Genomic DNA, 57,671 nt, shown 5'->3' on the forward strand with positions numbered 1-57,671 from the left:
GGCGATATTGTCGCGATTGCAGGCCTAACCGATATCAACGTTGGTGAAACCATCTGTGAACAAGGTAAAGAAGTTGCCTTACCAATACTACACATTGATGAACCAACTGTCCAAATGACATTTGGTACAAATACAAGCCCATTTGCAGGCAAAGAAGGCAAGTTCGTAACTGCATCCAAAATTGAAGAACGATTATATAAAGAAATTCAAAAAGACGTCTCATTACGTGTAGAACGATTAAGCACAAAAGAAGAATGGATCGTTTCTGGACGTGGTGAACTTCATTTAGGTATCCTAATTGAAAACATGCGTCGTGAAGGTTATGAGTTCCAAGTATCTCGACCTCAAGTCATCATTCAAGAAATTGATGGCGTAAAGAGTGAACCATATGAATTTGTTCAAGTTGACTGTCCAAATGACGTCGTTGGTACTGTAATAGAAATGTTAGGTGCCCGTAAAGGTGCTATGGCTACAATGGCTAGTCATCAAAATCAAAGCCGCTTAACTTACACCATGCCAAGCCGTGGACTCATAGGTTTTATGACAGATTTCATGACAGCAACCAAAGGCTATGGGATTTTAAACCACTCTTATCTAGAATACCGCCCAATCGAACATATCGATGTCGGTAATCGCTCTACAGGCGCTTTAGTCTCTTTAAATGAAGGTATGACCACTGCCTACGCCATCGGTCGTTTAGAAGACCGTGGAACGATGTTCATTGAACCGCGTGTTTCCGTATACGAAGGGATGATTGTCGGGGTCGCAAACAAGGAATTTGACCTTGCTGTAAACGTAACCCAAGAAAAGCAATTAACGAACATGCGTAGTGCCTCAAAAGATACCACCGTTGTTCTTAAAAGACCTCGTGAATTATCACTTGAAGCGTGCCTAGAGTTCATCAATGACGATGAATTGGTTGAAATTACGCCAAAAACAATTCGTTTAAGAAAACGTATCTTAAAGACAAACGAACGCAAAAAATACGATAATTACAAATAATACTAAAATATCAAAGGAATTGCCTTTGATATTTTTTTTGAATTAAGAACTTTGTATCTTTAAAGATACACCCAAAAAATGTTATACTAACCATAATGAATAGGGGGCATATAAAAATGATTGCAATCGGAAGTGACCATGCTGGGTATGAGTTAAAACAACAGCTGACTCAGTATTTTAAAGAACAAGGAATCCCTTTTGAGGATTTTGGTACCGATGGATTGGCTTCTGTAGACTATCCAGATTATGGTATTAAAGTTGGTGAAGCTGTTGCCACTGGTAAGTATGAATTCGGTATTGTAATTTGTGGTACTGGGATTGGTATATCCATTTCAGCGAACAAAGTAAAAGGTGTTCGAGCCGCTTTAATATACGATGAAAATACCGCTAAGCTCGCTAAACAGCATAATAACGCCAATGTGATTGCACTTGGTGGCAGAACCCATCCATTTGAAATGGCCGTTAAACTCGTAGAAGCATTCAGGAATGAGGTGTTCGAAACTAGACACCAAAGGCGTTTAGATAAACTCGCACACTATGAAAAGGAGCATTCAAAATGAGTAAAGTTGTTGTATTTTCCCACCCACTAATTGATCATAAGATGGCCAAAATTAGAGATAAAGCCACCGATACAAAACAGTTTAGAGAAACCGTATCCGAAATTGGGATGTTGGTAACTTATGAAATTACACGCGACTTTGAAACTATACCTAAAATTGTCGAAACACCCATAACAACCACGACTGCCCATGTGCTAAAAAAACCGGTTGTCATCGTGCCTATTTTAAGAGCAGGACTTGGCATGGTTGAAGGTATCCACAACATCATTCCAAGTGCACGTATTGGACATGTCGGTGTATACCGTGACGAAGAAACCTTAGAACCACACGAATATTTCGCAAAGTTCCCTGCTGATATTGCCGACTCAGCCGTACTGATTGTTGACCCGATGTTAGCCACAGGGGGTAGCGCATCCGCAGCCATTACCATGGTTAAACGAAGAGGGGCTACTGATATCCGTTTTGTTGGACTTGTCGGTTGTCCAGAAGGGGTTAAACGCCTTCAAAATGAACACCCTGATGTCGATATATATCTCGCAGCTATGGATGAACGCCTCAATGAAAAAGGGTATATTGTGCCTGGTCTAGGTGACTGTGGCGATCGTTTGTTCGGAACAAAATAATGTTAGACAACGCGGTATATTTTGTTACCTTCATTGTATCCGCATTTTGGATCATTGAAGTGTTAAAAAAAAGCCAATTCGAGAAGGCATTTAAGCCGAACTCGATTTGGCATATTCGTTCGTTTTATATCATCGTTTCGCTCATTGGAGCCCATTTATTGGCTTCGATGGTTGAACGCATCTTTAATCTATTTTAGGTATTTTAACATCCACCATACCTAAGTCTTGGTATTTCCCTTGATGAAACTGATTCATCAATTCTTGAATGGATGTATTATGTAATATCGCATCGATTTCGATTTCTGAACCGAATCGTTTGTCAAGGATACGGATATTATCTTTTGTTTGAAAGACAAATGTATCAAACAACCCGTAAGGCATTGTTATTTTCACGAATGGTTTGGACTCAAGGCGATAAAGGGTTGCTTGTTTAATGACTTCAGCAGTCGCACCACTATAAGCTCTAATTAACCCACCAGCCCCTAGTTTGATTCCACCAAAGTAACGTGTTATAATGCACAACACATTGGTAAGCTGATGGTGTTTAAGAACCTCTAAAATAGGAATCCCAGCGGTCTTCGCCGGTTCCTTGTCGTCTGAGGCTTTCATTTCCTGGCCTTCTTGTATAATATAAGCATAACAGTTATGATTGGCCTCACGATGACGTTTTCTTACCTCATCTAGGATCTGATTTATCTCAGATATGGAAGAAACAGGATAGAGTTGTCCAATGAATCTCGATTTATCGATGATGATTTCATTGGTTACAGAACTTTCGATATAAAACATTGACGCACCTCATATTGGCAGGTAATCCCATGAAAAAAAGATTTAGACATGTTTTATTATACACGCTTTTAAGACCATTTTTCAGACTTTTTGTTTGGATTAAATTTAGATTCATAGGTAAAAAATACAAAGGCCCTGCCAAAGGACCTTATTTAGTTTTAGGCAACCACACCATTAATGAAGACCTCATCATGGTCGCACTGAGTTTTCGTGAACCTATATACTTTGTCGCATCGGATATGTTGTTCTCGATACCAATTATCTCTAAAATCATTTATTACATCGTTCAGCCCATATCCAAAGCTAAGTATAAACCGGATCCAGAAACTGTTAAGAATATGATAAGAGTAGCTAGATCAGGGGGTTCGATTGGTATTTTCCCTGAAGGCAATCGGACCTTTTCTGGAAAGATTATGTACATGCCTTATTCGATTGCTAAGTTGATAAAACTACTGAAATTACCTGTGCTATTTTACCGTTTAGAGGGTGGGTATTTGTCTCATCCACGTTGGGCAAAAAAACATCGTAGAGGCAAGATGCGTGGATATGTTAGTACGACTTGGACTTATGAAGAATATAAAGACTTATCGAATGATGAAATCTATCAGCGGGCAAATAAAGAACTCGCTGTGAATGATTTTGATATGCAAGCCATTTCTAGAAGACGATTCAGAGGAAAAAATTACGCTGAATATATCGAACGTGCATTCTTTATCTCACCTGAAACAAATCAAATCGGCACTATTTATTCTGATAAGGACGACATTTTCGATCATTCCTCTAAACTACATTACAGAATGAATAAATATGGTTTAATTGATAATCTTGGTAACACCAAGCATTATCCAAACACCATAGAATGGTATGAACATCAAGTTAAAGTTGTAGACCGCTTGGTCGATGAACGTGTAAGTACACCTTTATTTGAAGAGGATGCGCATGCATTTGAACTCTTAAAGCGTAAGCAAATTCCACTTTCTCCAACCCAATTGGTTTTGTATACAGACCGGTTTACATTCACAATCAAGGATGAAGTTCAAACCTGGTATTATCAAGATATTTTACCGGCGGTTCAGTATTCAAATACGCTCATTGTATATCACAAGAACTTAGAAAAGACATATTTTTTCAGAGGGAATGAACGATTTAACGCATTGAAATACGTGATGTTCGCAAAAAGTCATCAAAGGAGGGTTCTAAACTATGATTCAGAACTATGAGTCTTTCGCTACTTGGGGAGCGATTATTTACTTCCTCATTCTTTCGGTTTTACTTTTATTTGGTAATGTCATTAGACGTAAAATTCCCCTATTTAAAAAATCGTTATTACCGACGTCTGTCATCGCAGGGTTGTTGGGACTAGTACTGAAAGAAGTTATTTTCAGACCTTTATCAGCCAAAGGCACGATGCCAACAGAATTCGTAACTAATTTTAATAACTTCCTAAATCTTGTTACCTACCACACACTCGCACTTGGATTCATCGCGATGGGATTAAAAGTAAATGAAAAACTAGAAATCAAAACCAACCGTGCTCATAGTTACTATAACGGTTTAGTCATCGTCTCAACCTATCTTTTACAAGGGATTATCGGGATTGGTATGACATTATTCTTAGCTTATACGTTCATGCCGGCATTTAAAACTGGGCCAGGCTTAGCTACGGGCATTCTATTACCATTCGGTTTCGGACAAGGGCCTGGACAAGCTAACAACTTCGGAATTATTTATGAAACCTTTGATCCAAATGGATTTGCAGGTGCACAATCCTATGGTCTCGCGATGGCTTCGATGGGATTCATCTGGGCCGCTATTGGCGGTGTCTTCTACTTGAATAAAGTTCAAAAACGTAAAGTCACCGGTGAAGATTTTGAAGGGAATCTAACATCCATTCAAGAAATCAGTTCACCTGATGAAATTCCAGTATCGGAATCCATTGATAAATTAACAGTTCAAATCGCACTTATTGTCGCTGTTTATGGGGTAACTTTACTCACGATGTTTGGTTTATCGAAGTTAGTTTCGCTAAATCAAACCACCTACAATATGTTGAATTCTCTTATTTGGGGCTTCAACTTCATCTTCGGTATGGTCATTGCTTTGCTTGCTAAGAAACTGTTTGTATACTTAAGAAAAACAGGGTTAATGACACGTCAATATCCAAATAACTTCATGTTAAATCGTATTGCTGGGGTTGTATTCGACTTGATGGTCGTTGCAAGTATTACCGCCATCAATATTGAAGACTTGTCTCAAAACAATATTTGGATTGCATTCTTACTCATATCGACTGTTGGTGGTGGGGTGACGATGTTCTACCTACATCAACTTACAAAAAGAGTATACAAAGAATATCCACTCGAAGGTTTCTCAGGTATGTATGGGATGCTTACGGGAACTGCTTCTACAGGGATTGCATTACTCAGAGAAGTAGACCCATATTACAAAACACCTGCAGCCACCGATTTGGTTACCGGAACGACAACAGCTATTCTATTTGGCTTACCAATATTATTGATTGCTTCCTATGCGCCACAGGGGATTTTACAATCGATTATCTCATTGGTTATCCTAACGATTTTATTCATCGCATTTGCAGGTTTCTTATTCAAGAAACACGCTTTAAAGAAGAAGGTATAGTCTTACCTTCTTTTTTCTTTAAAATAAAGTGAAATGCGCATATTTTTTTGACTTCATACTGAAAAAATGCTATAATCTCAATCAAGATTGGAGATTTAACACACTATGGAACTACCGCTGATACTCTTGTTATTGGTTGTATTATTGATCCTGAGCTCGATGCTTTCCCTTTTTGAGGTGGCAATCGAATCGGTAAACAAAACTAAATTAAAAGCTCTGGTGGATGATGGCAACACCAAAGCGAAACGCGTATTAAAATTGACTGAAGAAGATGAATCGATCCTTACCCTACACATTGGGTATCGAGTATTCTCAATTTTCGGGTCAATTATTTTAGGTTTTTATTGGATTGATAATCTCATCCACGGCCTCAAAAATGCCCTCGATTTAGAAGGTATCTTCGCGACTAAATTTGCTTTCTTAGTTACACCGACTTACCATGCACTAGCATTCCTATTATTAGCCTTCATATGGATTATTGTTGTCCTCATTTTTGGATATATCGTTCCACACAAAGTAGGCATTAAGTATAATGAATCCATCAGTTTAAGATACATTGGTTTTATCGAATTTAACATTCGTTTTTATAAACCACTCGCATCGATTATATTCTTCTTGTCATCCGCTATTTTAAAACTATTTAAGATAAACCGAACGGATAACCTTGAGAAAGTCTCAGAAGAAGAGATTATTGACTTAATTGAATCTGGTACAGAACATGGTACAATCAATGAAGACGAACAAGAAATGATTTCCTCAGTTCTTGAGTTTAATGATATCGCAGCAGTCGAAATTATGACACCAAGAACAGAAGTCTATATGATCGATATCAATACATTCAGTGTAGATACGATTGATGAAATGATTCAAGAAAACTACTCAAGAATTCCGGTTTATGATGAGTCTCCGGATGACATCATCGGTGTAGTATACATCAAGGATGTATTTAGAGAAGCGCGTCGTGTCGGATTTGAAAATGTTAATTTGAGAAAAATCCTACATAAACCCTACTTCGTACCAGCCCGTAAAAAGATTGATGCTTTATTTAAAGAACTTCAAGCTGCGAAATCCTATATTGGTATTCTTGTTGACGAATATGGCGGTTTTCAAGGCATCGTTACGATTGAAGACTTAATTGAAGAAGTTATGGGCGATATTTACGATGAGTATGATGATGATATCTCTGACATTAAGGAGATTGAACCGAATAAGTACTTAGTCAATGGTTTGTTGTCAGTAGAAGAAGTCAACGAAGCTTTGAATACACAAATTCCAGAAGATGACTCCTATGAAACCATCGCCGGATTTATCCTATCTCACATTGGTTATATTCCTGAACTCAAGGACGATATTACTGTTGTGATTGATAATGTCACATTAAAAGTTGAAAAGATGGATGACAAGCGAATTGATCAAGTCTTAATCATCGTTTCACATAATTTGGAAAATAATTCACAAATCAATGAAGAACAGTCTGAATAGGACTGTTTTTTCTCCTTTTAGATGGTTATTATGATATAATAAAACAGGTGATAATTATGGACGCTATTAAGCAATCCTTTTATGTAATGCGCGCTTTAAAGAATAAAAATTTCGAAGCCTATTTTGTCGGCGGCTGTGTGCGTGATTACTTATTAAAAAGAGATACAATTGATGTAGATATCGCAACCAATGCGAATCCTTATAAAGTGATGGACATCACAAAAGCGAAGCCAACAGGGCTTCCTTATGGGACTGTCAGCATCCAAAAAGAAAAGTTTAAAATTGAAATTACAACCTATCGTCGAGATGGAAAATACACTGATAATAGACATCCAGATGAAGTTATTCCTGTTCAAACGATTGAAGATGATGTCAAAAGACGTGATTTTACCATCAATGGATTAGCCATGAATGATTCTTATCAAATTTTCGACTATGTTGGTGGTAAAGAAGACCTAAGATCAAAAATCATTCGTGCCATCGGAAACCCCGATGAACGCTTCCAAGAAGATAGTTTACGCATTTTAAGAGCTGCGTATTTTCAAGCTAAACTCGGGTTCCAAATTGAAAAGGAAACCCGTTTAAGCATGGCCAATAATAAGGCTTTACTTCAAAATCTTCCGAATGAACGTGTATTTACTGAACTCATTAAACTGTTGAAAGAACCCAATCAATTGATGGCTCTAAAAACACTGGATGCTACAGGTATATCTAAAGAACTTCCCGGTTTGGAAAAAGGGATTCGGTTCATCGTTGACAACATGAAAGAACCAATCTTCATCGATGCGTTCTTCGCTTTAAGTTTCACCCTTCATGGGTCTGTCCCTCAAGCGTGGAAATTTTCAAATATTGCCAGATTAAAATACGAAAAAGTTGTTGAACTTGTGAATCGTAATCAACCATTAACAAATGTCGATTTGTTTAATCAAGGACTTGAAATCTGCTTATTAACCAATAAGGTTGCATTTTTATTAGGTCGTTCAAGCAATCAAAAACGCGCTTTAGAAGAACGTTTTGAAAAACTCCCGATTAAGAGTGCTTTAGATTTAAAACTACGCGGTAGTGATCTCATTACCATATTAAATAAAAAACAAGGTGCTTGGGTCTCTAAAGCGATTGACGACATGGTCAATGCAGTATTAGAGGGTAAAGTATCCAATACGTATGAAGCTTTACAAACTTACATTATCGAGAAAGAGGCCAAGCATGAAAAGTGATTTCTTTTCCTATTTAGATGGATTCAATTTAATCACCATCATCGTACCTAAAGCCATCGATAATGACCATAAGAAGTTTACAATCGAAAGTGGCGTTCAAAAAATTGCTCTAACAATCACGAAAGTTCAATCACTAGGAGCGGAAACCAAATATACTTGTGCCATCAATGACACGGTATTTCTAAATCAAAACTATATGGTTTTTGATGAATCAAAAAATCAATCCTTCTTAAGAACAGGTCAAATCGTTCGTACTGAACTGTTTGATATGATGTATGACTATGACAACGATGACTTAGGGGTTACCTATTCAGAGTCTCAATCGGTTTTCAAACTATGGACACCGGTTGCGAAAGAAGTGGAGCTAGAACTCATCGATCTAAATGGGATTAAACAGTTCATTGATTTGCGTTATCAAGAACTTGGTGTTTGGTCAGTTACCATTTTTGGTAATTTAGATGGCTATAAATACCGTTTTAAAGTCAGAGTCAATGAAACATTTAAAACCACTACAGATCCATTCGCAATCGCATCCTCCGCGAATGGTCAATATAACTATGTAGTCAATCCAAACCGCTTTTATACCTTTAAAAATGCGAAACCAGAGTTTTCAGGTCGAAAAGTCGACGCTGTAATATATGAAGCTTCAATTCGTGATTTTACGATTGGTAAATCATCAAAGGCAACTCAAAAAGGCCTATATAAAGGCTTTATTGAGGATTTACCAAATGAAGGTCTAAACCACATGGTTGATTTAGGTATTACCCATGTTCAGTTGATGCCTATCTATGACTTTGAAGGCACCGATGAAATCAATAAAGATGTCTTGTACAACTGGGGGTATAACCCATCACAATACAACGTACCTGAAGGCTGGTTCTCAGCGAATCCAGATGACCCTTATGAACGTATTAATGAACTCCGTGAAGTCATCGATACCCTACATGGACGCGGCTTACGTGTGAATATGGATGTTGTTTATAACCACGTATATAACATGGCGACATTCCCATTTGAAAAAATTGTACCTGGATACTTTTTCCGTTTCGATGATAAAGGCATTCGTACCGAAGTCTCTGGTTGTGGGAACGACATCGCTTCGGAACGCCCGATGATGCAAAAATTCATTTTAAATTCCATCAAATGGTGGATGAATACCTATCAAATCGATGGATTTAGATTTGACCTCATGGGTTTACTCGATATCGAAACCATGAATAAAGTTGACAGTCTTGTTCGTTCAATCGACCCTCAAGCCTTCGTTTACGGTGAAGGTTGGAATATGCCTAATACGTTACCACCGGAAAAACGTGCACATATGGGTAACCAACAATTTATGCCATTTGTTGCGCATTTTAACGATGCGTTTAGAGAAGCCATTAAAGGTGGTACTTTCTCACCAACACTTGGATTCGCGATGGGTGGAAAAGTATCGAATGCCGATTTATTTTACTTATTTACAGGTAGCGCAGTTGATCAGTACCGTTTCTTCAATCCAAATCAATCGATCAACTACATTGAATGCCACGATAACCATACTTTCTATGACCGTGCGAAAGTCTTAAATCCGAACTTCACAGAAGCTGAGATTAAGGATTTTGCACGTCTTGGATTAAGCTTTGTTCTTTTATCTCAAGGGGTTCCATTCATCCATGCAGGTCAGGAGTTCTTAAGAACCAAACGTGGTGTAGAAAACTCTTATAAGTCACCGGATTCGATAAATGAAATCGATTGGACGCTTCGAGAAAAACACCAAGACTTAATTCAAACAGTCAAAGATTTAATCGACATTCGTAAAACATATAAAGTATTTAGACTTAGACAAGTTGCTGACATTAAGCAATCCATTCGAATCGCTGAACAAAGTGTTCAGTCCTCCACGGTATCTTTCACATTAAATGGCTTAAATCAGACCATTAAGGTATTCTTTAAGAATAACTATGTAGATGAATTACTTCCGACTGGTGAAGGCTACAATGCCATTTTTGACGGCTTTAAAAAGGTGAATGCAAAAGTCACATCATTTGTTGCGAATAAACCAGGTGCATACCTATTTGTGAAGGAGAACGCCTAATGGAATTTAATGCGAAAGTAGATAATATGAATGTCGGTACTGACTTTCAAAATATCAATGTTACCCTCGTAAATGGGGAAAAGAAGAACCTTAAACTTTCTGATGAGCAAGCGCGTAAAATTGAACTTGGAAAAACTTATCATTTTGAAGTAGAATCCTATTTAAAAGATGAAAAAGAACAATTTAGAGTCGTTAATCTTTTGGGCATATTTGAATACATTCAAGATCCAGTCGCTCTAAAAGAAGAACTTAAAAATTTCTATGAATACGCGCCTGCCGACATGAAAGCGCTCAAAGAAGCTATTCACGGTTACTTAAACTTGATTGAAAATAAAGTCTTAAGTGATGTGACTAAGTATGTTTTTAAACAATATGAACACAGTTTCTTCATGTATCCTGCAGCGGTACGTTTCCACCACGCTTACATTGGTGGTCTAGCTTACCACACTAAAGTGATGCTTGATATGGCGAGACAGTTTTCAGAAATCTACCCTTATTTGAATAAGGATTTACTCTATAGCGGTATTCTCCTCCACGATATTTGTAAAGTCGATGAACTTAATGGCTTTGAAGGTGGCGAGTATACACTAGAAGGCCAGTTGATTGGACACTTGGTGATGGCTTCATTAAAAGTATCGGAAGCTGCTAAGACATTAGGTTATGAGAAGGAAGAAGCGATTTTAGTCTTAAATCACATCTTACTATCCCACCATGGGTTACCAAACTTCGGCGCGGCACGTAAACCTGCGACCCCAGAAGCGATGCTGATTTGGTATATCGATACCATCGATTCGAAGTTCACCGTTTTAGGTGAGGAACTCGAAAAAACACAACCTGGTGATTTCACACAAGGCATCGCCGTACTCGATAAAACACGTTTTTATAAATCTAAACTCTAATATTGAAAACAGTTAATGCTTGCGCACTAACTGTTTTTTTCTTGCTCATTAAACAAATCGATCAAATGATTATTCCAAGTTTTCATGGTATCAATATCTACTTTAATCTTTTGTCTATCGTAAGTAATGAAGCCGTTAACCTCTTCTTCAACATCACTAAGTTGTGTATAGACGAGTGCAGAGAGACCTTTTCTTACTTGTTTGGTTAAGACATTTGAGTATAAGTTATCAAGCGCGGTTTCTAATTCGGATTCACTCTTGTATACGCGATAACCAAATATCGATGTTTCGTTGAAGCGGTGTCCTTCAATTGCGAGGCTATATCCACCAAACTCAGTTAATGCGAGAATGCGTTTTCTTGCAGCACGTCTTTTAAATCGAATGGGTTGGAAATAGATGTGTCTACTGTGGTAATCACCATTTCGGTGATCGGACCAACCTGAAGCGTGGTCAATCAATCGGGTTGGGTCCAGTTGTTTAACCTTATCGTGAATTCGAATGGTATCAAATTGACCCCAAGCTTCATTGAACGGTACCCAGGTACAAATCGATGGGACATTCTTTAAAGTTCTAATCATAGTATCTAAGTCTTTTTCGTATAAGTCTCTTCCGATTGGATTTTTTCTGCCAAATAACCCTTTAAATCGATCACTTAAGTGTATCCCCAAAATAGCGAGAACGTGGTGAAAAACCACGTTTTTATTTTCGGTTCCACTCATCATGTCTTGCCAAACCAACATCCCGAGACGGTCACAGTGATAATACCAGCGAAGAGGTTCCATTTTGATGTGTTTGCGTAACATATTAAAACCCATTTGTTTCATTAATAAGATGTCATCAATCATTGCTTGGTCACTCGGTGGCGTTAATAAGCCATCACTGTAATAGCCTTGATCTAACACCCCTGTTTGGAAATAGGGTTTTCCATTCAAATAGAACTGTTGGGTTCCATTTTTCGTTTTTTTACGTTCAAAACTACGGATACCAGCGTAACTCTCTACAAAATCATCACCATACTGGATATGCAGTCTGTAAAGATTAGGTGTTTCTGGACTCCATGGATAAAAAGGGTTCATTTTAAGTGTGATATCATGTGTTTCAAAGAATTGACTAAACAGGAATTGTTCCTCATAGTAAACATCAACTTTAACACGTTCTAGCTGTCTCGAATGAATTTTGATCGATAAGGATTGATCGTAATAATTCGGTGTGAGGGTTAAGTCTTCAATGTACGTTTTAGGTACGGATTCTAACCAAACGGTTTGCCAAATCCCACTTTGTGCGGTATAGAAAATACCACCAGGGGTTAAACGTTGTTTACCAGTTAAATGGTAACTCGTATCACTTAAGTCTTGGATACGAAGTGAGATTTCAAAACTTGAATCGACTACATACTCAGTGATATCGATACTAAAAGGAACATAGCCACCTACATGCGTCAAGACTAGATTTTGGTTAATATAAATATCTGCTGTTTGATCGACGGCTCCAAAGTGTAGTATGAGACGATCTTTAAGAAACCCTTTAGGTAATTCGACGGTTTTACGATAGATTGCATAGTCATCAATCCCTAAAGTTTCGGATACATTAGACAATACGGATTCAGGTGAAAAGGGCACTCTAATTTTCTTCGTATAGCCATGAATCGTTTTGTTTTTGGATATTTCAAAATCCCAATCGCCATTCAAATTTAGATAACTATCCCGTTTCAATTGGGGTCTTGGGTATTCTTGTAAAACAGGTTCATCAGGTTTGGGTGCGTAGGGTGTCAACAGTACTTTCATAATTTTACCTCGACTTTATTTAAGTATTGTAAGACCCATTTTAATGGAATAATGGCTAATAGCGATACAATGGAACCCGCTAAGAATATACCAGGGGTCGGAACCGATTGCAAAACACCAAAAGCATCCACATAAGTGGAGTCACTATTCGAAATGACAAACGAACCGATGAAAGGTCCAATGATCATTGGAATCATTACGAAGAAAATCATTTTAATGCCAGAGAAGACACCCACATGGGTCTTTGGTACTAAATCTCTCGATAAGGCATTTAGAATTACCATTGCGACCAAATAAGATCCCATCATCCAAACACCAAAGAGTAAAGTAAGCATAAATGTCCATGTGAGATTATTTTTAAGGGTAATACCCAAAATAAAAAGTATGAACATACCTACTGTATAACCAAAGGCAGATATCACTAGGAACGGTTTTTTACCATAACGGTCGACATAACGTCCTCCAATGATACTTACAACACTAGAAAGAATTAAGAACGCACCTAACAGTATGACGTAATTAGACATACCTAAGTAAAATTCAAAATAAATTATAAAATATGGAATGAATACTTGTTGTGCAATCCCTAATATTGAAACTGCAGCATAAACGATATACAACATTCGATTGGATCTGATTGTTGAAGGTTTAAAGCCAAAAACGATGTCTTTAAAGTAATGAGACTCCTTTTTAACGATTGGTGCGTCTTCAATTAAGAATAACCCAACTAAACCAGAGATAAAAACAATTCCACCCACTAAGAAAAAGAAAGTCTTCCATTGTTCATTTTGAGTAAAACCATCTAATAAACCGAATACTATAAGCATACCAATGAGTGGCATGGTTGAGATTAAACCTTCTGCTTTACCACGATTACTTGGATTTGTGACATCCGTAACCCATGCTTGAAAGGCTGCATCGTTCGCAGTTGAACCAATAAAGGTCATGACACAGTCTAGTAGGATGACTGCCCACAGTGTAATCACAATGACATTTCCATTTGGAAAAATGGCAGAAACCGCGTCCGTATTGATAAAACCAAACAGACCAATCGAAATCCCCCAAATCATGTAACCGAAAGTCATTAAACGTTTACGCTTACCCATTTTATCGGATAAAGCACCCATGGTAAGAGAGGCCAATGTCGCGATAATCGCTGAGAGTGCGACCATGGTCGCTATCGCATTAGAATCGTAAGTCACAGTCTTGTAGATATAAACATTTAAATACATATTTTCGATTGTCCATGCCATCTGGCCAATCAAACCAAAAATGATGAACACAAACCAAACCTTCTTAGGTAATGTTCGCTCTGTAGGTTGCATAGTGTATCCTCCGTATTTATCTCAAGTATAGCATAAAAAAAGGACTGAATGTCCTCAATTAAGAGTAATCAGTCCTTTAAGTTTAAATTAGAAATCTGTAAACCAATCACCGTATACTGCTTGGAACTCTTCGTTATCAGTTACATAAGAGAAGAATTGAGATTGGTTGATTGTGATCAATCTTTGTGCCTTAGTTGTATTAGCTGCATTAGCGAAAGTGAAACCGCCGTTGTTGAATAGTCTGTAAAGCATGTTCAATTGATTTTGAGAACCAGTAAACTTCTCATGGATTGGAGCGAAATAAGCTGAGATTGCATTGGATACAGCTGTAGGTAAGTTTTCAACACCATATTCAGAATCTTTTTCATTTAAGTAGATTTGAACTTGGTTAGCTGAGATTGCATCTGTATCGCTGTAAGCATCTAGATAGTATTTAACATCATTTGCATCGGTGTATTCAATGTGTTCGTAAATCTTGTATTGGTCACCGTCTTTAGCAAATGTGTCATCTTCTTTAGTGAACTTAGAGCTTACTGCAACCCCACCACCCGTGGATAAAATCATATGCCATCCGAAGCTGGATTCAAGGATACCATCGTAGTCTGCAACGGTTGGAACTAACCATTGGCTAGGGAAAGTCTTTTCATCATCGTAGATTGCTTTAACTTCAGCATATACTTCAAGTGCACCAGCATAGAATTTTTCATCTAGCGCAGAAGTTGAACCTGTAATATTGGTGTTGTTGTTGATAGCAGGTAAGTTTTCAAACTTAAGGTTGAAGCCTAAAGCTTTGTATTCTGCCCATCTGCATTCTGGAGTTGGGTCAAGTGGTGCAACTGTGCAACCAGAATTACCAATACGACCGGATGCGTTAAATTCTTCAACAATAGCGTTCATACCAGTTGTAAGAGAAGAATAATCTCTTGCACGGTCATTGATCTTATTCATGAATTCGACTAGTTTAGCTTGGAATGCAGCTTTTTCAGTTGCATCAAGCGTTTCGAAGTATTCAGCTGGATCATCTGGAGTATCGTTTTCGTCCATATCTACATATACAAGTAAATGAGATGAAGATAATGAGAAGAAACGGTCTCTGAGTTTGTTAGCGTAAGTTGCGAACTTTTCATAAATAGTATCGCCATAGATACCTTCAATATCTTTTAGGTAAGCTTCTTCAAGTGCAGATGCAACGTAAACATTTTCGATTGCTTCATCGATAGAAGCAGCACGGAATGCTAACATTAAGAAGTTCTTTCTACCCATCGATGCTGGATAACCAGAAGATGCGTAGTAGTCTTGACCAAATTGTTTGATGATGGTTTCAATATTCTTACGGTATTCAGCTCTCTTTTCAGAGGTGATTGTGCTAGTATATTTTTCAGTATTCTTTAAGGTTTGTCTAATTGCCATATCAATCGCAACAGATACACCTAGTCTTTGTTCTAACTTAGCATAGAATGCATCAACAGTGATTTCATCGTCGCCAACTTTAGCAATTAAAGTTTTGCTGGATTTAGAAGTTAATTTAACATCTTTATAGGATTGTGCCATATAAAGTTTAACTAATTCATCATAAATCACGATGTCAGCTTTGTTGATTCTTTCAGTTGCTTTAGCAGAAATATAAGTAGTAGTTAATTTGGATTCTACAATCTTATCGAAGATTTCTTGGGCTTTTTCAGTAAGTTCGCCAGTGTTTTTGTACACGATGAACTTGTTATCTTCATCTACCCATTGTTGAATTTCTTCATCATGGCCTTGTAGTTTGAAGACTAAGAAATAGTTTGAACCACTTAAACGAGGGTTAGCGGAGAATCTAGTGTCGCCATCTTCGGTTCCTAGAGTCGTATATACATAACTACGTAGGCTTGTGTTTGTGTAATCTTCATAGGATTTAGTAAACGGTAAGTTGTCTAAATCAGCTAAAATAGATTCAACAGTGTAATTTGTATTAACTTGATCACGGTAACTGTAGATATAGTTGTAGATTTCTAAGAATTTTACGAGTGTTTCGTTTTCATCAAGTGCTACGTCAGCGTTTGAACCAGCGGATACACTTGGATCGATTTGATACTTGTCATAGTATTTACGATAGTCAGCATCACTTATGTTGCTGTATTGGAAGATACCAAGAGAGTCTAAGACTTCTTTAGCTTTACCTTCGACCGGAGTGTTGCCTCTTGGGTCAGCAATAACATATAATTGGTTTCTATATGTTTTGATGTTGAATTTACGTAATGTCGCGTTAGCTTCATTCAAGTTGACAAAGCGAATTGTAATTGCGCTCATATCATATTGATTCTTGACGTTGTTATCAAAATAAGTAGCTAAATCTTTTTCGATGTTGATGTAGCTTGATGCATCTTTATCCTTAACATCCTTTAATAATTGTTCTTTAGCATAGATTTTCTTAGCCACGTTCAATTTATAGAAGTTTAAGATTTTTGCATCGTGGTCAGCGAAGTCGGTAGTATCGAAATCAGCAACCGGATCCAAAGCAGTATTGGATTCTGCTAGATAGAATGAATCGATGTAGGACGCAATTTTTGAACTTAGAGTCGTAGCATCTAGTTTTTTTAATGCTTCGATATCGGATGAACCGAAAATTGCTTCGTTCGCATATTTTACTAAGTCTTCTGCATATTTTGCAGGTTCTGCATCAACTAATGCAAGTTCAGCCTTATATAGAAGTTTTTCGATTTCTTCAACTAAGACAGATGAACTACTTAAGCGCATTTCATTGTATAAATCTTTTTCTGTAATGCTGTATCCTGCCCCTGTTAAGTAAGGTGTATTACCTACACTTCCATAAGGTGTGGATAAGGATTTGCTACCGCATGCGGCAAGCGTCACTGCAAAGGTCGTTAATAGGACAAGTGCAGCTAATTTCTTAATGAGATTAGTTTTATTCACAATGTTCACTCCTTGAATTTTAATCACAAGCACTATTAATATAACACACATGTAAGGGCTTTGCAATCGTTTTTATGTGTTTTCACAATCTCACACAAAAGCTTTAATATGAAATATTAGGCGTTTGGTTTAGGCTTCATGTTATAATAGTTTTGGTGATATTTTGAAACTTTATTCTATCGCGAGTGGATCCAGTGGGAATGCCACTTATATTGAGCATGAAAATTTAAGGATTTTAGTAGACGCGGGCATTAGTTTTAAGAAGTTAAGCAATGCTTTTTTAAGCGAAAATATAAATATTTTACATTTAACGCATGTACTAATAACCCATGAACATGTGGACCACATTCGAGGTATGGAAACTTTATATAGTAATATAAGAGTACCGCTGTATACCTCGTACGGAACAGCCAAATCAATGAAATATTTGGACAATGACAAATTTGTCGACAGTGTTCGGATCATTGAAGCTTTCTCACCTTTTAAACTAGGATCGATGACCATTACCCCAATTCCGTTATCTCACGATGCTGCAGAACCGCTCGGTTTTATATTCGAAACAAGTAACATAAAACTAGGCTATGTAACGGATACAGGTTATATTCGAGAAACTTTAATTGAACCACTAAGTAACTGCGATTTCTATTATTTTGAGGCGAATCATGATCCAATCATGCTAAAAAACTCAAATAGACCTTATCCAACCATTCACCGTATTCTTACAGAACGTGGACATTTATCCAATGAGGACTCTGCTTATTATTTATCTAAGATGATGGGGCCTAGAACTAAAGGTATCATAATGGCTCATATATCGGATGAGTGTAATTCGTTAGATAAGATTAAAACCACTTACGAAACGGTGTTAAAAGCGAATCAAAAATCTCTAGATTCATTAAAAGTGTATTACGCTTCACAAACACCTCTTGAGGTTATTGAACTATGAAAATAACACTCGTTTGCGTTGGTAAGATGAAACAAACCTATTTAAAAGAAGCGATGAATGACTATATTAAGCAGATGCCATATCCCTTTGAGATTGTAGAAGTTCAAGATGAGAAAGAGATCACAGGGATGGGGATTGAAGAAAAACGGATATTGAGTAAAATTGGTTCTCAAGATTTTGTTATCGGTCTCGCAATCAAAGGTGAAATGATCTCATCAGAACAGTTCGCACTGAAATTGGATCACTGGATGACTTATGAAAAGAAAGACCTTACGTTTATTATTGGGGGGTCCTACGGGTTTACTCAAGCAATCTATGATCGTTGTAATTATTTGTTATCGTTTTCGAAAATGACATTTCCACATCAATTGATGAGAGTCATTTTAGTAGAACAAATCTATCGTGGATTTCAAATTTTAAAGGGTCATCCTTATCACAAATAAGAAATAAACAATCTTCTCTTTAGAGAAGGTTTTATTTATAAGTGATAATATAACAAAAAAAGAATACTTAAATATAAATATGCATATTAATATACTGTAAAAATAGAGGTAATAAATGTGATAAAATACCTAATTTGGGATTTCAACGGAACTATTTTGGATGATCTGGTTTTATGCTTAGATTTACTAAATGATATGCTTGAACAACAAAACAAACCTAGAATTGATATACCTGCCTATAAGAATATATTTGGTTTTCCAATCAAAGATTACTATATTGAAGCAGGTTTATCCTTCGATACTGTCAGTTTTGATGTACTCAGTCAATATTTCATCCAAAAGTATCAACCATCTAGTTTTCAATGTCGAATTCATGAAGGTGTTATCGATGTTCTAAAGATGACACGGAATATGGGCGTTAAAAACATTATTTTGTCTGCCTCTGAAACGAACAATCTATTGGAACAAGTTAAAGTGTTAGGTATCGAAACATACTTTGAACATATTGTTGGAACAGATAATATCAAAGGACAAGGTAAAGTAGCACGCGGTATACAATTGATGAATGATACGGGTATTGATCCCAAACAATGCTTGTACATCGGGGATACCATACACGACGCAGAAGTCGCAGAAGCACTTGGTATTAAAGTCATCTTGTATTCTGGTGGACATCAATCGAAAGAGCGTTTAAAATCTACAAATGCCATTATAATTGACCATTTAAGTGATATAATGGGCTATATAGAGGTGATATAATGAAATTCGTTAAAGGATTTAAAGCATTTATTAGTAAAGGGAATGTATTAGACCTTGCTGTTGGGGTTATCATGGCTACCGCTTTCGGAAAAATTGTTACTTCCATGATTAATGACATTCTATTCCCAATTATCGCAGCCCTATTGGGTGAAGCAGATTTTAAAGATTTAGTATGGGAAATTCGTCAAATAGGTGTGGACGTTAATAACGTACCTATTTACGCCACCATGAAGTATGGAAACTTCATTCAAGTCATTTTTGAATTCTTGATTATTGCATTATTCGTTTATATAGTCATCATTCAAATTGTAAAAGGACAAGTTCGTAAAGAACGTTTAGCTGAAGCAGAACGTCTTCAAAAAGAAGCGGAAGCAAAAGCAAACCCAGCACCAGTTGTTAAACCTGAAGACATTCAACTTTTAGAAGAAATTAGAGATCTATTAAAGAAAAATAGCACGAAATAAGTGCTTTTTTCGTAAGGAGTTAAATTATGAACCTAGAAAGCTTTAAAAATAAGGTATACAGTCAAGGCCGCGACTTAGAGGTTGCGATATTTAATTATTTATTCGAATCCGATGAACGAGAAATGGTTAGCTATGCACTTTCTATATTTCAAAATAAGGATGGTGGTTTTGGTCATGGTTTAGAACCGGATTCCATCAATCCCAATTCATCTCCGTTCCAAACCTCAGTAGCACTCGAAACATTATGTGATGTGGGGTACCGTTATGAAAACATCGATCCTTATACAAAAGAACTCGTTACACGCGCATTTAAATATTTAGACCTAACCCTCGTGAACGACCGTTGGCCATCCACGATTCCAAGTAATAATGATTATCCTTGCGCCGTATGGTGGATGCACGATCCACAAAAACCGGTTGGTATTAACCCAACCGCAAGCATTCTCGCATCGATGTTACATTTATCTTCAAAGCGTTCTTCAACATACAAGAAGGCATACAACATGGCTTTAGAGGTTGTCAATCAATTCTTAGTCGAAACCACTTTAGAAAAACATGATCTAATCGTTTTAACAAGACTTTATCACGCATTGAAAGATACAACTGTAGAGCCTGTCTTATTTCAATCGTTTAAAGAAAAGCTATTTGATAGTATTCAACAGGCAATTGACCCTGTTGAGAAGTGGGAAGGGTATGCAACGATGCCTTTCGACTTCCCTTTAGATGAAGATAACTATGGGATACCTCAAAATGTATTAGATGCCGGTGTAGAATATTTACATAAAACGCTTAAGCACAACTATTGGGAACCATCCTGGGTGTGGTACAAGGACGAGGACACTTTTGAAATTCAATCGATCAAGTGGCATGCTATTTTGATTAACCATTATGTGTCCTACATCACACATATTCAAAAATAGATTGTATTTGAATGATTTCTATGATAATATAATTGCAAAAAGAAGGCATGATTTAAATGTTAAAGACTCAAATTAGATTTTCCTATTATTACTATTATATTTAAAGGAATGCAAACACATTCCTTTTTATTGGTGAACATAATAGGAAATGTGCTAATTGATGAACTTCTTATCCTTAGGACATTCCTAAGGATTTTTTATTTTTAAAGGAGAGAATACCATGATTGTACAAATGAAACCCCAAGCATCAAAAGAACAATTCAAACGCATTACAGATTTTTTAGTCGCCAAAGGTTTTGGGATTAAAGACGCTTCGTCTGAAACCAACATCGTCTTTGGTATCATTGGTGACACAAAGAGTTTAAACCCAACAGACCTAGAAGCATTTGAAGGTGTCTTCCAAGTTACTCGTGTATCGACACCTTATAAACTTGCGAGCCGTTCCTTCAAGAAAGAAGATACAGTCATTAAGGTTAGAGAAAATATCTTCATCGGTGGAAATCAATTTGTCGTCATGGCTGGACCATGCTCGATTGAGTCTTTTGAAAATACAGAGGAGATTGCAAGAGCTGTTAAAGCATCGGGTGCTAGTATCTTACGTGGGGGTGCATTTAAACCAAGAACCAGTCCATACGCATTCCAAGGTATGGGATTAGAGGGTTTAAAGATTATGCGTGAAGATGCAGACAAGTACGACTTAGCAGTTGTGTCTGAAATTATGAGTGAAGATATGATTGAAGCATTTGAACCCTATGTCGATATTTATCAACTCGGTGCGCGTAACATGCAAAACTTCCACTTATTAAAACAATTAGGCGCACGAACCAAAAAACCAATCTTATTAAAAAGAGGTCTTTCTTCTACCATTGAAGAATGGTTGATGAGCGCTGAGTACATTATGGCATCTGGAAATGAAAATGTCATCCTATGTGAAAGAGGTATTCGTACCTTTGAAAAATACACACGTAATACATTAGACATCAGTGCAGTCCTAGCTGTAAAGGAATTATCACATCTCCCAGTGATTATTGACCCTTCTCATGCAGCCGGTAAATATTCGATGATAGAAAAATTATCAATGGCTAGTTACGCAGTCGGTGCAGACGGTTTAATTGTTGAAGTACACCCTGATCCTGAACATGCCCTAAGTGATGGTGCACAATCCTTGAAACTTGAGAAATTTGATCACATGATGCAAGAATTGACTAAGCTATCCAAAGTGCTTGATAAAAAAATATAATGAAAGTCTTTGTTGCGGGATTGGGCCTCATTGGGGGAAGTTACGCTGAAGGCTTAACAAAAAAAGGTTATGAAGTGTACGGTTATAACCGAACCAAACAATCAGAAACAATTGCACTTGATCGAGGCTACATCCAAAAGGCAGGATTAGAATATCTTACCTTATCGGATGTGGTTATTTTGGGTTTTTATCCTCAACTGAATGTGGAATTTGTTAAAACCCATTTAAACCTGTTTAGACCCGGACAAATCGTTACCGATGTGGCTGGTACTAAAGTCGAGATGATTCCTCAAATTGAATCAATACTTCCAGAAGGTGTTATCTATGTGTCCCATCACCCAATGGCAGGACGAGAAACCAGTGGGATTGAACATGCTAATTACCATATGTTCAAAGGCGCCAATTACTTAATTACACCTTCAAGAAGGTCAACACCAGAGGCAATTGAAATCATTCGTCAAATAGGTAAGGATTTATCGTTTAAGAAGATAACAATCATTGAACCCATTCGTCATGACGAGTTGATTGGTTTCACATCCCAGTTGCCTCACGCTATGGCTGTAGCCTTAGTGAATAGTGATCGATATGAAGAAACCTCAAGTTTTACTGGTGACTCATTTCGAGACCTTACTCGCATCGCGATGATCAACGAAGTTTTATGGACAGAACTATTTTTCGAAAACAAATCCATTCTGATTGATGAAATCCAACAATTCGAACTTGAACTTGATAAGATTAAGAAAGCCCTTAATGAAAATGATAAGGATGCTTTAGCAAAACTCTTCATCCAATCTACTAAAAAAAGGAGTACATTCTAATGCGTATAGAAATGTCATTGAAAGATCATAGTTACGATATACTATTAGACCATGGTGCGATTTTACAGTTATCCGTAGAAATTCAAAAGTGGTATAAAGGAAAACGTATCTTTGTTTTAACTGATAAAAATGTGTATGGGAAACATGGTGGTTCACTCGAAAATGTTCTCTCGGATTTTATAGTAGAATTTGTGGTTATTGAAGCAGGAGAATCCTCGAAGTCGATGTCTGTCTACGAGTATGTATTAGAAACCTTACTCGACAAACAAATGAAACGTGGGGACCTTCTCATTACTTTTGGTGGTGGTGTGGTAGGTGATTTAGGTGGATTTGTAGCTGCAACACTCTATAGAGGGGTACCTTATATCCAAATTCCAACTACATTATTATCACAAGTAGACTCCTCTATAGGCGGGAAAACCGCTATAAATAGCCATAAAGCTAAAAATATGATTGGTTCCTTTTATCAACCAAAATTGGTAATCATAGACCCTAACTATTTAAAGACATTATCTGATTTTGAATATAAAAATGGTATGGCTGAGGTCATTAAATCTGCTTGTATAGGTGATACCATCCTGTTTGATAAACTGCTCAATGGGGAAATAAAAACGCTTGAAATGATTGAAAGAACACTGTTGGTCAAAAAGAAAGTCGTAGAGATGGATGAGTTTGATCTAAAAGAACGTATGTATCTCAATTTTGGCCATACCTTTGGGCATGCACTAGAAAAGCAAAGCGATTTTGAGATTGCCCATGGATTCGCGGTTGCAGAAGGTATGTTAATTGCCTTAGAGATTGGTGAAAAAATAGGAATAACGCCAAAATCAATTCGGAAGTCACTAAAACTGATACTAGATAAATACGATTTAGGGTTATATAATGCAAAACCTATTCCTTTAATTGAAGATGTATTTTATGACAAGAAGAATATCCAAGGAGAATTAAATATGATTTTCCTTAAGTCTATTGGGAATTCGGTTATCACTCCTGTTACGAAGGAGGTATTGTATGAATGTTATAATTCACAAACCCTTAAGTGAGGGTGAATTGGAAGTAGTACCAAGTAAATCCATTACACATAGAGCCTTGATCGCAGCCGCATTAGCGACCGGACGTAGTATCATCAAACGTCCATTAGAATCTGAAGACACAGAAGCTACAATCCAAATGCTAAGAGCACTTGGAGTTTCAATTACTAAGACAGAAGAAGGATTAGTTGTTGAGTCGAACGGGATTCAAAAACCAAGTGAAGTATTGTTTGCAAATGAATCAGGTTCAAGTTTAAGATTCTTAGTACCAGTTGCACTTTTGGCGGAGTCTGAAGTGACCTTTGATGGTAAACCCGGGCTCAGAAAAAGACCCATTTCTGAGTATTTAAGGGTATTTGACCAAATGGGCATTGAATATCAGCAATTTGGTGAAAATTTGCCCCTCAAAATAAAGGGAAAAATGGTACCTGGTGAGTATCGAATTTCAGGTCACATTTCTAGTCAATTTGTCACTGGTCTATTATATGCTCTTCCACTACTAAATGGTGATTCAAAACTACTTTTAGATACCCCTCTTGAATCAAAGGATTATGTCGATATGACGATATCAATCCAAAATCAATTCGGAGTCAAAATCATCCCAATAGATCAAGGCTATTTTATACCTGGAAATCAAAAATACGTAAAAAATACATATGAAGTTTCAGGTGACTTTTCACAAGCAGCGTTCCACATTATTGCAGGCATTTTAGGGGCAAATTTGAGACTTACCAAATTGGAAGAAAACACCCATCAAGCAGATGAAAAAGTACTAGATTTCGTAAGAAAAATGGGTGGAAATATAAAATTTGAAAATGGCGTGATAGAGCCAAAATCAAGCAAAACATATGGTTCTACAATTGACCTTTCGCAATCCCCCGATATAGGTCCAATAATGGCCGTGTTATGCGCTTTATCAGATGGTACATCTTATATAATTAACGCTTCTCGCCTCAGAATTAAGGAATCTGACCGTATTACAGCCATCACAACAGAACTAAAAAAACTGGGGGCAAAGATTAGTGAGACTAAGGATGGTATGATTATCGAAGGTGTTAAAAAATTCAAATCTAACATGAACTTATATTCATGGAATGACCATCGTATCGTGATGGCTTTAGCTATCGCAGCGATAAGAACAGATGGACCGATCCGCATCACAGGTGCTGAGGCAATCAATAAGTCTTACCCTACATTCTTTGAAGATTATGTTAAACTAAAAGGGGTGATATCTTATGAATAAACTAGAACAAGCTCGAATCATTATTGATGATGTCGATCAACAAATTGCTGAACTTTTTAAAAAACGTATGCATGCAGTTATGGATGTTCTATCTCATAAGATTGAAAACCATTTGCCGGTTTTAGATTCAATACGTGAGGCTCAAATGATTGAAAAAAACCTTTCTCGTTTTAATGATGATTCCTTGAAGGCGTATTATGAATCGTTTTTAAAATCTATACTAGACATTTCCAAAGCGTACCAGGAGGACCATTATGAATAAGTTTGGACTGATTGGTCGTAATATAGAGTATTCATTATCAAAGAAAATCCATGAGGGGATTGCTAAGATGAATGGGTACAGATTGTCCTATGACATCTTTGATTGTGAAACTGAACTTGATGTGGTTGGTAAAATCAATCAGTTGAGACAAGGATCAATTAAAGGTCTTAATGTCACAATACCATATAAAGAAGCAGTGATTCATTATTGTGATCGCTTAACCGATGTAGCAAAAGAAATTGGTGCAGTTAACACTCTTTATATGATTGAAAATGAATTAGTGGGGGATAATACCGACTATTATGGTTTTCTAAAACTTTTGTCGTTATACCATGTACAGGTAAAAGGAAAAGTGGTTTATGTACTTGGGTCTGGAGGAGCAGCAAAATCAGTGAACTACGCACTTAAATCTTTGGGCGCTAAATCTGTAATTGTTTCTCGTGATAAAGAACGTGTTCGTGATCAATTTCAACTTGTAGCGAATTACGACGTACTAGACCTAATACCTAAAATCGATATACTCGTGAACACGACACCAATTGGAACGACACCTCGGGTCGAACAAATGCCTGTTACAATGGCGGTTGCTCACAAAACGGTTATCGCGATTGATTTGATTTATAACCCTAAAGAGACCCAACTCATGAAAACCGCAAGTTTTGGTATAGGCGGGTCAACCATGTTAGTTGGTCAAGCGATGAAAGCACAATCGATTTGGTTTGATCGTAACATCGATGAATCTAAAGAAGCGTTTGACACCCTAGTTGAGGAGATGACAAAATGAATCATTTCGGCACATTATTTTCAGTAAATATATACGGAGAATCTCATGGTAAAGCGGTCGGTGTCGTCGTCGATGGTATGAAACCCGGTATTTCATTTAACGAGTCTTTACTTCTAAATGATCTTTCAAGACGTAAAGCAGGTGCGGTAGGTACGACCAAACGCATTGAAGCGGATGAACCACAAATACTCTCTGGTGTATATCGGGGGTATACCACAGGAGCACCTATCCACATTTTGTTTGAGAATACCAATACGAAGAGTGAAGATTATCAAAATCTCTTGAAACAACCTAGACCTGGGCATGCAGATTTTACCAGTTATGTGAAATATAAAGGTTTCGCAGACCAACGTGGCGGCGGACATTTTTCTGGACGCCTAACAACTGGAATCGTTGCTGCAGGTGCTTTTGCTAAGATGCTTATACCTGCGAAGTTTGAATCGAAACTCGTTCAAGTCGGTGACCTCACCGATATGAATGGTCTGGATGAGTATTTGAAATCTATCTCAGAAGGTTTGGATTCAGTTGGTGGCATTGTCGAAGTAAAAGTCTCAGGACTAGAAATTGGTATTGGCGAACCTTTCTTTGACTCAGTTGAATCGAAGATAGCCCATATGGTTTTTTCAGTCCCAGCAATTAAAGGTATTGAATTTGGAATTGGTTTTAAAGGGATTCAATTAAAAGGATCTGAATTTAATGACCAAATCATCGATGAGAGTGGTAAAACCAAGACCAATCATAATGGTGGTTTAAATGGTGGTATTACTAATGGTAATGACTTAGTTGTTAGAGTATTTGTCAAACCAGCTTCAAGTATTTTCCTAAAGCAGGATACGTTCGACTTCGAGTCTAAATCCGTTAAACCTCTTCAAATTGTAGGTAGACATGATGCTTGTATCGCGAGACGTGCAGTGGTTGTTATTGAAAATGCGATTGCGATTGCACTCGCAGATTTATATTTACAAAAAAAATCAAGGGAGTAATCCCTTTTTTGTTGCCCTAAGTGTGGTATCATTAAGTATATAAATGACTTTATAAAGGGTTCTAATTATGACAAGAATTATTGATCTCAAAGGTGTCGGTAAGGCACTCGAAATACAATTTCATTCTCATGGTATTTATACCGCTTATGACTTAATGATGCGGTTTCCAGTTAAATATCAGTCCTTTGAAGAGGATTCTTTATTATTAGCCGTAGACAAAACCGAGATTACAGTAAGAGGATTAGTCATCGACATACCCAAAATTGTGAATCACCGTGGGAACTTAAAGTCATTGCATTTTAATATGTTAGTGGATAATGAAAAAGTCAAAGTGGTTGCTTTTAGACGTGAATATTTAAAAGACGCTTTAACTGAAGAACTATCTATTACAGTTAAGGGAAAGTTTGATAAAAAGAAAAAACTCATCACTGCGAGTGCGATATTGTTAAAACCGCTTGAGAGTTCTTTTAAACCTGTGTACAATTTAGATCCAATTTATGATTCAGTAATCACTAAACTCGTAAAACAAATCGTAGATCAAAAACTAATCACCATCTATGAAACATTACCATCTAAGTTGATCATGGAAGAAGGTTTAATTTCTAGACAAGAGATGATACACAAAATCCATCTACCTGAATCAGACAAAGACATTAAAGATGCATACTTTAGATTGAAGTATGAAGAGGCTCTATTATTCCAATATAAAATGATGTCTCAAAAACTATTGTTAGAAAAAGACACCAAACCAGTTAAGCAATACAATCTAGAACAAGTCAAATCCTTTATCGATACCATCCCTTATGAATTGACACAAGATCAAAAAGACGCAGTGAATGATATTTTTAGAGACTTCAAGAAACCCTATCCAACTAAACGCCTCATCCAAGGCGATGTTGGTTCAGGAAAAACAATTGTCGTTGCGATTGGTATTATGGGTGCTAAAACAGCGGGATACCAAAGTGCATTGATGGCTCCAACAGAAATTCTTGCAGAACAACATTACAACACTTTTAAAACCTTATTCAAAGATTTAAATGTAGCACTCTTAACTGGGGCTACTAAAAATAAAGCATTTCTGAAATCACAAATCCTCAGGGGTGAAATTGACTTAGTCATAGGTACACATGCCTTAGTCACGGATGATGTAGTATTCCATGATTTGGGTTTTGTTATCATCGATGAACAACACCGATTTGGTGTTGAAACCAGAGAATCCTTAAAGAATAAAGGCATCGCTGATATCGTCTATTTGACTGCGACACCCATTCCAAGAACACTTGCGATTGTGTTATTTGGTGATATGGACGTTTCAATCATCAAACAAAAACCTGTGGGAAGAAAAGAAATCCAAACCCGTTATTTTCAAAAGTCTCAACAACATGCTGTTTTTGAACATGTGAAAAAAGAACTCGATTTGGGACATCAAGCCTTCTTCGTTGCACCATCGATTGATGCAGAAGATCGTGGAGAAACTGTCATTGGATTATATGAACGTGTCCAAGCGATATTTTCAAACTACGCGGTATTTATGTTACATGGCAAAATGTCTTCAAATGAAAAGAACGATGTGATTGAACAGTTTTATAATACTGAAAGTTCTATTTTGGTTTCCACGACTGTGGTTGAAGTTGGTATCGATATGCCGAATGCGACCATCATGGTAATTTTTGATGGTGAGTATTTTGGTCTAAGTCAGCTACATCAACTCCGCGGAAGGGTAGGACGTAGTGAACTTCAAAGTCATTGTTATGTCATCTCAGATGAATCTGATATTGAACGTTTATCATTCTTTGCTAAAACAAACGATGGGTTCTTACTTTCGGAATACGATTTATCGAGACGGGGTCCTGGAGAATTCCTTGGTGTCAGACAAAGCGGACTCATTCGATTTGAATATGCTGACATCGGTACAGACTTTGATTTATTCTTAAAAGCTAAAGAAGCAGCGCTTTGGATCTTAAAAAACGAGAAGACCAATCAAACGTATCGAACCATTCAACACCTTGAATAGTTTGAACCTAAAAACAGACTCTTTTATAAAAAGAGGCTTAATGCTATAATTAGATAAAATGGGAGGTAAACTCATGATTAAAATAGCAATAGATGCCATGGGCGGAGACAATGCCCCGTTAGAAATTGTCAAAGGCTGTGATTTAGCACTTGATGCTTATCCAGACATTGAACTCGTTTTATTTGGTAATGAAACAGAAATTAAATCCTTATTAAAACATACCGACCGTGTGAGCATCGTTCACACGACCGAAGTGATATCGATGGGTGAAAAAGACCCAGTGAAAGCCATCAGAAATCATCGTGATTCCTCGATGGTCAAAGCGTTATATTCGGCTAAAAACGGTGAAACCTCGGCTGTAGTTTCAGCTGGACCAACTCAAGCGTTAATTGTGGGTGCACATCTAGTCATCAAACGAATGGAAAAGATGCACCGCGTTGCGCTTGCTCCAATTATCCCTTCGATTGACCAAAAGGGTCGTATACTTTTGGATGTTGGTGCGAATATTGAATTACGTCCTGAACACATGTTAGAACTTGCCCTTTATGCTACAGTTGTATCTAAAGAATACTTAGGTGTTGAAAAACCGACAGTTGCCCTTATGAATATTGGTACTGAAGAAGGTAAAGGCCGAGAACTCGAAAAAGAAACCTTTAAACTTCTAAAAGAAAATCCACAGATTAACTTCCTTGGGAACATCGAAGGTAAAGAAATATTAACCACAGAAGCGAATATTGTATTAACCGATGGCTATACTGGCAACGTTTTAATGAAAACGATGGAAGGTACCGCTAAAGGAATGGGTAATATGCTCAAAGAAGAAATTAAGTCTAGCCTAATGGGTAAGATTGGTTATTTATTCATGAGAAAGAACCTTAAACGTTTCCAAAAACGTATGGATGCTTCCGAAATCGGTGGTGCGATGATTTTTGGTATTAAAGCACCAGTCATTAAAGCCCATGGTTCAAGTAATGCCTATGCATTTAAGAATGCGATTAGACAAGCTAGACAATTTGTATCCAATCAAGTTGTTGAAAAAGTAGAAGTTGCCTTAAAAGATATCCAAATAGAAGAAAGCAGTGATTCCAATTAGTCCGTTAGAACAAAAACTCGGTATCGAGATTAAAAACAAAGATTTACTCACGCAAGCGCTCACGCACGCGTCCTATGCAAATGAACACAACAGTCCAGATAACGAACGCCTAGAATTTTTAGGTGATGCCGTTATCGGTCTTTTAATGGGCGATTACCTTTACCACAAAGGTATCCCATCAGAAGGCGAAATGTCTAAAAAACGTGCCCAACTGGTTTGTGAAGAAGCTTTAAACCACTATGCAAGAAAAATCAATCTTTCGAAAGAGTTGCATTTAGGTAAAGGTGGCGAACTTTCGAATGGCCGCTTGAATCCATCCATTGTTGCGGATGCTTTCGAAGCGATTTTTGGTGCAGTATTTTTGGATCAAGGATTTCATGAAGCCAAAGCACTGTTTTATCGAATCGTTACACCGTATTTGGATGAAGTTGTCATTAAAGACTACAAATCTACTCTTCAAGAATTGGTTCAAACAGACCGTAGAAATATTTCTTATCATTTAGAAGCTCAAAGTGGACCATCCCATGACCGAGTGTTTACAGTATCCGTACGAATGGATGATATTACACTTGGTATTGGTGTGGGTAGGACTAAGAAAGAAGCTGAACAAAACGCTGCGAGAGAAGCTTTAAATATTCTCGCGAAGGAGTAATCTATGTTTCGTAAGATGATCGAAGAAGGGTATCTCAATATTCACAAACTCATTTTAAAAGAACAAACTAAACTAGGTCTCCAATCGGACGAAGTGGTTCTTTTGTCAGCCCTTGCTACATTAATTGAAAAAAAGAAGAACACGGTTTCGATTACATCGTTATCTAAAACATTGAATCTTTCTGTTTCTAAAACAGGAGAGCTGTTCACCGAAATGATCCAAAAGGGTTACCTTAATACAGAACTCGAATTAAAATCGGATGGTAAGGAAAAAGAAGTATTCAGTCTAGATCCTCTATTTGAAAAAATAAAAGCCATATTTGAAACAGAAATCAATCAACAAAAAGAAATTAAACAGGATAGCGATATTGTTTATGTGATTCAAGCCATTGAGAAAGCATTTGATCGTGCGTTATCTTCATTTGACTTAGAAATGATTAAAGAATGGTTCACAGAAAGTTTCACGAGAGCACAAATCGAAAATGCGATTGCAGTTGCACTTAACCACCATAAGAAGACCGTTTCTTATCTTGACCGTGTTCTTCGAAGCGATGACTTACAACCAACTCAATTAGATGATAAGAAAAAAGCAGCCATCGACAAATTAATGAGGGGTATCAAATGAATATCCCCTTTTTCTTAGAAACGTTGAATCAAATGTTTCCGGATGCGAAAGCTGAACTAAACTACGCTAACCCATTTGAATTATTGATTGCAGTAGTCCTATCCGCACAAACAACCGATAAAGCCGTAAATAAAGTCACTGAACCATTATTTATAAAATACACAAATGCAGAGTCATTAGCAAAAGCGAACTTAAGTGATGTTGAATCAATCATTAAGACCATTGGGCTATATCATAACAAAGCGAAGAATATCATTGCTTTATCACAAATACTCGTTGAGAAATATCAAGGTGAAGTACCAGATAAACGTGATCAACTCGAATCGCTTCCTGGGGTGGGTAGGAAGACTACCAATGTGGTAATCTCAAATGCATTTGGTATTCCAGCACTAGCTGTTGATACCCATGTGGCGCGCATATCTGTTCGCTTAGGGTTAGCAAAAGAAGGCGACACAGTATTACAAATCGAACAAAAGCTCAATCGGAAAATTCCAAAGGAACACTGGTTAAAGGTACATCATCAGATGATTTTTTTTGGAAGATATCATTGTTTAGCAAAAAATCCAAAGTGCGTAACGTGTCCATTATTTGATGCGTGTAAATTTAAAGATAAGAGAAAGTGATTTCGTTTAAGAAATCACTTTTTTTTGTCAAAAAAATATTTCTTAAATCTTTCGAAATATGGTATTATTTATATAAAATACAGGAAGGGAATGAATTTGTATTAACCACATGAAATTGTTGGAAAAAGCCAACAAAAAACTATTTAAGGATGAGGAGCCCAATATTAAGATTGGAGCGACACTAAAACTCGCACGAAAGGAGCAGAATAAGACTTTACTCGATGTCTCTCAAGCAGCTGGTGTATCTCAATCCTTCATTAGTAAACTCGAAAACGATCAGATCAAAGCGAATTTAAACCACATCAAAGGAATTCTAGAAGATTTGAATATTGAAGAAACGATTTTTCAAGTCTCTCAAGATATGAATCGTTGGTATGAAGACTTGCTGGACTATTATTTGGATTTAGGGGATGGCAACCTTAATTTCAAAGATGTGACAGAGTATCGGGATGATTTTCAGAGTAAAATCATTGAATTAGCAGTAGATATTAAAAAGAGACTTTATGGTAACTCAGAGAAAAACATCACTTTACTGATTACCTCAATCGATACCATGAAGCCAATTGAAGTAGCCATCTTTTTACTAATTGTATCGGAATACTACATTCAGATCCATGAATACTTCAAAGCTGCAGACCTATTAAACATTATCTATAAAAAAGAATTTGTCCATGTCAAAATCGATTTATGGTTATACGAATTGATGTTCAAATTAGCTTTATGTTCTAAAAACGAACATTATGTGACTAAAATCTTCTTAAAACTACAAGAAATGTACATATTCTTTAATTTGTATGGAAAATCTACTGAAAAAAGAATGGAATATATTAAGCATTGTGCTTATATAAAAGATGAAAATTTCTTTAAACACGTGTTGAGTTTTGACGCTTCGAAAGAACATCAATCGCTTCAAATGATGAACTGGTTTTTTAACGATAAAACATTCAAATTAAACCATTACATGGAACAATTTAAACCCGATATACCACCACTAGTTCATGCGTTATATTGTCATAAAGTGAACAAAACGGAACAGTTAGAAACGTTATTATCTATCTTGGATTCACATGATTACGACTCGCCCGTAGAAACTTTTTATAAGCAATTTCTATGTGCGACCTATGTTGATAAATGCCCTGAAACCTATTTAAAGAGTGTTCTTGGTAATAAGAGTGATTTTTATTACAACACACCAGTAATTGAACTTGCATCTACACACTATATTGAACACTTAACGCATGCTCACCGTTATAAAGAGTGTACTCAAGTCATGAAAATGGTATCTAATCGATTACAAGAAATTCAAAGGAATCTTGAAATCTTCTAAAATCTCATGAATTAGCCAAAAAAAGCCCTAAGACGTTGACTATCTAAAGATAATTAAGTATACTTAATAATTGGACGGAAGGAGGGCTTTTTTTATGCGACTAATAAAATTATTGAAAACCGCCAAAGGTTTATATGGCTGGTTAATTTTTATCATCATTGTCGTCATGTTCAATCGTTTCACCTACTCTTACGTACCGCTGTTCACCCAATATATCATCGATATTCTCGACATTGGCACCTCTACTGCAAACTTGCCTAAGTTTATGTTAGATATCTTTAGTAAGGGTGAAAGTATCATTCAAATCATTATGATTGTTGCAGTTGCAATGGTTTTATACCAAGCACTGCGCTTTAGCTTATTATTCGTAGAAGAATATGCTCAAGGCCGATTCTCAGAAAACCTTTCAAAACGTTTAAGAGATCGTTTATACAATCACATTCAGTCCTTAGATTACAGTTTTCACAATAATGCAGACACGGGTGACCTTGTTCAAAGAGTCACTTCTGATATCGAAGCTATGAGTGGATTTTTATCCAGTCGCCTACCAGAATTTTTCAGACTTATGGCAACCATTACCTTTGGAGCAATCCAAATTTATGCCATCAGTCCTACTATGGTGTTTATTGCGTTAGGCATGGTGCCGATTTCGGCCGTGACCTCGATTTGGTACTTTAAGAAAGTTGACAAATCGTTTAAAGTGATTGAAGAAACTGAAGCGAAAATGATGACCGTGATTCAAGAGAATCTCAGTGGCTCACGTATCGTTAGAGCATTTGCGAACGAAAAGTTTGAAATTGACAAACTAGAAAAACAAAACAAATTATATAGCGACCAATTCTTACATTTCCAAACCGTCTCGTCCAGGTATTGGGGATTTTCAGATATGGTTGCAATCACACAGTACTTAGTTACCATCGTTATTGGTGTTATCTTTGTACGAGAAAACATGGTCATTACAGGCGGACAAATCATCGCTGTATTGATGTTGTTAGGGATGCTGATTTGGCCAATTCGTGGTCTCGGTCGTATGATCGGTGATTTCGGACGCACTTTAGTAGCGACCCATCGTATTTATGAATTATTAGAAAAACCAAGTGAATTCACAGTCAACGGGACACAAACCCCTGCGATTAAAGGCGAAATTGAGTTTAGAGATGTTCATTTCAAATTCAAAGATGGCAACAACAATCTTTTGAACGGAGTGAGTTTTCACGTTAAACCAGGACAAACAGTTGCGATTATTGGTCGAACTGGGTCTGGTAAAACGACCATCATCAACTTATTAAGTAGAATGTTAGAAACCACATCTGGCGATATTTTCATGGATGGTGTATCGATCAAAGAAATTGAAAAACACCATTTGAGAAAACACATGGGCATCGTTTTACAAGACCCATTCTTATTTTCTAAAACAGTGTATGATAATATTGCGATTTCAAACCCATCCGTAGAAAAGTCAAATGTGTATAAAGCAGCACAGATAGCTGCGATTGAAAAAGACATTGCAACCTTTGAAAAAGGCTATGATACCGTCGTTGGTGAACGTGGTACGACTTTATCGGGTGGTCAAAAACAACGCGTTGCGATTGCGAGAATTTTGGTTGCAGAAAAACCAATCCTAGTATTCGATGACTCCTTATCTGCGGTCGACACTGAAACCGACATGATGATTCGTAGTGCTTTAAAAACAAAGGACTCGAAATCAACAACTTTAATCATTACACACAGAATTACCACAGCCAAAGAAGCAGACCTAATTATCGTCTTAGAAAATGGAACTGTATCCGATATCGGTACCCATCAAACACTTAAGGATAAACCTGGTCTCTATCAAAAACTATGGCACATTCAAGGTGAACTCGAAGCCGAATTTATGAAGTTAATAGAGGAGGCGAAATAATGAATTACGAAGAACAAGATTTTCAGACCGAAAAAGTCAACTTAAAAACATGGCAGAAAATCATTCAAACCGTGTTTAAATCTAAGAAAAATGTATTTTTGATGATCACATTTGTGATTATATTATCCTTGTTAGATGCGGTAACACCGCTTCTAAACCGTTACGCAATCGACGTCTTTTTTAGAGAAAAAGAGTTCGGAACACTTATCCCATTCATTATCATCAACCTTGTGGTTGCAATCGGTTTTGGTCTATCCGTTTGGGGTTTCATTTACCAAGCTGGTAAGATCGAAGTTGCTGTAAACTACGAACTAAGAAAACAATCGTTTGAAACCTTACAACGGTTACCGTTCTCGTATTTTGACAAAACCCCACAAGGTTGGATCATGGCGAGAATGACCTCAGACTCTAGAAAACTAGCCAATGTCATCTCTTGGGGTGTAGTTGACTTACTATGGAGTTTTGTGGTAATGGTCACAATTCTAGTTGTTATGTTTATTCTCGAATGGCGTCTTGCGTTAATCGTTACGATTGCGATTCCGTTTATGGCTGTCGTAGCGTGGTATTTTAGAAAACGTATCTTAGTCCACTATCGTGAAGCGCGAAAAGTAAACTCACAAGTGACGGCTTCTTATAATGAATCCTTTATGGGGGCGAAAACTACTAAGAGTTTAGCCATCGAAGCTGAAAACTACGATGAGTTCCAAGCGAAGACAGGACTACTCAGACGTGCGAACATCAAAGCTATATTCTTCCAATCAATCTTTAGCCCAATCATGCTCATGATTTCTTATATCGTGATTGCGTTTGTTTCGATTGAAGGCGGAAATGAAGTATTGAAACTTGCGATTTCAGTTGGGACCCTATATGCATTCATTGAGTATGCGATTAGATTCTTTGAACCAATCATGCAAATATCACGTATATTGGCTCAATTCCAACAAGCACAAGCGAGCGCTGAACGTGTCATTCAGTTGATTGAAACCCAACCTGAAATTACCGATAGTCCTGAAGTAGTTGAAAAATACGGCGATTTACTAGCACCTAAATATGAAAACTGGGAACCTATCGAAGGTGATGTTGAATTTAGAAATGTCACATTCCATTATTTGGAGAATGAAGTGATTCTAAAAGACTTTAATCTTAAGGTCAAAAAAGGGACTTCTGTTGCTTTAGTAGGTCATACCGGTTCTGGTAAAACGACCATCATCAATTTACTCAGCCGTTTCTATGAACCGAAACAAGGTGAAATCTTGATTGATGGCATCAATTACAAAGAAAGAAGTATGCACTGGTTACACAAACGCTTAGGCTACGTCCTGCAAACACCTCATCTTTTCTCTGGTACTGTCATGGAAAACATCCGATACGGTAGATTAGAAGCGACCGATGAAGAAGTGATTGAAGCTGCGAAAGCAATTGGTGCTGATGAGTTCATTCGTCAAATGGACAAAGGTTACTTAAGTGAAGTTGGTGAAGGTGGTAATAAACTATCTACAGGTCAAAAACAATTGCTCAGCTTTGCGAGAGCCATTCTTGCAGACCCAAGACTTCTCATTTTAGATGAAGCAACCTCATCGATCGACTCTGAATCCGAACAAGTCATTCAAAACGCTACAGATCACTTGTTAAAAGGTAGAACCTCATTTATTGTGGCACATAGATTATCAACCATTGTGAATAGCGATTGGATTGTATATTTATCCGGTGGAAAAATCATTGAACAGGGTAATCACCGTACGTTATTAGAAAAACGTGGGGCCTACTTTGAACTTTATAAACGACAATTCCTAACAGAACAACAAGAAAAATTAGAAAAAGCATTGTAATAAAACTGGCTAAGTTAATTTAGCCGGTTTTTCTTTTTTAATCCCTTTAAATGGTATGTATTAAATGGGTGATATTATGAAATACATATGTTCTCTAATCGGCTTACTTTGGTTATGTACACCATTTCAAATTCTCGCAAGCAATCCAACTTTTACTTGGCATCAAACCCAGGTTGAAATTCCATTAGGGGAATCATTAGAACCTTATTTGTTGATACCATACGCGACACTGAGTGCACCTTATGATGATCCAAATATCTACTATGAACGAAATGGGGTAAACTTCACATATCAATCGATAATTCAAACGCGATATGCGAAAACGTATCGCTTAGATTATAGGGTGTACTCACCTAAGTACAAAATTCAATCGGTTCAAACCATCACATTTAAAGTCGTCGATTCTATACCACCCACTGTGACTAAAATCCCCACACTTGAGGTACCGGTTTTTACGAAAGAAGTCGATTATTTGAGGGGACTACTCTATGAAGATAATTACTCATCAAAAGAAAAAATTAAAATAACTGTAGATTCGAATGCAGTTAATCTAAATCAAATCGGTATCTATAGAATCAGATATGTACTTTCCGATGAATTTGGAAACGAAACGGTTATCAATTCAACAGTTCAGGTGAAGGATTATTACGCTCCAAGTATTACTCAAACAAAGCCCTTAAAAATCGAACCCAATACACCTTGGGAACCTAACGATTACTTTTTAATTAAAGATAATTACGATGCTTACCCCGTTGTGCATGTCAATGATCAAACCGTAGACTACACAAAAGAAGGTAGTTATACCATCACAATCTCCGCTTTAGACATGAGTGGTAATGGAAACGTATTGTCAATTGAACTAGAGATTAAAGATGAAACCCCACCAGAAATCGCTTTGAAAACGTCCGAACTTACGCTCAATCAATATCAAGTATTTGATCTAAAAAGTATTATATTAAAAGTCTCAGATAACTATAGTATTGTCTTTATAGAGGATGTTTTGATTGAAACCGATCTCGATTTAGATCGCGTAGGTGCATATGAAGCCCTATATACCCTTAAAGATCAAAGTGGTCATCAAACCATCCAAAAGGTATCGATTTATGTGGTCAATAAAACTGAACCAAAACTGGAATTTAAATCCTTAATCATTGAAAAAGGAATTCCCTACAATTTATATGAAGGTTTAGTCTATGATTCGAGTCTTACAGTAAGAGTGTTTGATTCCAATATTCAAATGGAAAAGGGATTCTATCAAGTTGTCTATGTTGTGATTGACCCTTATGGAAATCACGCCACATACATTCGAGAGGTTGAGGTTATGGGTGATGAATCGACTCTAAACCCTAGGATTATGTTGATTGGTTTTATCGGGGTACTTGGGATTGGCTATGGAATTTGGTTTTTGAAAAAAAGACGTCCTTAAATATGTTATACTATCTAATAGGATGTGATGTTATGAAGGGGTTTATTGGCCTTCAAAGCGAATACAGTTTACTGAATAGTACGATTCGTTTGGGAACGTTGTTTAAAACTTTAGAAGAACGCAATTTTGACACAGTCTTTTTATCAGATGATAATAACTTATACGGATCGTATAAGTTTTTTAGTGCGAAGACCCATTTAAGACGCATTATTGGGATGAAACTCTCAATTATCCATTTAGAACAGAAAACCAGTTTGTATGCTTATGCCATAAGCCAAACTGGGTATCAAAACTTAATCATTTTATCGAGTCTTATTCAATTATCGAAAACCAAAGTTGTTGAAATGACCGATTTGATCAAATACCAAACTGATTTAGTATTTATAACAACAGGATATGATTCGGATATTGATCAAGCTTTACTTGAAAATAATTATGGTGAAGCGAAAAAAAGAATCGAATCCTATGTCTATTTATTAAAACATTTCTATTTAGGACTGATGGTTCAAACCCTCAAGATGGAAATTGAAGTTGCACCTAAACTACAAGCACTTTCTTTAGAATATACAATCGATATGTTACCAATCCATCAAGCAAACTATGAGGGTGATGTTGCACCATACGACGCTTTAATTCAAATTGAACAAAGTGAACGAAGACGATTTGATGAGGGTGACTTTAGTCTACCTACATATGAAAAACTCATTCAAAGTTTCAGTGAATATAAAGTGGTATTTAACAACCTAAATCGTGTGTTTGAACATGTTAATTTTAGCCCCGAAAAGTTAAACTTTGAATTACCAAATCCACTCGAACCTGGCATTTCTTCCAAAGTCTATTTAAAGGACCTCTGTGAAGTGGGACTTGGTTTACGTCACAAAAAACAACCATTTAAAAATCCAGAACGCTATTTAGAACGACTCAATTATGAACTGTCCGTCATCGATAAGATGGGTTATAATAATTACTTCTTAGTTGTATGGGACTTCGTCAAATACGCAAAAAAAGAAGGTATTTTAGTGGGGCCTGGTCGTGGTTCTGCAGCCGGTTCACTCGTTTCATTCGCCTTAGGTATTACCGATGTAGATCCACTAAAATACGATTTGTTATTTGAACGATTCTTAAATCCAGAACGCATCAGTATGCCGGATATTGACTTAGACTTCCCGGACAATAAGCGAGACGATGTCATTCGTTATGTACAGTCAAAATATGGCAAACACCACGTTGTTTCAATTACGACATTTGGTACTTTCCAAGTCAAGAGTTCCATTCGTGATATTTGTCGTACCCAAGGGTTATCTGTAGCGGAAACAAATCGGATTGTCAAACAAGCTACCGAAGCCTACGACATAAGAGATCCAAATACACTCAATATTTTAAAGCTCGCGCAGTCGATTGAAGGATTACCACGTCATACAGGTACTCACGCTGCTGGGATTATTTTATCCTCTGTAGACTTAACTCGAATCATCCCACTACAAACAGGTTCAAGTGAACTGTATCAATCCCAATTAGAAGCCTCTGATTTGGAACACATGGGGTTATTAAAAATTGACTTTTTAGGCATTCGTAACCTTCAGATTATTAAAGAAACACTCGGTATTCTAGAACAAAGACAAATCAAACTCGATTTGCATAACTTACCTTTAGACGATGTAAAAACCTATGAACTGTTATCCAAAGCAGACACAGTTGGGGTGTTTCAACTTGAATCCATCGGGATGAAACGCGTATTAACAAAACTGAAACCCAATCAATTTGAGGATTTAGTCGCGATTCTCGCACTATTTAGACCGGGTCCAATGGATAACATTGATATTTACATTGAACGACGAGTTGGAAAACCGTTTGAATACATTGATGAATCACTTAAAGACATATTAGCACCCACTTACGGGATTATCATTTACCAAGAACAAATTATGAAAATCGCCTCAGAATTCGCGAATTACACGCTTGCTGAGGCGGACTTACTTAGACGCGGAGTTTCTAAGAAAGATAAGGAAATATTAGAAAGCGAACGATTGAAGTTCATCCGTAAAGCCGTTGAAAACAACAAACCCGAAGCGCTCGCGATTAAGATTTATGATTATATTCTCAAGTTCGCATTATATGGTTTTAACCGAAGTCACTCGGTCGCGTACGCTTTAGTTGCCTATCAAATGGCTTATCTAAAAGCTCACTATTTTGACGCGTTCATGACCGTTCTATTGAGCTCAATTGCGAGCAACACAGAACAAGTTATGGATTACATTCAACAATTAAAAGCACGGGGGATTAAAGTCTTAAAACCAAATATTCAAACTTCTGATTTTGAGTTTACCTTAACACCTTCAGGTATCGTCTACCCATTAATCGCGATTAAGAATGTGGGTACTCAAGCGGTAACTAAAGTTAAAGAAGCGAGATTGAATGGGCCTTTCATCGATTATGATGATTTCAAAAAGCGTCTTTCATCTGAACTTAATGACAAGGTCATCGAAGCCCTTATTTTCGCAGGCGCACTCGATGGGTTTGGCCTAAATAAGAAAACGTTGTATGAAAATCGTAAACTGATTCATAAAGATTATGAACTCTTTGTTTCGGATATTGAGATGAAACAATATGATGAATATAGTCTAGATGAACTCGTAGAAAAAGAAAAGATGGCTTTAGGGTTTAACCTCAGTTATACACCGGCGTCCTTCTATCAACCTTTATTAGAAAAATATCATTTAAAAACATTAGACCAAATTGAACAAACTGAGCGTGTTTTAGGTCTCATCAAACGCGTTAAAGTGATTCAAACCAAAACAGGTAAATCGATGGCTTTCTTAGAAGTTAGCGACGGACAAACCACTATAGATGTCACCGTATTCCCTGAGATTTATTCAAAATACAACCCTTTAATGAATAGTAAAGACCCACTTATTTTAACCATAGAACCCAATCAATACGATGGAAAGAAGTACATATTAAACCGAATCGAGGTCATTAAAGATGAACATGCTGAAACTCAACTCAAATAACTACGTCACACTTCATCTCGTCGATGATCAAAAAAGACCCTTCGTACTCATCGCTCCAGGAGGTGGATATATTAGAACGTCACCTCGTGAAGCGGAACCGATTGCGAAAGCCTTTAATGAAAAAGGTTATCATGCAGGCACTATTTACTACCGTGAATCCTTCTTAACTCATCCACAAGCGGTTGAAGAGTTATCTGGTTTTATGGATTTAATTGTGAGTATGGATTTACCAATTGACCAAAACGCTTTAATCTTATGTGGGTTTTCAAGCGGTGGTCACTATATGGCAAATTTAGGTGTACATACCGAATACCATCAAAAGTATAAAATTAAAGCTATGGTGCTCGCGTATCCTGTTTTAACAGGTCAAAAAGGGTTTGCTCATGAGGACTCAATCAGGCGACTTTATGGTGAAATCACCGATGAAACACGCTTGAAATTCTCACTTGAAACCAAAGTAACAAATACTACTCCGGCTACGTTTTTATTCCATACCATTGATGATGAAACAGTTAAAGTCGAGAATAGTCTTTTCTTTATGGAAGCCTTGAGACAACATCATGTTATAGTGGATTGTCATTTATATCATAGCGGTATTCATGGTTTATCTTTAGGTACTGAAGAAGTTCCTAGAGAAGAATTTGCTTCTGACCCAAAAGGGTACGCGAAAATCCATTCACACAATCAAACATGGTTTAGTTTAGCAATATCGTTTTTAAATAAAATATTAGAATCCAACTCAAATGAATAACTGTCACAGCTTTGTCATAATTTACCAAAGTCAAATTGGTATAATGTAGACAAAGTTTTTCTTTTGGGAGGTTATTATGCGAAAATGGTTAAGTATCGTCCTACTTGGATTCGTATCTTTTCTATTAGTAGGGTGTAACACATCGATTGACAAGCTGAATGATGTGATTGAAGCCCAGGAGTTTACCCCAATTTATCGTTATTATAGTCATCGTCACTATACCAAAGGTATAAGAAAAGTCGACTATATTTCAAAAGCCTATGACGTCCTAAAAGAAGCAGGCTATTCGATCAACCGTGATAAGTATACACAATCGGATAGTCTTCTACAGGTTGGAAATCAATTGTATTTTAGCTTTAAGTTTGATGTGGATGGTAACCAAAGAGATAAAAATCTCACTTACGACCGAGCCATTATGAGACTCGATTTGATTGAAGAAACTGTAACCGTAATCAAGCTATTCCAAAACCAAACCGATCTTTGGATTGGGGTTAATCTTCATGGACTCTATCAAAATCGTTACTTGATTTATGATTATTCTAATGAACTGATTATTGAGGATTTGAAAGAAAATAGCGTCATTAAAAGCTACAAACCGGTTAATAGAATGGTACCTGTGCAATTTAGGGAAGATACCTTGATGATCGTAACTTTATCATCAGTTATTCTGTATGACTTTAACGTTTTTGATGAAAAAAGCTATACGTTACCTAAGGATACTTATGTGATTGATAGTACAAAGTATCACATTCACTACAAGGGTGAATCTGATGTTTATGTAGATATGCGTCAATTAATCGAGGTATCGAAAGAAACATATCAAGCTGAATATGATTACTACAATTTGGCCCCAATTAATGAGATTCTAGTGGATAATCAAACGCTCATTCTTGAAGACTTAGACGACCACATTCGGGTTGGTGAGGTCGATTATGATGACAAGAATCTTTTAAGAAGTCAGCCCTTTCTAGCTCAAATAATCAATACCTATTCGAGTGGTCATTTGGGATTTGAGATTTATGTTGCTGAGAAACTCGATTCAGAAACTTATCTTCTATACAGTAGATATTACGATTTGGGTTTAGCTACCATAGTCAGCTCACATACCATGATATTTACGTTCAAAGGTAATGGTGAGATGCACTATGTTGGCTACATACCACTTAGAACATACGCAGGAAAAGTAAAACTGTAGATAGAAAAAAACACCTCCCTTAAGATGGTTAATCAAGGGAGGTGTTTATTATTATACAGATGGTTGATCTCTAAGGATAATATAGGATAAGTAACCGATATAGGATAATACCAAGAATAACCCCTGAATGCGTGAAATTCGTTTGGTCGAAAGTGCAAAAATGAACACAACAGCTGTTAATCCAATTAAGAAGTAAATATCGATAATGGCACTTTGGTTCAAAGCGATTGGGTTGATTAATGCACTAGTACCCAAAATAAAAGCGATATTAAAAATATTAGACCCAATGATATTACCCATTGAAATTTCCGATTCGTTCTTCATAGCGGCCACTACAGAAGTGACGAGTTCAGGTAATGAAGTACCAATGGATACGATGGTCAAACCGACTAACCATTCGGACATACCTAATTCAATAGCGATATCTCTTGCACTGTTAGTAACCATAATACCACCAGCAACAATGCCAACCATACCCAATAAAGTGATAGGAATTGCTTGTTTAATTGTGTATTTCGCCTGAACTTCAGGGATGAGCGGATTTACTTCAACTTGTGAATTAATTTGATTCATCGACCGCGCGTCTTTTAGAATAAAATACATGAAAGCAATCATTATAAATAAGAGAATTGCGGCTTCAAATCTAAGAATGAAGAAATTACTAGAACCAGCGAAAAAGTAGAAGAATGGGACCAAAATCACAACCAATAATAATGCAATTGGAAAATCTCGACGGATTAAATCATCATGGACGACTTGCGGTAAAACCAAAGCGGCGAGACCTAGAATCAATCCGATATTAAAGATGTTTGAACCGATAATATTACCGAATGATACATCATCTGCACCAGATAGTGCTGAGGTAATACTCACGGCTGCCTCAGGAAGTGAAGTTCCAAACGCAACTACAGTTAAACCAATGATCAAAGATGAAACCTTAAAGAATTTCGCAATCGATGAGGCACCATCGACAAATAAGTCTGCGCCTTTTACGAGGATTACAAATCCAATCAGTAAAGTTACAAACGCCCAAAATAATGTCATATACTTAATACTCCTTTTTCTTACGCTCACTATTATACAATAAAAAATCGAAACTGACCCAACATAAGAAAAAAAGATTGTCCATGGTCGGACAATCTTAGAAATTTACTTCTTTTCGACAAATACTTTTTTGAGGTTTGCAAAACGTGGTAGACCATCGACGAGTGGTGCTTTGTCATCGCCTTGGATTAAAGGCAATGCATAATCCACATAATCTTGTGTTAAACCTTTACCGTTTGGTAAGATCCATTCAGCTGGAACTTTCTTCTCAGTGTTCGCTGCTTTTGCAAGTGGAACAAGTTTGTATTTAATCTTATACGGGTTAGAGGATACTCTTTCGAAACCAACCATCTTATCGGTAGTACCTTTGACAGCGGCTCTAACAGCTTTAACACCAGCCATGTATGCTTCTCTTACGTCAACTTTAGAAGCGAGGTGAGCCGCACTTCTTTGTAGTAAGGAGAATTCGATTGAACGGACTTTGACATTTAATCTTTCTTTGATTTGTTCAGCTAAGATTGCAGCAGTACCACCTAGTTGAGCATGTCCAAAGGAGTCTGTGGATAAGCTTGAGTAGTGTTCAGGGACATACTTACCATCTTTGTCTTTGATACCTTCAGAAACGACGATGATGGCTTTAGTCTTACGTTTAACAACTTCTTCAACGTCAGCGTAGAATTGGTCATAGTCAAATACAACTTCAGGTAGATAAATTAAGTCTGGTCCTTGGCCTTTAGATACAGCTAATTGTGCTGCAGCGGTTAACCAACCAGCATTTCTACCCATAACTTCAACGACAGTAACCATTGGTGTGTTGTATACGGTTGCGTCATGGTATAGTTCCATTAAGGTTGTAGCAACGTATTTAGCAGCTGAACCGTAGCCTGGGCAGTGGTCAGTTCCATATAAGTCGTTATCGATGGTTTTAGGTACACCTACGACGTTGCAATCCCAACCGGATTTCTTGAAGTACTTGCTGATTTTGTTGCAAGTATCCATAGAGTCGTTACCACCATTGTAGAAGAAGTAACGGATGTTGTATTTTTTGAATACTTCTAGTAATCTTTCATAATCACTAGGGTCTTTCTTCAACGGTTTTAATTTGTATCGAACAGAACCGATTGCAGAAGATGGGGTGTTTTTAAGTAATTCTAATTCATATAAATCTTCTTTGGAGATGTCATAGAAGTTTTCATCTAGAATCCCTTTGATACCGTGTGCAGCACCATATACTGCAGTGATATTTTCTTGTTTTAATGCTTCAATAAATACGCCAGCAGCACTTGCGTTAATAACGCTTGTAGGACCGCCTGATTGACCAAGAATGGCCGCGCCTTTTAAATTTTTCATAGTATTTGGTTCCTTTCCTTCAACTTTTCGATACTATTCTATCACATATATTTAAAAAAAACTTGAAGAAAGCGATTTCGAACTTACTTTTGTAAAAAACACATAAATCAATGTAAAAATAGTGATATAATAGGGGCGGTTTGAGGTGATTATCCATGAAAATTGCAGTCCTTACATCGGGTGGAGACGCCCCTGGTATGAATCCCGCGATCCGCGCAGTTGTGCGTGCCGCTATTAATAGTGGTCACGAAATTTACGGCGTTATGGATGGGTATGCTGGATTGGTTAGTGGATCATTTGAAAAAATGAGCCGTAAAAGTGTATCTGAAATACTCGATAAAGGCGGTACAATTTTAGGTACAGCCCGTTTAAAAGAGTTCAATAAACCAGAAGTAAGACAAATCGCAATCCATAACCTACGTGAAGAGGGGATTGAAGCCCTTGTCGTCATTGGCGGAGATGGTACCTATCGTGGTGCAGAGGCGTTAACCGAAATGGGATTCCCTGTGATTGGTTTACCTGGAACGATTGATAATGACCTACCTTGTACGGATTATACGATTGGTTTTCACACCGCACTAGAAACGATTGTCGATGCACTCGATAAAATTCGTGATACGTCTTCTTCACACCAACGTTGTTCAATTGTCGAAACGATGGGACGTCACTGTGGCGACTTAGCAGTCAGTGCTGGTCTGAGTTGTGGTGCTGAATTTATCATCACGCCTGAACACCCAATGAACAAGGAAGACATCATTGAACGTTTAAAAATTCATAAGAGCGAAGGTCGTCGTAACGCGATCATCGTGATCACAGAAAATGTTTGTAATGTCCATGAGTTCGCTGAAGAAATCACAGCGAAAAGTGGATTTGCTTGTAGAGCTACAGTACTGGGTTATGTACAACGCGGGGGTTCTCCTTGTGCAGAAGACCGTATTTTAGCTGGTCGTATGGGTGCATACGCGATTGATTTATTATCTCAAGGTATTTCTGGTGTCGCAGTAGGGATCCAAAGTAATAAAATGGTTCACTACCCATTCTCTAAAGTTTTAGCTTCTAAGACGGAACCGATGGATGAAATATTTGAATTAGCAACAAAGATTAGATAGTTCTCTAGAGGTGACTATGACTATACATCAAAGCAGGCTACAACCTGGCCACATGATAGACCATATCGATACTAGACACTCAACAAAGGTGCTTTTTTAGCATCTTTTTTTATTTTTTTATTTAGAAAAAGGAGATTATATGACAGAAAACATTTTATACATTCTGGGTGGTGTGGCCATATTCTTATATGGTATTGAACTGATGGGTGACGGCCTTAAAAAAACAGCCGGTAACAAAATTCGAAGTGTAATTGAAAAAACGACAAATACACCTCTTAAAGGGATATTGGTTGGAATTTTGTTAACAGGCTTATTACAATCTTCAAGTGGTGTAACCGTCTTAGTAATTGGTCTGGTTGGTGCTGGACTGATGACACTAAAACAAGCCGTAGGGGTTGTATTTGGTGCAAATATCGGAACGACGATTACATCCATATTGATAGGGTTACCGATTGCGGATTATGCCCTCTTATTCATTTTTGTTGGCGTCATCATGATTTTCTTCTTTAAGAAACCATTGATTCGTAATCTAGGTGGAACCATTCTAGGGTTTGGGCTCGTATTCTTTGGTTTGGATACAATGGAAATCGGACTTAAACCGATTGTTGCGACAGAACAAGTGAGTGATTTGTTCTTATTATTCTCAGATACCTCAAACAATTTCTTCTGGTTCTTTGGCGTTACGTTTGGCACATTATTTACTGCCTTCATTCAAAGTTCATCCGCCTCGATTGGGATTATTCAAAAACTCTATCACATGAATGTAGAATCTGGTGTCGTAACATTCACACTATGGGGCGCTTTACCGATGATTTTAGGTTCGAATATTGGAACAACTATCACAGGGTTCTTAGCCTCAATCAACGGTACTTTAGAATCTAAACGTGTTGCCGTTATTCACATTTTATTTAATTTAATCGGTACAGCTTTTTTCCTTATTCTACTTTATCCTTACCATGAAGTCGTTCTTTGGATTGAAACCACATTCCTTGAACCGTATTCAATGGGAACTCTTGCGATAGCACATGTCCTAATGAACGTGGTAACCACCCTTCTATTATTCTGGTTTATCGATGCATTAATTAAGCTTGCTCATGTCATCATTAAAGATAAACCTTATAACGATGAACTTGAAGTCATTTTCTCGGAATCTCTATTACAGGAAACCCCATCTTTAGCACTCTTTTATGTTAAAAAAGGTATTAATAAAATGGGTCAAATCACGAAGGATTATTTCTTAATCGCGAAACGTTATAGTTTTACAAATGAACCAGATACCATTGAAAGAGCAACAGAAATTGAAAACACTCTAGATGATTACGACAAACGTCTTCATGACTATATGATTCGCTTAGTCAGAAACAACGCATTATCTGAAAAAGATTCAAACCGTTTATCTAGAGACTTAGATACCATTCGAGACTTCGAACGAATCGGTGACCACTTAACGAATCTAGTTGGCTTCTTCAAAAACCGTTATGAAGAAAATCAAACGCTTTCCAAAGGTGGAGAAGAGGATTTGAGACATTACTACCGTGTATTAGAAGAAATGTTTGATGCGACACTGGCTTCATTTATCTATAATGATATTGAAAAAGCTAAACTCGCGATTGAATATGAAAACCTTACAGATAAGTTAGAAGAAAAGTTTAGATTAAACTATGTGGAAAGATTAAAGGCCGGTGAATTAAACTTTACTTCAAAGACAAATTATGTTGAAATCCTTTCAAATATGGAACGTATTGGTGATCACTTAAAGAATATTGCAGAAAACATCATCAATCCACTTCGGGTTCCGAGATTAGATACCGAAGATAACCCTTTAGAATAAAAGCACAAACCTAGTGCTTTTTTCTTTCCTATTATGTATAATAGACCCATAAGGAGTGGATACGATGTCAAAGTTTAAACTGGTTGCCCCCTACCAACCAATGGGCGATCAAATCGAAGCGATTGAAAAGTTGTATCAGAACTTCAATAACGGCTCGAAACAACAAGTCTTACGTGGTGCAACCGGCACAGGTAAGACTTTTACTATCAGTAATGTCATTGAAAAAATGGGGAAAAGAACCTTAGTCTTGGCACATAACAAAACCCTTGCGGGACAGCTTTACAGTGAATTAAAGGCTTTTTTTCCTGAAAATAGAGTAGAATACTTCATTAGTTATTACGACTATTATCAACCAGAAGCTTACGTGGTTACCTCAGATACATATATCGAAAAAGATGCCTCAATCAACGATGAAATCGATGAAATGAGACACAGTGCGACCGCTTCATTATTAGAACGCGATGATGTCATTGTAGTCGCTTCTGTATCGTGTATTTATGGGATTGGAGATCCGGACGATTATAAAAACTCGATGATGTTTTTACGAACTGGACAGTCTTTAAGAAGAAATGCACTATTAGGTAAATTGGTCGAACTCACTTACCAACGAAACGATATCGATTTTCACCGCGGAACATTTAGAGTTCGGGGCGATATTGTAGAAATTATCCCATCAAATCAACGTGAAAATGGGGTTCGAATTGAATTCTTCGGGGATGAAATCGAACGAATTAAACGATTTGACGTCCTAACAGGCAACGCGATTGAATCATTAGATTACGTGACGATTTGGCCAGCAACCCACTTCATGACCAATAAAGATAAACTCAAAGAGTCGATTCGAAGAATAAAAAATGAACTTCAAGAACGCATTTTATACTTCCAAGGTGAAGAAAAACCATTAGAAGCGGAACGTATTCAAATGCGCACCAAATACGATATTGAAATGCTTGAAGAAATGGGGGTATGTCCTGGGGTTGAAAACTACTCTAGACACCTTGCTTTAAAGGAAGAAGGTGAAACGCCTTCCACCTTGATTGACTTTTTCAATAAAGACTTTTTACTCATTATCGATGAATCACACGTAACGGTATCTCAAGTTCGTGGTATGTATAATGGCGATAGATCGAGAAAAACAACCTTAGTCGACTACGGATTTAGACTCCCTTCAGCTCTGGATAATAGACCACTTAAGTTTGATGAATTTGAATCCAAACTCGATAACGTCATATACTTATCAGCGACACCAGGCGATTATGAATTATCCAAAAATTATCCGATAATCGAACAAATTATCCGACCAACTTATTTAATTGACCCAGAGATTGAAGTCAGAAAATCCTTTGGACAAATCGATGATCTTTACGGTGAAATCGTTAAGCGGGTTGCTTTAAATGAACGTGTATTAGTAACCACGCTCACCATCAAGATGAGTGAGGATTTGACTGCGTACTTTAAAAAACTGGGCATGAAAGTTGCCTACCTCCATAGTGAGATTAAGTCCCTTGAACGCATCGTGATTTTAAGAGATTTACGTATTGGTAAATACGATGTATTAATCGGTATTAATCTACTTAGAGAAGGACTTGACCTACCGGAAGTATCGTTAGTCGCGATATTGGACGCGGACAAACAAGGCTTCTTAAGAAGTGAACGCAGTTTAATCCAAACAATTGGACGTGCAGCGAGAAACCTTAACGGTAAAGTCATCATGTATGCCGATGGTATCAGTGAAGCGATGGAAAAAGCCATCAATGAAACCAACCGTAGACGGGCAATCCAAGTCGCTTTCAATGAGAAATATGGGACTAAACCGGTATCGATAAAGAAAGACATTCGTGACGATATCTCAATGAAAGAAGATATTGAGGATATCCCACTTAAGAAGAAGTTCACTGCGAAAGATCTCGATAAAGCGATTGCTCGTATTGAACGTGATATGAAACAAGCCGCGAAAGAACTCAACTTCGAATTAGCGACAGAATTAAGAGACCAGCTTTTTGAATTAAAAGCAGAAAGAGGACATTAACAATGAATTGGAATTTAGATGATTTATATAAAGGCTTTGACGCGACTTATGACGCAGACATTGTCAAATTAGAAAAACTACTATCAGACTATAAAGTATTGGTTAAGAACGAAGCAGGTCTATCAGATTTAGCGTTATTAGAAAACTACTTAAGAAGCCAAGAAGACTTAGAAAAACTCGCGACCAGCTTATTCGCGTTTGCGAGCCTTACAACTTCTACCGATGTTACCAATCAAGTGGCTTTAGGTTACATGGCCAAACTACAACAACTCTTATCCAGTGTAACCAAAGAAAACGTCCAAATGAGCCGCTTTATTGCGAATCTAGATTTAAATCAACTTGAAAAACAAAGTGAATTAGTCAAAACCTATCGTTATGGTTTAGAACTCACACAAAAAGGTGCTAAGCATCTCTTATCGGAAGCCGAAGAAGTTATTTATTCCAAAATGCGTCAGCTCGCGAGTGGTCAATGGGGTCAACTTCAAGGGTTGCTCACAGCCAATTTAAATGTCGAATTTGAAGGAAAAACCATCACTTTAAGTGAAGTGAGAAACCTCGCTTATGACCACAATAATGATATCCGTAAAAAAGCATATGATGCCGAACTTAAATCCTATGAACCGATTGCGGATGCAGTAGCCATGGCTTTATCTAACATCAAACGTGAAGTCACTGAATTAAATGCGATGCGCGGGTATGAAAGTGCGCTTGAAAAAACCTTAGAATCTTCCCATATGTCAAGACAAACCTTAGATGCGATGATCGAAGCAATGAAGGATTTTAGACCTCACTTCGCAGCATACTTAAAGGCGAAATCTGTTTATCTTGGTCACCAAAAAGCACTACCATTCTATGATTTATTCGCACCAATCGGTAAATTAGAAAAAACATATACTTTTGATGAAGCTAAACACATCGTATTAGACAGTTTTTACGGATTCTCTCCTCGCTTAGGCAACTTTGCGAAGAAAGCCTTTGATCATAACTGGATTGACGCGTTCCCTCGAAAAGGGAAACGCGGGGGTGCTTTCTGTTCAAACCAACCTCAAATCCGTCAAAGCCGTTTCCTATTGAACTTTACAGGTTCCTTATCGGATGTTTCGACATTGGCACACGAATTAGGACATGGCTATCATGGGGATGTCATTCAAGATGAACAACCATTAAACTGGGACTATCCAATGCCACTTGCAGAAACAGCCTCCATCTTCTGTGAAACCATTGTTATGAATAAACTCTTTAACGAACTTGAAAAAGACGAAGAAAAGTTATCCGTACTTGAAATATCCTTACAAGGTGATACCCAAGTCATTATCGACATTCTATCGAGATACCTATTTGAAACCAAACTCTTCGAGAATGCAAAAGGTCCAATTTCTAAAGATCAAATGAAATCATGGATGTTAGAAGCTCAAAAAGAAGCTTATACCGACGGATTAGACCCTGAATTCTTACACCCATATATGTGGTTGAATAAAGGTCACTATTATTCAGCAGGTCTAAATTTCTATAATTTCCCATATGCTTTTGGATTATTATTCGGTAAAGGACTATATAGTTTATACTTAAAAGATAAAGAATCCTTCTTAAAAAACTATGACCGTCTCTTAGGTATGACAGGTAAAGCTAGTGTTGAAGATGTTGCAGCATCGATGGGTATCGACGTAACTAAGAAAGATTTCTGGGTTACTTCGCTTCTTGAAGTGAAAAAAGATATCGATCTTGTTATTAAACTCATGCAAAAAACAGTTTAGTCATCACGCTTCTTTGTCATAAAAGTTTAACCCTATGCTATAATAAATTTGAATCATCTAGAAACAACAAAATCGAATCATAATATTAAAGGAGATTTTTTATGGAAAATCAAGAAGAAAAAGGTCTTAGTATAGTTGAGTTACTTCAACTGTTACTAAAAAACTGGCTCATCATTGGCCTATCAACGGTTTTGATTGCTAGCATCGCTGCCATCTACGCTTTTGTCATTGCCACCCCAATGTACGAATCCAAATCGGATATTATTGTACAAGTTGAATCGTCATCTTCCGAACTTGGTTATGACTATACGACTGCATTAAGACTCGTGCCATCGATTGCAGAATTTATGAAGAAAGACATCGTCTTAGATCATGTAATCGAAACTTTAAATTTAGAAACAAAACTCTCTGCTAAACAAATCAGAGAAGGCTTATCGGTTACAGCATCAAATACGACATTCTTTGTTTACGTTACCTACACATCCCCTGACCCTGATCTTGCTAGACAAGTCGCAGATCAAATCGTAGAATCTGCAAGAGAAATTGCGAATACAAACGCTACTTTCTCATCGTTTAAAGATAAGATCAGTGAACCAACCACTATTGCTAAAACAGGGGTTCAAACCTCACCGAATAAACCATTATTACTCATTATTGGGGTATTACTTGGTGGTATTTTAGGTGTTGGTATTGTTCTAGTTGTTGAACTTACAAATAATACATACCGTACTAAAGAAGAATTAGAAGCTGACTTTGGCATTCAAGTTATTGGTGTCATTCCAAGTTTTGAAGTCAAGGAGGAATTCTAATCATGAAGTTATTCTCTAAAAAATTAGAAAGCAGATACGACTATTTAGTATCTAAAGAAGCGCCAACCTCGTTCGTTACAGAACAATTACAAAAGATGATTGTAAACCTCGAATACGCTAACGTGGATGGTCAATATAAGATTATTCAATTTACCTCATCCATGCAAAGTGAAAGTAAAACTACTTTAATCTCAAACGTTGCCTATTTACTAGCATCCCGTGGAAAGCGTGTACTTGTAGTTGACTTAGACTTACGTAGACCTAAAGTGAACCGTATTCACTCGGTTGTGAATAAAGAAGGTTTAGCTGACTATCTATTAGGAAGAATCGATAAAAAACAATTGATTCGTAAATCAGAAGATGGCATTGACTATATCATTACCGGTGAAAAAACCACTTCGGTCGTTCAAATCCTAGAATCTCATAAGTTAAAAGATTTGTTTGAAAACTTAAGAGCAGATTATGATTATATCTTGCTAGATACACCACCGGTGATCGTCGTATCTGACGCCTTGCTCATCAACCGTATTGCAGACGGCGTTGTATTCGTTGTTGCACACGGACAAGCTAAGAAGACCATGATTAAAGAAGCTATCAACAGCCTAACAAGAAATAACTGCACCATCATTGGTATTTGTATGACACAAGATAAAGTGTCTAAAGGTAAGAAGTATGGCTATACCTACAAATACTACAGCAATGATTGATATCCATTGTCACATCCTACCGGGTGTTGACGATGGTGCAAAAGATGAAGCCATGGCCTTGTCCATGCTCGAGAAAGCCATTCAAGATGGCGTGACGCATGTCATATTGACGCCTCATCTTTACAAGTATAGCGAAGCGAAGTTAGAAAAGCATCGTGCTGTATTCAAACAATTCGTCCAAACGGTAGAACAAAAAGGCCTTCCGATTAAACTCTTTTTAGGGAAAGAAGTCTACTACAAAGACCCGATGTTAAATCATGTGAATCACTTATCGTTTGAGGGGAGTCCTTATGTACTCGTAGAGTTTTCAACTACTAAACCTCAAAATATCGATGAGACTGTGTTCAATCTAAAAGTATCCAAATTGAAACCGATTGTTGCACACGTGGAACGTTATTCCTACCTTAAGAAAGAGGATTATCTTCAAATCCGTGCGACAGGGGCTTTACTTCAAGTCAATGCTGGAGCCATTTATGGGTTAGAAGGCATTCTAAATCGTCGGTTAATCAAATTTTTACTGAAGAATCATTTAGTGGATATTGTTGCTTCAGATGCACATAATTTATCCAATCGAAAACCAAATTTAAAAAATGCCTACAAACGGGTTTCAAAAAAATACGGCAAAGCCTATGCGGACTTGATTTTCGTGGAAAACCCTATGAAAATCATCGATTCTATTACCCAATAAGCCAGCCTGCGATGGCTTTTATTATAGGAGAATATATGAACTATACGAATGCTTTTACGAAGGATTTTCTTTTAACAGATGACATTTTAAGCATTGGTCAACAGGCCAAAGAACGCAAACGCTTAAACCCTTCTACGATTGACGCGACCATTGGCGCGTTATTGGATGACTCAGGGAAACTGCTCGCTTTTCAATCTGTTGAAGAGACACTTGAAAATCTAGATTCTAGAAAAGTGCGTGCCTATCCACCAGTAGATGGCGGTAAACCATTCAAATCCGCGTTGAAACACTGGGTATTTCAAGATGCATTACCTGCGTTAGAAACACATTTTAAGATGGAAGTACTCGCTACCCCTGGAGCATCTGGTGCACTGTCAAACATTTTGTCAAACTACGTCACCAAAGGAGATTTGGTTGTGTTACCAGATATTTTTTGGAGCAACTACGCAGCCATCATTCACGCAACCGGTGCGAGTTATGTCACTTACCCAATGTTTTTAAATCAAGGCTTTAATCTGGAGGGTTTTAAGAAAACAACTCAAGATATTTTCGAAAAAACCCAAAAAGTCATTGTTTTACTGAATGACCCTTGTCAAAATCCAACAGGATATTCCTTATCAAATGATGAACTTAAAGGTATTATTTCGCATTTAGATAGACTAGCGAAAGATCATCCAGTCGTTTTGATATACGATATCGCCTATTTAGACTACGCCGATATTGTGTATAAAGACACACGTAAACGCTTCTTAAATTTCACAGAAGTGAAGTCTGATCTATTGATAACAATCGCATTTAGTGCCTCTAAAACATTTGGTATTTATGGTTATCGTGGGGGTGGAATTGTCGCTTTATCGAAGAGTCAAGATGTCATTTCTGAATTCAGTAGAGTCTCTATTTATAAAGCACGTTCGACATGGAGCTGCCCACCGACTGAACCAATTTTCTTACTCAATACCTTAGTAGAAGACGCAACGCTCAATCAAAATTTTAGAACTGAACTCGATGAAGTACGTAATCTCCTTCAAAAACGTGCGAAAGCCTTTATTGGTGAAGCGAAAGCGATAGGGTTAAATCATTATCCGTATGTTTCCGGATTCTTCGTTACGATACCAGTCAAAGAACCGAAAGTTGTCTTCGAACGATTAAAGGAAAAAGACATTTTTGTTGTACCGCTATCAAACGCAATCAGAGTCGCGCTCGCGGCTATTACAGAAAAGGAAATCATCGGTTTACCGACCAAAATCAAACAAGAAATTGAAAAGGCTTAGGCCTTTTTTTCTATGGGTGTAAAGAACACCCATTTTAATACCTCGTGTTATAATAAGAGTATCGATTAGATTGAACCCATCGGGTTATTAACCAATGAAAGGCGTTGATTTTATGCAAAATACCTACAACACGATTCTCACCATATTCGGTTCAACCGGAGACTTAACCATCCGAAAATTGTTACCTGCCATAGAAAAACTACTTAAAGAAAAACTATTAGATGATAAAACCTTAATTATCGCGGTAGGGCGTCGTGATTATACTGACCATACTTACTTACAGTTTGTTGAAAAAGAACTCAAAGTGCCTTTAGATACGAAGGCTTTAGAACCCTATCTAAATTATTTCAAACTCAATGTTGAGGCTATCGATGACTATGTCGCACTCAAAGCATTCATTGATGAAAGATCTGATGAAAATACACGAAAAGCCTATTATTTAGCGGTAGGACCAGAACTCCTAAAAGGAATCGCAACGATGATTGGAACCTCTAAATTGGTTGAAAAAGAAGATATCCGCTCATCGATTACCTTTGAAAAACCATTTGGTTCTGACCTCGAGTCCGCTCAAGCCATCAACCAGTTGTTATGGACTTATTTTGATGAAAAACAAATTTACCGAATCGACCATTACTTAGGTAAAGAAATGATTCAAAACATTTTAACTGTCCGATTCGCGAACAAAATATTCGAAAGTGCTTGGAATAACCACACCATCAAAAATGTCAAAATCTACGCGAAAGAAACCGACACGATATTATCAAGAGCAGGTTACTATGATACCTCAGGTGCTTTAAAAGATATGGTTCAAAGCCATCTCTTACAAATGCTTTCCTTAATCGCGATGGAAGTCCCGAGAAGTTATCAAAGTGAAGACCTCAAAAATGAAAAAGTTGAGGTATTAAAAAAGCTCCGTTATGACCGTAAGTCCTTAGTGATTGGTCAGTACGATGGGTATCAAAATGAACCCAATATCACAAAAGGTTCAAAGACAGAAACCTTCGTCTTCTTTAAAGCATTTGTTGATACACCGCGCTTCAAAGGGGTTCCGTTTTATTTAATGACTGGTAAAGCACTCGAACAAAAAGAATCAGTTATCATCATTGAATTTGAAGAAACCTCAGAACAACACAAGTTTGACTTACCACTATTTACGAATAAACTTTATATTAAGATTGCACCACTAGATGGTATCAGCCTAACCCTAAACTCTAAGGTACCAGGGTTACGTAACGCTGTTGAAGAAGTGGATCTGGATTATTGTGTCGCTTGTAACGCCGTTGGAAACCTTCCGGAAGCGTATGAGAAATTGATTTTGGATATGACCAAACACTCGAAATCATTATTCACACGTTGGGATGAAATTGAACTTTCCTGGCAGTTTATCGACCAAGTGAAACAAGATATTCAAAATAAGCAAATTCCGTTAC

Annotated in this window: 49 protein-coding genes (2 of these 49 cut by a window edge); 43 read left to right on the top strand and 6 right to left on the bottom strand. The window is 37.1% G+C overall.

Annotated elements, in window-relative coordinates; all coding sequences use genetic code 11:
- From typA to N7603_RS01610, 4 genes are all read left to right on the top strand, one after another.
- Positions 1-1,002, top strand: partial view of a translational GTPase TypA gene (gene typA, locus N7603_RS01595; RefSeq protein WP_262095570.1) — the 3' portion only. 807 nt of this gene lie to the left of the window's left edge; only the last 1,002 of its 1,809 coding nucleotides appear in the window; its start codon lies beyond the left edge, outside the window; it ends in the stop codon at positions 1,000-1,002.
- Between the two features lie 116 nt (positions 1,003-1,118).
- Positions 1,119-1,562 carry a ribose 5-phosphate isomerase B gene (rpiB, locus tag N7603_RS01600; protein WP_262095571.1) on the top strand — a complete coding sequence of 148 codons (444 nt, stop codon included), beginning with the start codon at positions 1,119-1,121 and terminating at the stop codon, positions 1,560-1,562.
- Complete coding sequence (gene upp, locus N7603_RS01605) at positions 1,559-2,185, top strand: uracil phosphoribosyltransferase (RefSeq protein ID WP_262095572.1); 627 nt, start codon at positions 1,559-1,561, stop codon at positions 2,183-2,185. The genes rpiB and upp overlap by 4 nt, the downstream gene beginning before the upstream one ends.
- On the top strand, positions 2,185-2,382 hold the full coding sequence (locus N7603_RS01610; protein WP_262095573.1) for a hypothetical protein: 198 nt from the start codon (positions 2,185-2,187) through the stop codon (positions 2,380-2,382). The genes upp and N7603_RS01610 overlap by 1 nt, the downstream gene beginning before the upstream one ends.
- On the opposite strand, the gene N7603_RS01615 is transcribed toward N7603_RS01610, so the two are convergent.
- Positions 2,369-2,974: an IMPACT family protein gene (locus tag N7603_RS01615; protein WP_262095574.1), complete on the bottom strand. Its 606-nt coding sequence runs from the start codon at positions 2,972-2,974 to the stop codon at positions 2,369-2,371. The genes N7603_RS01610 and N7603_RS01615 overlap by 14 nt on opposite strands.
- A gap of 29 nt (positions 2,975-3,003) precedes the next feature.
- Here N7603_RS01615 and N7603_RS01620 point away from each other — a divergent pair, with 29 nt between their 5' ends.
- The 6 genes from N7603_RS01620 (at position 3,004) to N7603_RS01645 (ending at position 11,286) form a co-directional block, all read left to right on the top strand.
- Positions 3,004-4,194, top strand: coding sequence for a lysophospholipid acyltransferase family protein (locus N7603_RS01620; protein ID WP_262095575.1), 1,191 nt, complete (start codon positions 3,004-3,006; stop codon positions 4,192-4,194).
- Positions 4,178-5,614, top strand: coding sequence for a sodium/glutamate symporter family protein (locus N7603_RS01625; protein WP_262095576.1), 1,437 nt, complete (start codon positions 4,178-4,180; stop codon positions 5,612-5,614). The genes N7603_RS01620 and N7603_RS01625 overlap by 17 nt, the downstream gene beginning before the upstream one ends.
- A 105-nt stretch (positions 5,615-5,719) precedes the next feature.
- Positions 5,720-7,096, top strand: coding sequence for a hemolysin family protein (locus N7603_RS01630; protein WP_262095577.1), 1,377 nt, complete (start codon positions 5,720-5,722; stop codon positions 7,094-7,096).
- A 56-nt stretch (positions 7,097-7,152) separates the two neighbouring features.
- Entirely contained in the window at positions 7,153-8,313 is a 1,161-nt protein-coding gene (locus N7603_RS01635) for a CCA tRNA nucleotidyltransferase (protein ID WP_262095578.1), read from the top strand.
- Entirely contained in the window at positions 8,303-10,387 is a 2,085-nt protein-coding gene (pulA, locus tag N7603_RS01640; protein ID WP_262095579.1) for a type I pullulanase, read from the top strand. The genes N7603_RS01635 and pulA overlap by 11 nt, the downstream gene beginning before the upstream one ends.
- Positions 10,387-11,286, top strand: a complete 900-nt coding sequence (locus N7603_RS01645) for an HD domain-containing protein (RefSeq protein ID WP_262095580.1) — start codon at positions 10,387-10,389, stop codon at positions 11,284-11,286. The genes pulA and N7603_RS01645 overlap by 1 nt, the downstream gene beginning before the upstream one ends.
- A gap of 26 nt (positions 11,287-11,312) precedes the next feature.
- On the opposite strand, the gene N7603_RS01650 is transcribed toward N7603_RS01645, so the two are convergent.
- From N7603_RS01650 to N7603_RS01660, 3 genes are all read right to left on the bottom strand, one after another.
- On the bottom strand, positions 11,313-13,070 hold the full coding sequence (locus tag N7603_RS01650; protein ID WP_262095581.1) for a glycoside hydrolase family 2 protein: 1,758 nt from the start codon (positions 13,068-13,070) through the stop codon (positions 11,313-11,315).
- Positions 13,067-14,395, bottom strand: a complete 1,329-nt coding sequence (locus tag N7603_RS01655; protein WP_262095582.1) for an MFS transporter — start codon at positions 14,393-14,395, stop codon at positions 13,067-13,069. The genes N7603_RS01650 and N7603_RS01655 overlap by 4 nt, the downstream gene beginning before the upstream one ends.
- Positions 14,396-14,482: 87 nt before the next feature.
- Positions 14,483-17,308, bottom strand: a complete 2,826-nt coding sequence (locus tag N7603_RS01660; RefSeq protein ID WP_262095583.1) for a hypothetical protein — start codon at positions 17,306-17,308, stop codon at positions 14,483-14,485.
- A gap of 163 nt (positions 17,309-17,471) precedes the next feature.
- On the opposite strand from N7603_RS01660, the gene N7603_RS01665 reads away from it, so the two are divergent.
- The 24 genes from N7603_RS01665 (at position 17,472) to N7603_RS01780 (ending at position 43,649) form a co-directional block, all read left to right on the top strand.
- Positions 17,472-18,254 (top strand): MBL fold metallo-hydrolase, encoded by a 783-nt coding sequence (locus tag N7603_RS01665; RefSeq protein WP_262095584.1) that lies wholly within the window; start codon positions 17,472-17,474, stop codon positions 18,252-18,254.
- On the top strand, positions 18,251-18,697 hold the full coding sequence (rlmH, locus tag N7603_RS01670) for a 23S rRNA (pseudouridine(1915)-N(3))-methyltransferase RlmH (protein ID WP_262095585.1): 447 nt from the start codon (positions 18,251-18,253) through the stop codon (positions 18,695-18,697). The genes N7603_RS01665 and rlmH overlap by 4 nt, the downstream gene beginning before the upstream one ends.
- Positions 18,698-18,814: 117 nt before the next feature.
- Positions 18,815-19,456: an HAD family hydrolase gene (locus N7603_RS01675; RefSeq protein ID WP_262095586.1), complete on the top strand. Its 642-nt coding sequence runs from the start codon at positions 18,815-18,817 to the stop codon at positions 19,454-19,456.
- Positions 19,456-19,920, top strand: a complete 465-nt coding sequence (gene mscL / locus N7603_RS01680; RefSeq protein WP_262095587.1) for a large conductance mechanosensitive channel protein MscL — start codon at positions 19,456-19,458, stop codon at positions 19,918-19,920. The genes N7603_RS01675 and mscL overlap by 1 nt, the downstream gene beginning before the upstream one ends.
- Positions 19,921-19,946: 26 nt before the next feature.
- The gene (locus tag N7603_RS01685) at positions 19,947-20,840 is read left to right on the top strand and encodes a hypothetical protein (protein WP_262095588.1); all 894 of its coding nucleotides are present in this window, start codon (positions 19,947-19,949) and stop codon (positions 20,838-20,840) included.
- A gap of 220 nt (positions 20,841-21,060) precedes the next feature.
- On the top strand, positions 21,061-22,080 hold the full coding sequence (aroF, locus tag N7603_RS01690; protein WP_262095589.1) for a 3-deoxy-7-phosphoheptulonate synthase: 1,020 nt from the start codon (positions 21,061-21,063) through the stop codon (positions 22,078-22,080).
- Positions 22,080-22,898, top strand: a complete 819-nt coding sequence (locus N7603_RS01695) for a prephenate dehydrogenase (RefSeq protein ID WP_262095590.1) — start codon at positions 22,080-22,082, stop codon at positions 22,896-22,898. Before aroF ends, N7603_RS01695 begins: the two co-directional genes overlap by 1 nt.
- Positions 22,898-23,941, top strand: a complete 1,044-nt coding sequence (aroB, locus tag N7603_RS01700) for a 3-dehydroquinate synthase (protein ID WP_262095591.1) — start codon at positions 22,898-22,900, stop codon at positions 23,939-23,941. Before N7603_RS01695 ends, aroB begins: the two co-directional genes overlap by 1 nt.
- Entirely contained in the window at positions 23,910-25,172 is a 1,263-nt protein-coding gene (gene aroA / locus N7603_RS01705) for a 3-phosphoshikimate 1-carboxyvinyltransferase (RefSeq protein WP_262095592.1), read from the top strand. Before aroB ends, aroA begins: the two co-directional genes overlap by 32 nt.
- Positions 25,165-25,434: a chorismate mutase gene (locus tag N7603_RS01710; RefSeq protein ID WP_262095593.1), complete on the top strand. Its 270-nt coding sequence runs from the start codon at positions 25,165-25,167 to the stop codon at positions 25,432-25,434. Before aroA ends, N7603_RS01710 begins: the two co-directional genes overlap by 8 nt.
- Entirely contained in the window at positions 25,427-26,218 is a 792-nt protein-coding gene (locus N7603_RS01715) for a shikimate dehydrogenase family protein (protein ID WP_262095594.1), read from the top strand. Before N7603_RS01710 ends, N7603_RS01715 begins: the two co-directional genes overlap by 8 nt.
- On the top strand, positions 26,215-27,201 hold the full coding sequence (locus N7603_RS01720; protein WP_262095595.1) for a chorismate synthase: 987 nt from the start codon (positions 26,215-26,217) through the stop codon (positions 27,199-27,201). Before N7603_RS01715 ends, N7603_RS01720 begins: the two co-directional genes overlap by 4 nt.
- A 67-nt stretch (positions 27,202-27,268) precedes the next feature.
- Entirely contained in the window at positions 27,269-29,215 is a 1,947-nt protein-coding gene (locus tag N7603_RS01725) for an ATP-dependent DNA helicase RecG (RefSeq protein ID WP_262095596.1), read from the top strand.
- A 73-nt stretch (positions 29,216-29,288) separates the two neighbouring features.
- Positions 29,289-30,308, top strand: a complete 1,020-nt coding sequence (gene plsX, locus N7603_RS01730; RefSeq protein ID WP_262095597.1) for a phosphate acyltransferase PlsX — start codon at positions 29,289-29,291, stop codon at positions 30,306-30,308.
- Entirely contained in the window at positions 30,295-30,960 is a 666-nt protein-coding gene (rnc, locus tag N7603_RS01735) for a ribonuclease III (protein WP_262095598.1), read from the top strand. Before plsX ends, rnc begins: the two co-directional genes overlap by 14 nt.
- A 3-nt stretch (positions 30,961-30,963) precedes the next feature.
- Complete coding sequence (locus N7603_RS01740; RefSeq protein ID WP_262095599.1) at positions 30,964-31,584, top strand: DnaD domain protein; 621 nt, start codon at positions 30,964-30,966, stop codon at positions 31,582-31,584.
- Positions 31,581-32,207 (top strand): endonuclease III, encoded by a 627-nt coding sequence (gene nth, locus N7603_RS01745; RefSeq protein WP_262095600.1) that lies wholly within the window; start codon positions 31,581-31,583, stop codon positions 32,205-32,207. Before N7603_RS01740 ends, nth begins: the two co-directional genes overlap by 4 nt.
- 109 nt (positions 32,208-32,316) lie before the next feature.
- Positions 32,317-33,534 (top strand): helix-turn-helix domain-containing protein, encoded by a 1,218-nt coding sequence (locus tag N7603_RS01750; protein WP_262095601.1) that lies wholly within the window; start codon positions 32,317-32,319, stop codon positions 33,532-33,534.
- A 94-nt stretch (positions 33,535-33,628) separates the two neighbouring features.
- The gene (locus tag N7603_RS01755) at positions 33,629-35,437 is read left to right on the top strand and encodes an ABC transporter ATP-binding protein (RefSeq protein WP_262095602.1); all 1,809 of its coding nucleotides are present in this window, start codon (positions 33,629-33,631) and stop codon (positions 35,435-35,437) included.
- A complete protein-coding gene (locus tag N7603_RS01760; RefSeq protein WP_262095603.1) occupies positions 35,437-37,266 on the top strand; it encodes an ABC transporter ATP-binding protein in 1,830 nt (609 codons plus the stop codon). Before N7603_RS01755 ends, N7603_RS01760 begins: the two co-directional genes overlap by 1 nt.
- A 76-nt stretch (positions 37,267-37,342) precedes the next feature.
- Positions 37,343-38,692 (top strand): DUF5011 domain-containing protein, encoded by a 1,350-nt coding sequence (locus tag N7603_RS01765; RefSeq protein ID WP_262095604.1) that lies wholly within the window; start codon positions 37,343-37,345, stop codon positions 38,690-38,692.
- 32 nt (positions 38,693-38,724) lie between these two features.
- Positions 38,725-41,703 (top strand): DNA polymerase III subunit alpha, encoded by a 2,979-nt coding sequence (locus tag N7603_RS01770; RefSeq protein WP_262095605.1) that lies wholly within the window; start codon positions 38,725-38,727, stop codon positions 41,701-41,703.
- Entirely contained in the window at positions 41,675-42,454 is a 780-nt protein-coding gene (locus tag N7603_RS01775; protein WP_262095606.1) for an alpha/beta hydrolase, read from the top strand. The genes N7603_RS01770 and N7603_RS01775 overlap by 29 nt, the downstream gene beginning before the upstream one ends.
- A gap of 76 nt (positions 42,455-42,530) precedes the next feature.
- Positions 42,531-43,649: a hypothetical protein gene (locus tag N7603_RS01780; protein WP_262095607.1), complete on the top strand. Its 1,119-nt coding sequence runs from the start codon at positions 42,531-42,533 to the stop codon at positions 43,647-43,649.
- Positions 43,650-43,700: 51 nt separating this feature from the next.
- Here the strand turns inward: N7603_RS01780 and N7603_RS01785 are convergent, their stop codons facing one another.
- Together N7603_RS01785 and N7603_RS01790 are read right to left on the bottom strand one after the other, a co-directional pair.
- Positions 43,701-44,693 carry a calcium/sodium antiporter gene (locus N7603_RS01785; protein WP_262095608.1) on the bottom strand — a complete coding sequence of 331 codons (993 nt, stop codon included), beginning with the start codon at positions 44,691-44,693 and terminating at the stop codon, positions 43,701-43,703.
- A gap of 105 nt (positions 44,694-44,798) precedes the next feature.
- Positions 44,799-46,043, bottom strand: coding sequence for a 6-phosphofructokinase (locus tag N7603_RS01790; RefSeq protein WP_262095609.1), 1,245 nt, complete (start codon positions 46,041-46,043; stop codon positions 44,799-44,801).
- A gap of 155 nt (positions 46,044-46,198) precedes the next feature.
- Here N7603_RS01790 and pfkA point away from each other — a divergent pair, with 155 nt between their 5' ends.
- The 9 genes from pfkA to zwf all read left to right on the top strand — a co-directional run.
- Positions 46,199-47,152 (top strand): 6-phosphofructokinase, encoded by a 954-nt coding sequence (gene pfkA, locus N7603_RS01795; RefSeq protein ID WP_262095610.1) that lies wholly within the window; start codon positions 46,199-46,201, stop codon positions 47,150-47,152.
- Between the two features lie 139 nt (positions 47,153-47,291).
- Complete coding sequence (locus N7603_RS01800; protein WP_262095611.1) at positions 47,292-48,983, top strand: Na/Pi cotransporter family protein; 1,692 nt, start codon at positions 47,292-47,294, stop codon at positions 48,981-48,983.
- Between the two features lie 64 nt (positions 48,984-49,047).
- Complete coding sequence (uvrB, locus tag N7603_RS01805) at positions 49,048-51,012, top strand: excinuclease ABC subunit UvrB (protein WP_262095612.1); 1,965 nt, start codon at positions 49,048-49,050, stop codon at positions 51,010-51,012.
- 2 nt (positions 51,013-51,014) lie between these two features.
- Positions 51,015-52,766 carry a M3 family oligoendopeptidase gene (locus N7603_RS01810; protein ID WP_262095613.1) on the top strand — a complete coding sequence of 584 codons (1,752 nt, stop codon included), beginning with the start codon at positions 51,015-51,017 and terminating at the stop codon, positions 52,764-52,766.
- A 101-nt stretch (positions 52,767-52,867) separates the two neighbouring features.
- Entirely contained in the window at positions 52,868-53,575 is a 708-nt protein-coding gene (locus N7603_RS01815) for a YveK family protein (protein WP_262095614.1), read from the top strand.
- 2 nt (positions 53,576-53,577) lie between these two features.
- Complete coding sequence (locus tag N7603_RS01820) at positions 53,578-54,282, top strand: CpsD/CapB family tyrosine-protein kinase (RefSeq protein ID WP_262095615.1); 705 nt, start codon at positions 53,578-53,580, stop codon at positions 54,280-54,282.
- Entirely contained in the window at positions 54,248-54,970 is a 723-nt protein-coding gene (locus N7603_RS01825; RefSeq protein ID WP_262095616.1) for a CpsB/CapC family capsule biosynthesis tyrosine phosphatase, read from the top strand. The genes N7603_RS01820 and N7603_RS01825 overlap by 35 nt, the downstream gene beginning before the upstream one ends.
- A gap of 35 nt (positions 54,971-55,005) precedes the next feature.
- On the top strand, positions 55,006-56,241 hold the full coding sequence (locus N7603_RS01830) for a pyridoxal phosphate-dependent aminotransferase (RefSeq protein ID WP_262095617.1): 1,236 nt from the start codon (positions 55,006-55,008) through the stop codon (positions 56,239-56,241).
- 112 nt (positions 56,242-56,353) lie between these two features.
- Positions 56,354-57,671, top strand: partial view of a glucose-6-phosphate dehydrogenase gene (gene zwf / locus N7603_RS01835; RefSeq protein WP_262095618.1) — the 5' portion only. 65 nt of this gene lie beyond the right edge of the window; the window shows 1,318 of its 1,383 coding nt (coding positions 1-1,318); the start codon lies at positions 56,354-56,356; its stop codon lies off the right edge, out of view.

This window comes from Paracholeplasma vituli (assembly GCF_025446935.1).
Lineage (GTDB): Bacteria > Bacillota_I > Bacilli_A > Acholeplasmatales > UBA5453 > Paracholeplasma > Paracholeplasma vituli.

What these genes read in the sequence shown, in the direction of transcription:
- uvrB (WP_262095612.1), top strand. Translation starts at nt 49,048, where the DNA reads ATGTCAAAGTTTAAACTGGTTGCCCCCTACCAACCAATGGGCGATCAA.
- N7603_RS01725 (WP_262095596.1), top strand. Translation starts at nt 27,269, where the DNA reads ATGACAAGAATTATTGATCTCAAAGGTGTCGGTAAGGCACTCGAAATA.
- N7603_RS01625 (WP_262095576.1), top strand. Translation starts at nt 4,178, where the DNA reads ATGATTCAGAACTATGAGTCTTTCGCTACTTGGGGAGCGATTATTTAC.
- pfkA (WP_262095610.1), top strand. Translation starts at nt 46,199, where the DNA reads ATGAAAATTGCAGTCCTTACATCGGGTGGAGACGCCCCTGGTATGAAT.
- N7603_RS01755 (WP_262095602.1), top strand. Translation starts at nt 33,629, where the DNA reads ATGCGACTAATAAAATTATTGAAAACCGCCAAAGGTTTATATGGCTGG.
- plsX (WP_262095597.1), top strand. Translation starts at nt 29,289, where the DNA reads ATGATTAAAATAGCAATAGATGCCATGGGCGGAGACAATGCCCCGTTA.
- N7603_RS01715 (WP_262095594.1), top strand. Translation starts at nt 25,427, where the DNA reads ATGAATAAGTTTGGACTGATTGGTCGTAATATAGAGTATTCATTATCA.
- mscL (WP_262095587.1), top strand. Translation starts at nt 19,456, where the DNA reads ATGAAATTCGTTAAAGGATTTAAAGCATTTATTAGTAAAGGGAATGTA.
- N7603_RS01695 (WP_262095590.1), top strand. Translation starts at nt 22,080, where the DNA reads ATGAAAGTCTTTGTTGCGGGATTGGGCCTCATTGGGGGAAGTTACGCT.
- N7603_RS01765 (WP_262095604.1), top strand. Translation starts at nt 37,343, where the DNA reads ATGAAATACATATGTTCTCTAATCGGCTTACTTTGGTTATGTACACCA.
- N7603_RS01815 (WP_262095614.1), top strand. Translation starts at nt 52,868, where the DNA reads ATGGAAAATCAAGAAGAAAAAGGTCTTAGTATAGTTGAGTTACTTCAA.
- N7603_RS01800 (WP_262095611.1), top strand. Translation starts at nt 47,292, where the DNA reads ATGACAGAAAACATTTTATACATTCTGGGTGGTGTGGCCATATTCTTA.
- rpiB (WP_262095571.1), top strand. Translation starts at nt 1,119, where the DNA reads ATGATTGCAATCGGAAGTGACCATGCTGGGTATGAGTTAAAACAACAG.
- N7603_RS01830 (WP_262095617.1), top strand. Translation starts at nt 55,006, where the DNA reads ATGAACTATACGAATGCTTTTACGAAGGATTTTCTTTTAACAGATGAC.
- N7603_RS01635 (WP_262095578.1), top strand. Translation starts at nt 7,153, where the DNA reads ATGGACGCTATTAAGCAATCCTTTTATGTAATGCGCGCTTTAAAGAAT.
- N7603_RS01770 (WP_262095605.1), top strand. Translation starts at nt 38,725, where the DNA reads ATGAAGGGGTTTATTGGCCTTCAAAGCGAATACAGTTTACTGAATAGT.
- N7603_RS01775 (WP_262095606.1), top strand. Translation starts at nt 41,675, where the DNA reads ATGAACATGCTGAAACTCAACTCAAATAACTACGTCACACTTCATCTC.
- N7603_RS01710 (WP_262095593.1), top strand. Translation starts at nt 25,165, where the DNA reads ATGAATAAACTAGAACAAGCTCGAATCATTATTGATGATGTCGATCAA.
- N7603_RS01610 (WP_262095573.1), top strand. Translation starts at nt 2,185, where the DNA reads ATGTTAGACAACGCGGTATATTTTGTTACCTTCATTGTATCCGCATTT.
- nth (WP_262095600.1), top strand. Translation starts at nt 31,581, where the DNA reads ATGAATATCCCCTTTTTCTTAGAAACGTTGAATCAAATGTTTCCGGAT.
- aroA (WP_262095592.1), top strand. Translation starts at nt 23,910, where the DNA reads ATGAATGTTATAATTCACAAACCCTTAAGTGAGGGTGAATTGGAAGTA.
- N7603_RS01790 (WP_262095609.1), bottom strand. Translation starts at nt 46,043, where the DNA reads ATGAAAAATTTAAAAGGCGCGGCCATTCTTGGTCAATCAGGCGGTCCT.
- pulA (WP_262095579.1), top strand. Translation starts at nt 8,303, where the DNA reads ATGAAAAGTGATTTCTTTTCCTATTTAGATGGATTCAATTTAATCACC.
- N7603_RS01820 (WP_262095615.1), top strand. Translation starts at nt 53,578, where the DNA reads ATGAAGTTATTCTCTAAAAAATTAGAAAGCAGATACGACTATTTAGTA.
- N7603_RS01740 (WP_262095599.1), top strand. Translation starts at nt 30,964, where the DNA reads ATGTTTCGTAAGATGATCGAAGAAGGGTATCTCAATATTCACAAACTC.
- N7603_RS01650 (WP_262095581.1), bottom strand. Translation starts at nt 13,070, where the DNA reads ATGAAAGTACTGTTGACACCCTACGCACCCAAACCTGATGAACCTGTT.
- N7603_RS01825 (WP_262095616.1), top strand. Translation starts at nt 54,248, where the DNA reads ATGGCTATACCTACAAATACTACAGCAATGATTGATATCCATTGTCAC.
- N7603_RS01620 (WP_262095575.1), top strand. Translation starts at nt 3,004, where the DNA reads ATGAAAAAAAGATTTAGACATGTTTTATTATACACGCTTTTAAGACCA.
- rlmH (WP_262095585.1), top strand. Translation starts at nt 18,251, where the DNA reads ATGAAAATAACACTCGTTTGCGTTGGTAAGATGAAACAAACCTATTTA.
- aroF (WP_262095589.1), top strand. Translation starts at nt 21,061, where the DNA reads ATGATTGTACAAATGAAACCCCAAGCATCAAAAGAACAATTCAAACGC.
- N7603_RS01810 (WP_262095613.1), top strand. Translation starts at nt 51,015, where the DNA reads ATGAATTGGAATTTAGATGATTTATATAAAGGCTTTGACGCGACTTAT.
- N7603_RS01655 (WP_262095582.1), bottom strand. Translation starts at nt 14,395, where the DNA reads ATGCAACCTACAGAGCGAACATTACCTAAGAAGGTTTGGTTTGTGTTC.
- N7603_RS01760 (WP_262095603.1), top strand. Translation starts at nt 35,437, where the DNA reads ATGAATTACGAAGAACAAGATTTTCAGACCGAAAAAGTCAACTTAAAA.
- N7603_RS01645 (WP_262095580.1), top strand. Translation starts at nt 10,387, where the DNA reads ATGGAATTTAATGCGAAAGTAGATAATATGAATGTCGGTACTGACTTT.
- N7603_RS01630 (WP_262095577.1), top strand. Translation starts at nt 5,720, where the DNA reads ATGGAACTACCGCTGATACTCTTGTTATTGGTTGTATTATTGATCCTG.
- N7603_RS01785 (WP_262095608.1), bottom strand. Translation starts at nt 44,693, where the DNA reads ATGACATTATTTTGGGCGTTTGTAACTTTACTGATTGGATTTGTAATC.
- N7603_RS01615 (WP_262095574.1), bottom strand. Translation starts at nt 2,974, where the DNA reads ATGTTTTATATCGAAAGTTCTGTAACCAATGAAATCATCATCGATAAA.
- N7603_RS01685 (WP_262095588.1), top strand. Translation starts at nt 19,947, where the DNA reads ATGAACCTAGAAAGCTTTAAAAATAAGGTATACAGTCAAGGCCGCGAC.
- N7603_RS01780 (WP_262095607.1), top strand. Translation starts at nt 42,531, where the DNA reads ATGCGAAAATGGTTAAGTATCGTCCTACTTGGATTCGTATCTTTTCTA.
- aroB (WP_262095591.1), top strand. Translation starts at nt 22,898, where the DNA reads ATGCGTATAGAAATGTCATTGAAAGATCATAGTTACGATATACTATTA.
- N7603_RS01750 (WP_262095601.1), top strand. Translation starts at nt 32,317, where the DNA reads ATGAAATTGTTGGAAAAAGCCAACAAAAAACTATTTAAGGATGAGGAG.
- N7603_RS01720 (WP_262095595.1), top strand. Translation starts at nt 26,215, where the DNA reads ATGAATCATTTCGGCACATTATTTTCAGTAAATATATACGGAGAATCT.
- upp (WP_262095572.1), top strand. Translation starts at nt 1,559, where the DNA reads ATGAGTAAAGTTGTTGTATTTTCCCACCCACTAATTGATCATAAGATG.